The organism is Streptomyces mesophilus (genome assembly GCF_040300965.1).
GTDB classification, from domain to species: Bacteria; Actinomycetota; Actinomycetes; order Streptomycetales; family Streptomycetaceae; genus Streptomyces; species Streptomyces mesophilus_A.
In genome coordinates this window covers 1-56,441 of sequence record NZ_JBEPEW010000021.1, presented here as the reverse complement: position 1 = coordinate 56,441, position 56,441 = coordinate 1, and the positions used below count along the sequence as shown (strand labels likewise).

The 56,441-nt window shown below is 71.4% G+C and carries 50 protein-coding genes and 2 pseudogenes (1 of these 52 running past the window's edge); 31 read left to right on the top strand and 21 right to left on the bottom strand.

Annotation, left to right across the window (positions count from 1 at the left end; all coding sequences use genetic code 11):
- The 6 genes from ABT367_RS10965 to ABT367_RS10940 form a co-directional block, all read left to right on the top strand.
- A protein-coding gene (locus tag ABT367_RS10965; protein WP_352251791.1) for an ABC transporter permease crosses the window boundary here: on the top strand, positions 1-683 show its 3' end. 1,882 nt of this gene lie to the left of the window's left edge; the window shows 683 of its 2,565 coding nt (coding positions 1,883-2,565); its start codon lies off the left edge, out of view; it ends in the stop codon at positions 681-683.
- Between the two features lie 53 nt (positions 684-736).
- On the top strand, positions 737-1,627 hold the full coding sequence (locus tag ABT367_RS10960) for a TIGR03621 family F420-dependent LLM class oxidoreductase (protein ID WP_352251789.1): 891 nt from the start codon (positions 737-739) through the stop codon (positions 1,625-1,627).
- 150 nt (positions 1,628-1,777) lie between these two features.
- Positions 1,778-2,212, top strand: coding sequence for a GNAT family N-acetyltransferase (locus ABT367_RS10955; RefSeq protein ID WP_352251787.1), 435 nt, complete (start codon positions 1,778-1,780; stop codon positions 2,210-2,212).
- Between the two features lie 237 nt (positions 2,213-2,449).
- The gene (locus ABT367_RS10950; protein WP_352251785.1) at positions 2,450-3,781 is read left to right on the top strand and encodes a hemolysin family protein; all 1,332 of its coding nucleotides are present in this window, start codon (positions 2,450-2,452) and stop codon (positions 3,779-3,781) included.
- Positions 3,778-4,791, top strand: coding sequence for a hemolysin family protein (locus ABT367_RS10945; RefSeq protein WP_352251783.1), 1,014 nt, complete (start codon positions 3,778-3,780; stop codon positions 4,789-4,791). The genes ABT367_RS10950 and ABT367_RS10945 overlap by 4 nt, the downstream gene beginning before the upstream one ends.
- A gap of 55 nt (positions 4,792-4,846) precedes the next feature.
- On the top strand, positions 4,847-5,311 hold the full coding sequence (locus ABT367_RS10940) for a GNAT family N-acetyltransferase (RefSeq protein WP_352251781.1): 465 nt from the start codon (positions 4,847-4,849) through the stop codon (positions 5,309-5,311).
- 21 nt (positions 5,312-5,332) lie between these two features.
- On the opposite strand, the gene ABT367_RS10935 is transcribed toward ABT367_RS10940, so the two are convergent.
- A complete protein-coding gene (locus ABT367_RS10935) occupies positions 5,333-5,803 on the bottom strand; it encodes a carboxymuconolactone decarboxylase family protein (RefSeq protein ID WP_352251779.1) in 471 nt (156 codons plus the stop codon).
- 146 nt (positions 5,804-5,949) lie between these two features.
- Here ABT367_RS10935 and ABT367_RS10930 point away from each other — a divergent pair, with 146 nt between their 5' ends.
- From ABT367_RS10930 to ABT367_RS10915, 4 genes are all read left to right on the top strand, one after another.
- Positions 5,950-6,777: an SGNH/GDSL hydrolase family protein gene (locus ABT367_RS10930; RefSeq protein WP_352251777.1), complete on the top strand. Its 828-nt coding sequence runs from the start codon at positions 5,950-5,952 to the stop codon at positions 6,775-6,777.
- 59 nt (positions 6,778-6,836) lie between these two features.
- Positions 6,837-8,270: an adenylosuccinate lyase gene (gene purB, locus ABT367_RS10925; RefSeq protein WP_352251775.1), complete on the top strand. Its 1,434-nt coding sequence runs from the start codon at positions 6,837-6,839 to the stop codon at positions 8,268-8,270.
- Positions 8,271-8,323: 53 nt separating this feature from the next.
- The gene (mug, locus tag ABT367_RS10920; RefSeq protein WP_434975442.1) at positions 8,324-8,809 is read left to right on the top strand and encodes a G/U mismatch-specific DNA glycosylase; all 486 of its coding nucleotides are present in this window, start codon (positions 8,324-8,326) and stop codon (positions 8,807-8,809) included.
- A 120-nt stretch (positions 8,810-8,929) separates the two neighbouring features.
- Positions 8,930-9,457 (top strand): DUF6584 family protein, encoded by a 528-nt coding sequence (locus ABT367_RS10915; protein WP_352251773.1) that lies wholly within the window; start codon positions 8,930-8,932, stop codon positions 9,455-9,457.
- Positions 9,458-9,499: 42 nt separating this feature from the next.
- Here the strand turns inward: ABT367_RS10915 and ABT367_RS10910 are convergent, their stop codons facing one another.
- Genes ABT367_RS10910 through ABT367_RS10900 form a run of 3 tightly spaced genes read right to left on the bottom strand, consistent with a single transcriptional unit; the run spans position 9,500 to position 11,647 of the window.
- Entirely contained in the window at positions 9,500-9,913 is a 414-nt protein-coding gene (locus ABT367_RS10910) for a hypothetical protein (RefSeq protein WP_352251771.1), read from the bottom strand.
- Positions 9,914-9,952: 39 nt separating this feature from the next.
- Entirely contained in the window at positions 9,953-10,690 is a 738-nt protein-coding gene (locus tag ABT367_RS10905; protein ID WP_352251769.1) for an ABC transporter permease, read from the bottom strand.
- A gap of 36 nt (positions 10,691-10,726) precedes the next feature.
- The gene (locus ABT367_RS10900) at positions 10,727-11,647 is read right to left on the bottom strand and encodes an ABC transporter ATP-binding protein (protein ID WP_352251767.1); all 921 of its coding nucleotides are present in this window, start codon (positions 11,645-11,647) and stop codon (positions 10,727-10,729) included.
- A gap of 106 nt (positions 11,648-11,753) precedes the next feature.
- Between ABT367_RS10900 and ABT367_RS10895 the strand changes: the two genes are divergently transcribed.
- From ABT367_RS10895 to ABT367_RS10880, 4 genes are all read left to right on the top strand, one after another.
- On the top strand, positions 11,754-12,965 hold the full coding sequence (locus ABT367_RS10895; protein ID WP_352251765.1) for a sensor histidine kinase: 1,212 nt from the start codon (positions 11,754-11,756) through the stop codon (positions 12,963-12,965).
- A gap of 98 nt (positions 12,966-13,063) precedes the next feature.
- The gene (locus tag ABT367_RS10890; protein WP_352251763.1) at positions 13,064-13,714 is read left to right on the top strand and encodes a response regulator transcription factor; all 651 of its coding nucleotides are present in this window, start codon (positions 13,064-13,066) and stop codon (positions 13,712-13,714) included.
- Between the two features lie 112 nt (positions 13,715-13,826).
- Positions 13,827-14,981: an ROK family transcriptional regulator gene (locus ABT367_RS10885; RefSeq protein ID WP_352251761.1), complete on the top strand. Its 1,155-nt coding sequence runs from the start codon at positions 13,827-13,829 to the stop codon at positions 14,979-14,981.
- An 84-nt stretch (positions 14,982-15,065) separates the two neighbouring features.
- On the top strand, positions 15,066-15,428 hold the full coding sequence (locus ABT367_RS10880) for a DUF1304 domain-containing protein (protein WP_352251759.1): 363 nt from the start codon (positions 15,066-15,068) through the stop codon (positions 15,426-15,428).
- 12 nt (positions 15,429-15,440) lie between these two features.
- Here ABT367_RS10880 and ABT367_RS10875 read toward each other — a convergent pair whose 3' ends face one another.
- The gene (locus ABT367_RS10875; RefSeq protein ID WP_352251757.1) at positions 15,441-16,580 is read right to left on the bottom strand and encodes a PucR family transcriptional regulator; all 1,140 of its coding nucleotides are present in this window, start codon (positions 16,578-16,580) and stop codon (positions 15,441-15,443) included.
- A gap of 87 nt (positions 16,581-16,667) precedes the next feature.
- Between ABT367_RS10875 and ABT367_RS10870 the strand changes: the two genes are divergently transcribed.
- Together ABT367_RS10870 and ABT367_RS10865 are read left to right on the top strand one after the other, a co-directional pair.
- Positions 16,668-17,723, top strand: a complete 1,056-nt coding sequence (locus ABT367_RS10870) for a ferredoxin reductase (RefSeq protein ID WP_352251755.1) — start codon at positions 16,668-16,670, stop codon at positions 17,721-17,723.
- 7 nt (positions 17,724-17,730) lie between these two features.
- A complete protein-coding gene (locus ABT367_RS10865) occupies positions 17,731-18,855 on the top strand; it encodes a fatty acid desaturase family protein (RefSeq protein WP_352251753.1) in 1,125 nt (374 codons plus the stop codon).
- Positions 18,856-19,036: 181 nt separating this feature from the next.
- On the opposite strand, the gene ABT367_RS10860 is transcribed toward ABT367_RS10865, so the two are convergent.
- Together ABT367_RS10860 and sigJ are read right to left on the bottom strand one after the other, a co-directional pair.
- Positions 19,037-19,795 carry a GntR family transcriptional regulator gene (locus tag ABT367_RS10860; RefSeq protein WP_352251751.1) on the bottom strand — a complete coding sequence of 253 codons (759 nt, stop codon included), beginning with the start codon at positions 19,793-19,795 and terminating at the stop codon, positions 19,037-19,039.
- Between the two features lie 266 nt (positions 19,796-20,061).
- Positions 20,062-20,958 carry an RNA polymerase sigma factor SigJ gene (sigJ, locus tag ABT367_RS10855; RefSeq protein ID WP_352251749.1) on the bottom strand — a complete coding sequence of 299 codons (897 nt, stop codon included), beginning with the start codon at positions 20,956-20,958 and terminating at the stop codon, positions 20,062-20,064.
- 154 nt (positions 20,959-21,112) lie between these two features.
- On the opposite strand from sigJ, the gene ABT367_RS10850 reads away from it, so the two are divergent.
- The gene (locus tag ABT367_RS10850) at positions 21,113-21,943 is read left to right on the top strand and encodes an alpha/beta fold hydrolase (protein ID WP_352251747.1); all 831 of its coding nucleotides are present in this window, start codon (positions 21,113-21,115) and stop codon (positions 21,941-21,943) included.
- A gap of 93 nt (positions 21,944-22,036) precedes the next feature.
- On the opposite strand, the pseudogene ABT367_RS10845 reads toward ABT367_RS10850, so the two are convergent.
- Positions 22,037-22,834: pseudogene (locus tag ABT367_RS10845) on the bottom strand (DMT family transporter); the annotation flags it as partial.
- Positions 22,835-22,881: 47 nt separating this feature from the next.
- On the opposite strand from ABT367_RS10845, the gene ABT367_RS10840 reads away from it, so the two are divergent.
- Positions 22,882-24,348: a PLP-dependent aminotransferase family protein gene (locus tag ABT367_RS10840; RefSeq protein WP_352251745.1), complete on the top strand. Its 1,467-nt coding sequence runs from the start codon at positions 22,882-22,884 to the stop codon at positions 24,346-24,348.
- On the opposite strand, the gene ABT367_RS10835 is transcribed toward ABT367_RS10840, so the two are convergent.
- From ABT367_RS10835 to ABT367_RS10825, 3 genes and pseudogenes are all read right to left on the bottom strand, one after another.
- A complete protein-coding gene (locus tag ABT367_RS10835; RefSeq protein WP_352251743.1) occupies positions 24,349-24,945 on the bottom strand; it encodes a hypothetical protein in 597 nt (198 codons plus the stop codon).
- Positions 24,946-25,169: 224 nt separating this feature from the next.
- Positions 25,170-25,580 (bottom strand): VOC family protein, encoded by a 411-nt coding sequence (locus ABT367_RS10830; protein ID WP_352251741.1) that lies wholly within the window; start codon positions 25,578-25,580, stop codon positions 25,170-25,172.
- Between the two features lie 110 nt (positions 25,581-25,690).
- Positions 25,691-26,571: pseudogene (locus ABT367_RS10825) on the bottom strand (IS5 family transposase).
- A 36-nt stretch (positions 26,572-26,607) separates the two neighbouring features.
- Between ABT367_RS10825 and ABT367_RS10820 the strand changes: the two are divergent.
- The gene (locus tag ABT367_RS10820) at positions 26,608-27,237 is read left to right on the top strand and encodes a class I SAM-dependent methyltransferase (RefSeq protein WP_352251739.1); all 630 of its coding nucleotides are present in this window, start codon (positions 26,608-26,610) and stop codon (positions 27,235-27,237) included.
- 152 nt (positions 27,238-27,389) lie between these two features.
- Here the strand turns inward: ABT367_RS10820 and ABT367_RS10815 are convergent, their stop codons facing one another.
- Positions 27,390-28,307, bottom strand: coding sequence for an NADP-dependent oxidoreductase (locus ABT367_RS10815; RefSeq protein ID WP_352251737.1), 918 nt, complete (start codon positions 28,305-28,307; stop codon positions 27,390-27,392).
- A gap of 123 nt (positions 28,308-28,430) precedes the next feature.
- On the opposite strand from ABT367_RS10815, the gene ABT367_RS10810 reads away from it, so the two are divergent.
- From ABT367_RS10810 to ABT367_RS10790, 5 genes are all read left to right on the top strand, one after another.
- Positions 28,431-28,865: a winged helix-turn-helix transcriptional regulator gene (locus ABT367_RS10810; protein WP_352251735.1), complete on the top strand. Its 435-nt coding sequence runs from the start codon at positions 28,431-28,433 to the stop codon at positions 28,863-28,865.
- A 164-nt stretch (positions 28,866-29,029) separates the two neighbouring features.
- Positions 29,030-30,607 (top strand): alkaline phosphatase D family protein, encoded by a 1,578-nt coding sequence (locus ABT367_RS10805; RefSeq protein WP_352251733.1) that lies wholly within the window; start codon positions 29,030-29,032, stop codon positions 30,605-30,607.
- A 76-nt stretch (positions 30,608-30,683) separates the two neighbouring features.
- On the top strand, positions 30,684-32,117 hold the full coding sequence (locus tag ABT367_RS10800; protein ID WP_352251731.1) for an SWIM zinc finger family protein: 1,434 nt from the start codon (positions 30,684-30,686) through the stop codon (positions 32,115-32,117).
- On the top strand, positions 32,114-34,855 hold the full coding sequence (locus tag ABT367_RS10795) for a DUF6493 family protein (protein ID WP_352251729.1): 2,742 nt from the start codon (positions 32,114-32,116) through the stop codon (positions 34,853-34,855). Before ABT367_RS10800 ends, ABT367_RS10795 begins: the two co-directional genes overlap by 4 nt.
- Before the next feature lie 243 nt (positions 34,856-35,098).
- On the top strand, positions 35,099-36,586 hold the full coding sequence (locus ABT367_RS10790) for a GNAT family N-acetyltransferase (RefSeq protein WP_352251727.1): 1,488 nt from the start codon (positions 35,099-35,101) through the stop codon (positions 36,584-36,586).
- Here the strand turns inward: ABT367_RS10790 and ABT367_RS10785 are convergent.
- On the bottom strand, positions 36,528-37,751 hold the full coding sequence (locus tag ABT367_RS10785; protein WP_352251725.1) for a trans-sulfuration enzyme family protein: 1,224 nt from the start codon (positions 37,749-37,751) through the stop codon (positions 36,528-36,530). The two genes, ABT367_RS10790 and ABT367_RS10785, sit on opposite strands and share 59 nt — an antisense overlap.
- A 59-nt stretch (positions 37,752-37,810) precedes the next feature.
- Here ABT367_RS10785 and ABT367_RS10780 point away from each other — a divergent pair, with 59 nt between their 5' ends.
- Complete coding sequence (locus ABT367_RS10780; protein ID WP_352251723.1) at positions 37,811-38,290, top strand: Lrp/AsnC family transcriptional regulator; 480 nt, start codon at positions 37,811-37,813, stop codon at positions 38,288-38,290.
- A gap of 101 nt (positions 38,291-38,391) precedes the next feature.
- The gene (locus tag ABT367_RS10775) at positions 38,392-40,077 is read left to right on the top strand and encodes a DUF885 domain-containing protein (RefSeq protein WP_352251721.1); all 1,686 of its coding nucleotides are present in this window, start codon (positions 38,392-38,394) and stop codon (positions 40,075-40,077) included.
- Between the two features lie 78 nt (positions 40,078-40,155).
- Here the strand turns inward: ABT367_RS10775 and ABT367_RS10770 are convergent, their stop codons facing one another.
- The 3 genes from ABT367_RS10770 to ABT367_RS10760 form a co-directional block, all read right to left on the bottom strand.
- Complete coding sequence (locus ABT367_RS10770) at positions 40,156-40,548, bottom strand: hypothetical protein (RefSeq protein ID WP_352251719.1); 393 nt, start codon at positions 40,546-40,548, stop codon at positions 40,156-40,158.
- A 172-nt stretch (positions 40,549-40,720) separates the two neighbouring features.
- On the bottom strand, positions 40,721-41,566 hold the full coding sequence (locus tag ABT367_RS10765; RefSeq protein ID WP_352251717.1) for an SDR family oxidoreductase: 846 nt from the start codon (positions 41,564-41,566) through the stop codon (positions 40,721-40,723).
- 102 nt (positions 41,567-41,668) lie between these two features.
- Positions 41,669-42,157 (bottom strand): rhodanese-like domain-containing protein, encoded by a 489-nt coding sequence (locus ABT367_RS10760; protein ID WP_352251715.1) that lies wholly within the window; start codon positions 42,155-42,157, stop codon positions 41,669-41,671.
- Positions 42,158-42,252: 95 nt separating this feature from the next.
- Here ABT367_RS10760 and ABT367_RS10755 point away from each other — a divergent pair, with 95 nt between their 5' ends.
- A complete protein-coding gene (locus ABT367_RS10755) occupies positions 42,253-42,699 on the top strand; it encodes an Lrp/AsnC family transcriptional regulator (RefSeq protein ID WP_165330152.1) in 447 nt (148 codons plus the stop codon).
- 15 nt (positions 42,700-42,714) lie between these two features.
- Here the strand turns inward: ABT367_RS10755 and ABT367_RS10750 are convergent, their stop codons facing one another.
- The 3 genes from ABT367_RS10750 to ABT367_RS10740 form a co-directional block, all read right to left on the bottom strand.
- Positions 42,715-42,948, bottom strand: a complete 234-nt coding sequence (locus ABT367_RS10750) for a hypothetical protein (protein WP_352251713.1) — start codon at positions 42,946-42,948, stop codon at positions 42,715-42,717.
- A 123-nt stretch (positions 42,949-43,071) separates the two neighbouring features.
- The gene (locus ABT367_RS10745; protein WP_352251711.1) at positions 43,072-46,074 is read right to left on the bottom strand and encodes an SMC family ATPase; all 3,003 of its coding nucleotides are present in this window, start codon (positions 46,072-46,074) and stop codon (positions 43,072-43,074) included.
- Positions 46,071-47,234: an exonuclease SbcCD subunit D gene (locus ABT367_RS10740; protein ID WP_352251709.1), complete on the bottom strand. Its 1,164-nt coding sequence runs from the start codon at positions 47,232-47,234 to the stop codon at positions 46,071-46,073. Before ABT367_RS10740 ends, ABT367_RS10745 begins: the two co-directional genes overlap by 4 nt.
- 228 nt (positions 47,235-47,462) lie before the next feature.
- Here ABT367_RS10740 and ABT367_RS10735 point away from each other — a divergent pair, with 228 nt between their 5' ends.
- Together ABT367_RS10735 and ABT367_RS10730 are read left to right on the top strand one after the other, a co-directional pair.
- Entirely contained in the window at positions 47,463-48,074 is a 612-nt protein-coding gene (locus tag ABT367_RS10735) for a dihydrofolate reductase family protein (RefSeq protein ID WP_352251707.1), read from the top strand.
- Between the two features lie 177 nt (positions 48,075-48,251).
- Entirely contained in the window at positions 48,252-49,196 is a 945-nt protein-coding gene (locus ABT367_RS10730; RefSeq protein ID WP_352251705.1) for a GNAT family N-acetyltransferase, read from the top strand.
- Here ABT367_RS10730 and ABT367_RS10725 read toward each other — a convergent pair.
- Positions 49,191-52,178 (bottom strand): AAA family ATPase, encoded by a 2,988-nt coding sequence (locus ABT367_RS10725; protein WP_352251703.1) that lies wholly within the window; start codon positions 52,176-52,178, stop codon positions 49,191-49,193. The genes ABT367_RS10730 and ABT367_RS10725 overlap by 6 nt on opposite strands.
- Before the next feature lie 871 nt (positions 52,179-53,049).
- Between ABT367_RS10725 and ABT367_RS10720 the strand changes: the two genes are divergently transcribed.
- Positions 53,050-54,666, top strand: coding sequence for a serine/threonine-protein kinase (locus ABT367_RS10720; protein WP_352251701.1), 1,617 nt, complete (start codon positions 53,050-53,052; stop codon positions 54,664-54,666).
- Between the two features lie 37 nt (positions 54,667-54,703).
- Here the strand turns inward: ABT367_RS10720 and ABT367_RS10715 are convergent, their stop codons facing one another.
- Complete coding sequence (locus ABT367_RS10715; RefSeq protein WP_352251699.1) at positions 54,704-55,330, bottom strand: YigZ family protein; 627 nt, start codon at positions 55,328-55,330, stop codon at positions 54,704-54,706.
- A gap of 152 nt (positions 55,331-55,482) precedes the next feature.
- On the opposite strand from ABT367_RS10715, the gene ABT367_RS10710 reads away from it, so the two are divergent.
- The gene (locus ABT367_RS10710; protein ID WP_352251697.1) at positions 55,483-56,367 is read left to right on the top strand and encodes an ABC transporter substrate-binding protein; all 885 of its coding nucleotides are present in this window, start codon (positions 55,483-55,485) and stop codon (positions 56,365-56,367) included.
- Positions 56,368-56,441: the final 74 nt, after the last annotated feature.

Below are 56,441 nucleotides of genomic sequence, written 5' to 3'. Positions count from 1 at the left end.
CCGTGGAGTTCCCCGGCCAGAAGAAGGCGACCCTGACCGTGGGGGCCCTGACCGATCTGCCGGGCAGTGGCACCTTCGGCCCGCAGGGCGGGGTCTTCCTCGGGTTCGGGACCGCCGACAAGTACGTGCCGGACGGCCAGGACTCCGCGGTGTACATCAACGCGGGCTCCGGTGTCGACGCCGATGAGCTCCGCAAGGGCCTGGAGACGGCGCTCGACCCGTATCCGCAGGTGCAGGTCCGTGACCAGGCCGACTACAAGGAGCTGATCCGGGGCCAGATCGCGGTCATGCTCTATCTCGTCTACGCCCTGCTCGGCCTCGCGATCATCATCGCGGTGCTCGGCGTCGTCAACACCCTCGCCCTGTCGGTCGTCGAGCGGACCCGTGAGATCGGTCTGCTACGGGCGATCGGCCTGGCACGGCGCCAGTTGAGCTGGATGATCCGCCTCGAATCGGTGGTGATCTCGGTGTTCGGGGCGCTGCTCGGGATCGCGCTCGGCCTGGTGTGGGGTGTGGCGGTGCAGCAGGTTCTCGCCCTGGAGGGCATGACGGCCTTCGCGATCCCCTGGGGAACCATGATCGCGGTGGTGCTCGGCTCGATCGTGGTGGGCCTGGCGGCGGCGCTGCTGCCCGCTCTGCGCGCGGCCCGGATGAATGTGCTGGCGGCGATCGCGCACGAATAGGGCGCGTGACGGGGTAGGACCGGCTCGATATCGCACAGCGAGGGAGAGAGACGATGAGCCGCCCGTTCCGCTTCGGCGTGAACTTCCTGACGCCCGCGCCCGCCGACGAGTGGCGTGCGAAGTGCCGCCGTGCCGAGGAGCTCGGTTACGACGTCCTTCTCGTCGCCGACCACCTCGGGATGCCGGCGCCGTTCCCGGCCCTCGTGGCCGCGGCGGAGGCGACCGAACGGCCGCGCCTTGGCACCTTCGTGCTCAACGCCGGCTTCTGGAACCCCGCTCTGCTGGCCCGCGAGATCGCCACCACGGACGGTCTCACCGGCGGCCGCCTGGAGGTGGGGCTCGGCGCGGGGTACGTCCAGGCCGAGCACGAGGCGGCGGGGCTGCCCTGGGGGTCACCCGGCGAGCGGGTGGATCATCTCGCCCATACGGTACGGGAGTTGAGACGCCTGTACGGCGAGGAGGCGCTGCAAGGGCAGCTGACGCAGAAGGACGGGCCGCCGCTGCTGATCGGTGGCAACGGTGAACGGGTTCTGAGGCTCGCCGCCGAGGAAGCCGCGACCGTGGCCTTCACCGGGGCGCGCTCCGCACCCGGGGCACCGGGCACCCTGCTCGCCCTGAGCGCAGAGGAGTTCGGAGCCCGTATCGCTCGCTACGAGGAGTTCGAGCGGGCCGCGGGCGGGCCGCCCGCCGAGCGCAATCTGCTGCTGCAACTGGTCGAGCTCACCGAGGACCGCGGCCGAGCGGTAGCAGCGCTGACGGAGCGCAGCAGCCATCTGACGCCGGCGCAGGTGCTCGCGCTGCCGATCCTGGCCGTGGGAACCCTGGACGAGGTGACCCGTCAACTCCTGGAGCAGCGGGAGCAGTTCGGCTGCTCCTATCTGACCGTGCTCGAACCGTACATGGAAGCCTTCGCTCCGGTGATCCGGTCGCTGCGCGGGCGGTGACCGTACGGCGCCCGCGTGGTCTGTGCGTACGGCGCCCGCGTGGTCTGTGCATACGGCGCCCGCGCGGTCTGTCCGCACGGCGCCCGCACGGCCTGTCCGTATCGCGGAATTGCCTGGCTCCGGCCCGCGGGCCGGTGATGGGATATCCGCATGACCGATCTGCGCATCCGGGCCGCCGGGCCCGAGGACCTCGACGCCGTACTCGCCTTCTGGAAGACCGCCGCCGAGGGCACGAGCATCAGCGACGACCGGGCGGGGGTCGAGCGGCTCGTCGAGCGGGACCCGCGGGCGCTGATCCTCGCGGAGCTGGACGGAGAGCTCGTCGGCACGGTGATCGCCGGGTTCGACGGCTGGCGGTGCCATCTGTACCGGCTCGCCGTGCATCCGGACCGCCGGCGGCGCGGTATCGGTTCGGCGCTGCTCACCGCCGCCGAGGAGCGGTTCGCGGCGCTCGGCGGACGGCGGGCCGACGCGATGGTCCTGGTACGGAACGAGACCGGACAGCGGGCCTGGGAGGCCGGTGGCTACCACCCGGAGGAGCACTGGCGGCGGTGGGTGAAGCCGCTCGCCGAGCCGGCTTCGTAGCGCGCCCTGCGGCGGAGGGCCAGGCGGGGTTCACCTGTCGAGGTCGGGGTACCACGGGTTTTCCGGGCTTCTGTTCGTTGCCCCCAGCACCTACCTTTGCGATCCCTTTAATATGGAGCGTCACCGCTGTACCCCTCCACACGAAAGGTGTGAGCGTCCGCCCATGGGCGAGCCTCCCAGTACCCGACATCGCGCACTCTCCGTATCCCTGGCCGATCATGGGACGGAGGTGACCCGATGACCGAAGTGCTCCTGCTCCTCGTGGCACTGCTGCTCACGCTGGCCTGTGGTGTCTTCGTCGCCGCCGAGTTCTCGCTGACCACGGTCGAGCGTTCCTCCCTGGAGCGTGCCGCCGCCGAGGGCGAGCGCGGCGCGGACAGCGCTCTCAAGGCCGTGCGCACCCTCACCTTCCAGCTCTCCGGCGCCCAGCTCGGCATCACCGTCACGGGCCTGGTCATCGGCATGCTCTCCAAGCCGTCGCTCGGCAAGCTGCTCGCCGGCCCCCTCGACGATCTGGGGCTCTCGCACTCGGCCGCCGACAGCGTGGCTCTGGTGCTCGCCACCGCGTTCTCCACCGTGGTCCTGATGGTGATCGGCGAGCTGGTGCCCAAGAACTGGGCGATCTCCTCCCCGCTCGCGGTGGCCAAGCGGGTGGCGACGGCGCAGCGCTGGTTCAGCCTGGCCTTCAAGCCGCTGATCAACCACCTCAACAACACGGCGAACCGTTCCGTACGGCGCCTCGGCATGGAGCCCGCCGAGGAGCTGGCCTCCGCGCGCGGCCCGCAGGAGCTGGCCGCGCTGGCCCGGCACTCCGCGAAGGAAGGCGCCCTCGAGGCCGACACCGCGGAGCTGTTCGTCCGCACCCTGAACCTCGCCGATCTGACGGCCGAGAACGTGATGACCCCGCGCGTGCAGGTCATGGCCCTGGACATGAAGGCCACGGCGGAGGACGTCGCCTCGGCGACCAGGGCGACGGGCCTGTCCCGCTTCCCGGTCTACCGCGAGTCCCTCGACCAGGTGGTCGGCGTCGTCCACATCAAGGACGTCCTGGCCGTGCCCGCCGACCGCAGGCCCCGCCAGTCGGTCGCGCATCTGATGCGCGAGCCGCTGCTCGTCCCGGAGTCGCTGACCGTGGACCGGCTGCTCGACCGGCTCTCCGGCAAGCGCACGATGGCCGTCGTCATCGACGAGTACGGGGGCACGGCCGGAGTGGCCACCCTCGAGGACATCGTCGAGGAGGTCGTGGGCGAGGTCCGCGACGAGCACGATCCGCACGAGACCACCGATCTGGCCCCGGCCGGCGAGGACGAGGAGGGGCGCCCGCTGTACTCGGCGGACGGCGCCGCCCGCATGGACCAGCTGGAGAGGATCGGTCTGCATGCGCCGGACGGCCCGTACGAGACGCTCGCCGGCCTGATGGCCACCGAGCTCGGCCACATCCCCGTCATCGGCGACAGCATCGAGGTGGCCGGCTGGCGCCTCGACGTGGTCGACGCCACCGGCCGCCGCGCCGCCCGCGTCCTGATGCACACACCCCTGCACCGGACCCCCGAGGAGGATCAGCGATGATCGCACTACAGCTCCTCATCGGTCTGGCGACCCTGGTCGTCAACGCCTTCTTCGTGGGTGCCGAGTTCGCCCTGATCTCGGTGCGCCGCAGCCAGGTCGAACCGCACGCGGAGGAGGGCGACCGGCGTGCGCGCAGCGTCATGTGGGGCCTGGAGCACGTGTCGCATCTGATGGCGGCGGCCCAGCTCGGCATCACCCTGTGCACCCTGGTGCTCGGTATCGTCGCCGAGCCCGCGATCGCCCATCTCCTGGAGCCGGGCATGGACGCCATCGGGGTACCGCACGGTCTGGTGCATCCGATCTCGTTCGTGATCGCCCTCTCGGTGGCCACGTATCTGCACATGCTGCTCGGCGAGATGATCCCGAAGAACATCGCGCTCGCCGAGCCCGTGAAGTCGGCGCTGCTGCTCGGCCCGCCGCTGGTGGCGATCACCCGGGCGCTGCGTCCGGTGATCTTCGCGATCAACGCCTTCGCCAACGCGCTGCTCAAGCTGCTGCGGGTGGAACCGAAGGACGAGGTCGAGGCGAGCTTCTCCGACGATCAACTGGCCCGTATGGTCAAGGACTCCAAGGACGCGGGCCTGATCGACGACCGCGCGACGGAGCGCCTGCACGACGCCCTGGAGCTGGGCAACCGTCCGGTGCGGGATGTCGTACTGCCGGTCGAGCAGGTCACTTACGCACGGCTCGGAGTGACGCCGGAGCAGTTGGAGCGGCTTTCGGCCGAGTCCGGGTTCTCCCGCTTCCCCGTGGTGGACCAGGCGCGCCGGATCGTCGGGTATCTGCACGTCAAGGACGCGCTCGACGTCCAGCCGCGTGATCTGCCCTTCCAGGTGCAGGACATGCGCCCGATCGCCCGGGTACGCGAGTCGACCCCGCTGGACGACGTGCTGACCGCGATGCGCCGCAGCCGTACGCATGTGGCGGCGGTGCTCGGCGAGGACGGACGGCTCGCGGGTCTGGTGACCATGGAGGACGTGCTGCGGGAGCTGTTCGGGCAGCCGGTCTGAGGCCCGCCCGCGGCCGCCCCGTAAATCGGTTGACCGCGTCCATAGGGTTTCGGGCATGACGCTTCGCCTGGAAACGATCACGCCGGCCACCCTCGACACCGCGCTCGCGATCCGCGTACGGAGCGACCAGGAGCACCTGGTCGCTCCCGTGGTGAAGTCGCTGGCCGAGGCCTACGTCCATCAGGAGACGGCCTGGCCCCGGCTGATCATGGACGGGGACAAGGCCGTCGGTTTCCTGATGGCCTTCCTCGACATCCACTGGGACGAGGACCCGAACGGCACGGACATACGCTCCGGGTTGTGGCGCCTGAACATCGCGGAAGGTGAACAGGGCCGTGGGTACGGCAGGTTCGCGGTCGAGGCGGTGGCCGACGAGATCCGCCGGCGCGGCGGCAAGAGCCTGTACGTGACCTGGCACCCGGGCCCGGACGGGCCCGAGGGCTTCTACCGCGGTCTCGGCTTCGAGCTCACCGGAGAGACGAGCGGCGACCAGACTGTGGGAGTGCTCGCCCTGGGCTGAGCACTCCCCCGTCCGGCCCGTTCAGTACTGGCCGACCTCGTAGTTCCCGGCGGGCTGCTGGGTGATGACGTTGAGGCGGTTGAAGGTGTTGATGATCGCGATGCCGATCACCAGCGCCGACAGCTGCTCCTCGTCGTAGTACTTGGCCGCATTGGCCCACGCCTCGTCGCTCACACCGCCGGCCGCGTCCGCGATCCGGGTGCCCTGCTCGGCCAGTTCCAGGGCCGCGCGCTCGGCGTCGGTGTAGACGGTGGCCTCGCGCCAGGCGGCGACGAGGTTCAGCCGGATCAGCGTCTCGCCCGCGGCGGCCGCCTCCTTGAGGTGCATGTCGAGGCAGCCCGAGCAGCCGTTGATCTGGCTGGCGCGGATCTTCACCAGCTCCTGCACGGCCCGGGGCAGCGTCGACTCCTCCAGGACCTTGCCCGCCGCGATGATGTGCTTCAGGGCCTTCATCGGGACCTGGTGGCCCATGGGGTTCAGACGAGCTTCCATCGTGTGCTCCTGGGTTCGTTGTGATGCCTACATCCACGTGACGAGACAGCCCGGCTGCACGTAACACGGACACGTGTGACCTGCGTCTCAGGGCCCGCAGGCGGGCGCGGCAGGTTCCGCAGCGAGGCGATAACATCACTCGCGCCATGCAGATGAATGCCACGTACACCAGTCTTGTCGCGGTCGGCGACTCCTTCACCGAGGGCATGTCGGACCGCCTGCCCGACGGCAGCTACCGCGGCTGGGCCGACCTGCTCGCCACCCGGATGGCGCGCGTCGAACCGGGCTTCCGGTACGCCAATCTCGCCGTACGCGGCAAGCTCATCGGCCAGATCGTCGACGAGCAGGTCGAAGTCGCGGCTGCGATGCGCGCCGACGTGGTGACCCTGGTCGGCGGCCTCAACGACACGCTGCGGCCCAAGTGCGACATGGTCATGGTGCGCGACCGCCTCACCGAAGCCGTCGAGAAGCTCGCGCCCTCCTGCAAGCAGCTCGTCCTGATGCGCAGCCCCGGCCGCCAGGGCCCCGTTCAGGCGCGCTTCCGGCCGCGCATGGAGGAGCTCTTCTCGTACGTGGACGAGCTGGCGGCGCAGCACGGCGCCGTCGTCGTGGACCTGTACGGCGCCCCGGTCCTGGGGGACCAGCGCATGTGGGACGTGGACCGGCTGCATCTCACCGGCGAGGGGCACCGACGGGTGGCCGAAGCCGTCTGGCAGGCGCTCGGTTATGAGCCGGAGGACGACTGGCGCGCGCCGCTGCCGCCGGCTGTCCCGCTGAAGTGGGTGGCCCGGCGTACGGCGGACGTCAGGTTCGCCCGCCAGCATCTGCTGCCGTGGATCGGCCGCCGGCTGACCGGCCGCAGCTCCGGCGACGGGCGGCCGGCCAAGCGTGCCGAACTGCTGCCGTACGAGCTGGACGGCTCCGGGGTGATGGACGGCACGGGGGCGATGGACGGCTCCGGGGCGCCTTCGTAGCTTCCGCCGAATCGGGCGGGCGGATTGAGCTGCAGGTTCGCCCAGTAGAATGACCGACTGTGACTGTGAAGCCCCGCATCCCGAACGTCCTGGCCGGCCGCTACGCCTCCGTGGAGCTGGCCGCCCTGTGGTCCCCCGAGCAGAAGGTCAGGCTCGAGCGTCAGCTGTGGCTGGCCGTCCTTCGTGCGCAGAAGGATCTCGGGATCGAGGTGCCCGAGCAGGCGCTCGCCGACTACGAGCGCGTACTCGACCAGGTCGACCTCGCCTCCATCGCCGAGCGCGAGAAGGTCACCCGGCACGATGTGAAGGCGCGGATCGAGGAGTTCAACGCCCTCGCCGGCCATGAGCACGTCCACAAGGGCATGACCTCCCGTGACCTCACGGAGAACGTCGAGCAGCTGCAGATCCGGCTCTCCCTGGAGCTGATGCGGGACCGTACGGTCGCCGTCCTGGCCCGGCTCGGCAAGCTGTCCGCCGAGTACGGTGAGCTGGTGATGGCGGGCCGTTCGCACAACGTCGCCGCCCAGGCCACCACGCTCGGCAAGCGTTTCGCGACCGGTGCCGACGAACTCCTGGTCGCGTACGGCCGTCTCGAGGAGCTGCTCGGCCGCTACCCGCTGCGCGGCATCAAGGGCCCGGTCGGCACCGCCCAGGACATGCTCGACCTGCTCGGCGGCGACGCCGGCAAGCTCGCCGATCTGGAGCAGCGCATCGCGGGGCACCTCGGCTTCGGCCAGGCCTTCACCTCCGTCGGGCAGGTCTACCCGCGCTCGCTCGACTACGAGGTCGTCACCTCGCTCGTGCAGCTCGCCGCCGCCCCGTCCTCGCTCGCCAAGACCATCCGTCTGATGGCCGGGCACGAGCTGGTCACCGAGGGCTTCAAGCCGGGCCAGGTCGGCTCGTCGGCGATGCCGCACAAGATGAACACCCGCTCCTGCGAGCGCGTCAACGGCCTCATGGTCATCCTGCGCGGCTACGCCTCGATGACCGGCGAGCTGGCCGGCGACCAGTGGAACGAGGGCGACGTCTCCTGCTCGGTGGTCCGCCGGGTCGCGCTGCCGGACGCGTTCTTCGCGCTCGACGGTCTTCTGGAGACCTTCCTGACCGTGCTCGACGAGTTCGGCGCGTTCCCCGCGGTCGTCGCCCGTGAGCTCGACCGCTACCTGCCCTTCCTCGCCACCACCAAGGTCCTGATGGGCGCGGTGCGCGGCGGCGTGGGCCGTGAGGTCGCCCACGAGGCCATCAAGGAGCACGCGGTCGCCTCCGCGCTGGCGATGCGCGAGCAGGGCGCGGAGCGCAACGAGCTGCTCGACAAGCTGGCCGCCGACGAGCGGATCCCGCTGGACCGCGCGCAGCTCGATGAACTGATGGCGGACAAGCTGTCGTTCACCGGTGCGGCCGCCGACCAGGTCGGTGTCGTGGTCGGCCGGATCGACGAGCTCGTCAAGCAGCACCCGGAGGCCGCCGCGTACACGCCCGGGGCGATCCTCTGACCTCGTACAGCCGCGAAGAGCTCGAGGCCGCCCGCGACCGCATCGTCGACGATGTGGTGGCGGGCGGTCTTCGTGTGCTGTTCTGCGGCATCAACCCCGGTCTCCTGACGGCGGCTTCGGGCTTCCACTTCGCCCGCCCGGGCAACCGGTTCTGGCCGGTGCTCCATCTGTCGGGCTTCACGCCACGGCTGCTCAAGCCGTCCGAGCAGCGGGAGTTGCTCTCGTACGGACTCGGCATCACCAATGTCGTCGCGCGGGCGACGGCGCGGGCCGATGAACTGACGCCCGAGGAGTACGTGGAGGGCGGCCGCATCCTCGAAGTGAAGGTCGAGCGCCTCGCGCCCCGGTGGCTCGCGGTGGTGGGCGTGACCGCGTACCGGGCGGCGTTCGGCGAGCGCGCGGCGAAGATCGGGCCGCAGGAGCGGACGATCGGCGGGAGCCGGGTGTGGGTGCTGCCCAACCCCAGTGGCCTGAACGCGCATTGGACGGCGCAGACGATGGCCGAGGAGTTCGCACGGCTGCGGGAGGCGGCCGGCTGAAGGCTGCGTCGGCAGTCCGGGTACGCGCCGGTGGGGGCCCGGTCGATGCGGCAGAAGCGTGCGGGTGCTCTGCGACAAACCGGGTCGACATGGGTCGGCGCGGTACCCGATCATGCGTGCATGCCCCTCACAGAGACGCTCGCGAGAGTCGATGTGGACCTGGCCGCCGGCCGGGTCCCCGTCGCACGCCAGCGCTTGCGCGGACTCGTCTCCTCCTTCCCGTACGACCTGATGCTGCGTCGGCGCCTGGCCGAGGTGTACCGGCTCTACGGCGATGCCGCCCAGGCCGGACGGTGGATGTACCTCGAAGAGGACCGCGACGCCGCCGAGACCGCCGCCTTCGAGACGCGATACGGGTCCGGCGCCTGGCGGATGAGGGCTCTCGCCTGGCGCGGACCGGAGACGACGGCTGCCACCTCCTTCGCCGAGGAGCAGCTGGTCGCTGTGCGCACCGCCTGCGCCGAGGAGCTGGGGCATCCCGTCGGCTGGGACGACCCCGCCTCGTACGCGGACGGCCCAGGTGAGGAGTCCGAAGCGCCTTCCGGGCCGTGGACGGCCGGCGGTGCACTGGCGGGCCTCGGATGCCTGCTGGCGGTCCTCGCGTTCCTCGCGATCTGGGTGAACGGAGTCGTCGCCCTCTTCGACTGACCTGGGCCACCAGGCGAGGAGCTCCGCTCAAAGGGAGGCTGCTCAGGGCGGGTTGGCGGTGGTGACCAGAGCCAGGAGGCGTGAAGGGTGGTCGTGGGTGACGCCGAGGGCCAGCCAGCGGTCGCGGGCGCGCCAGATGTCGACCTCGGCCACCAGGGTGGCGAGGAAGGCCCAGGATTCGGGTATCTCCCCCGCCAGGTCCCGCAGTTCGAGGCGCACCGGCTCGCCCCACTGCTTCGTGAGCGGGACTGCGAGTGAGTCGTGGGCGGCCGGCGCCGCGTCGCGGGCCAGCTCGGCTATGCGGTAACCCGGTCCGCACGCGCCGGGGCCAAAACCGCCGTGCTCGGTGTCGAGGGAGTGGGAGCACAGCAGATCCAGCGCTGCCAACCGGTCGTGCAGCAGACGCACTTCGGAGCTCGTCGGCGGGTGCGGCTCGGGCCGCGGTGCGGCGGTCATGCGTCCAGTAGAGCAACCGCCACTGACAACGGGCGCCGCTCAGGCGTCCCTGCGCCGTACCGCCCACCACCCGGCGCCCACCGCGGCCGCCGCCCACAGCGCGGTGACGCCCAGTCCCAGCCAGGGGCCGAGGCTGCCGTCGTAGTCGGAGTGGAGCACCACCTGGCCGGCGCGGTCCGGCAGGAACTCGGCGACGCCCGCGTTCATGTCGCCGATGACGAAGCCCACGATGAGCACGAGCGGGATCAGCAGGCTCAGGACGGCGACGCCGCTGCGCAGGAGCGCCGTGAGACCGCTCGCGAAAAGCGCCATCAGCGCCAGGTACACACCGGCGCCCACGCAGGCGCTCAGCGCCCCCTCTTCGCCGAGGCCGATCGCGTACTCCCCCATGAAGAGCTGGCCGACGAGGAAGGTGGCGAAGGACGTGATCAGGCCGAGGACCAACGCCGCTGTGCCGATCACCGCGGTCTTGGCCGCGTAGAAGAGGCCTCTGCGCGGCACGGCGGCGAGCGAGACCCGCAGCGCACCGTGGGCGAACTCGGAGGAGAACGCGGTGGCGCCGAAGCTGATGGCCGCGATCTGGGCGAAGTTGATCGCGTAGAAGGCGCTGAACAGCGCGTCGTAGTCCGGGTTGTCGGCCTCGGCCTGGCCGATCAGCGGGAAGGCGAGCAGCGTGATGGCGAGGGTCGCGACCAGTACGGAGAGCAGGGAGCCCCAACTGGCGCGTACGGAACGGATCTTGATCCACTCGGAGTGGACGACTGCGGTGGTGGTCATGGGGCGGTCTCCTCGACTGGCTGGGGTCGGTCGGCGTCAGGGGCGGGCGGGGGCCGCGGCGAACTCGGCGTCCTGAGCGGTGAGGGCCAGATAGGCCTGCTCCAAGGAGGCCTGCTCGTCGGCGAGTTCGAGGATCGGAACGCCTTCACGGGCCGCGAGCGCGCCGATGTCCTCGGCCTTGGCGTCCTCGACGGTGAGCTTCCCGTCCCCGGCGAATTCGGCGACGTATCCCTGCTCGACCAGAACCTGCCGCAGCCGCGTCTGATCGGCGCTGCGCACCCGTACGCGGGCGTGGCTGTGCTCGTCGAGGAACTCGCGCATCGGGGTGTCCGCGAGAAGCCGGCCGCGGCCGAGGACGACAAGGTGGTCGGCGAAGGCGGCGGTCTCGTTCATGAGATGGCTGGAGACCAGGACGGTGCGGCCTTCGCGGGCGAGGCGGCGCAGGAGTTCGCGGATCCAGATGATGCCTTCGGGGTCGAGCCCGTTGGACGGCTCGTCCAGCATGATCACGGGAGGGTCGCCGAGCAGGGCAGCGGCGATGCCGAGGCGCTGGCGCATGCCGAGCGAGTACGTCTTGATGCGGCGGCCGGCCGCGGAGGCGAGGCCGGTCTCCTCCAGGACCTCCTCGACGCGCCGCACCCGAATTCCGTTGCTGACCGCGAGGGCGCGCAGATGGTTGCGGCCGGTGCGGGAGGCGTGCGCGTTCTGGGCGTCGAGCAGGGCGCCGACCTCGCGGAGCGGATCGGTGAGCGAGGCGTACGTACGGCCGCCGACCGTGGCCGTACCGGAGGTCGGACGGTCCAGGCCCAGGACGAGCCGCATGGTGGTGGACTTTCCGGCGCCGTTGGGCCCGAGGAACCCGGTGACCTTGCCCGGTGCGACGGTGAACGTGAGGTGGTCGACGGCGCGGGTGCTGCCGTACTCCTTGGTGAGTGCTGCGACCTCGATGCTTGTCATGGCTCCAGCCTCGGGAAACGGCAGCTCCGTGACCTCCCCCGGCGGTGGGGATCGTCTCCCCCACGTGGGGGAACCACCTGTCACAGGCGACTGGCACGATGGCGGCATGCCTCGATTCCTGCGACCGCTGACCCGTGCGGTGACGTATACGCGCTGGGTGCATCTGGTCGTGGGGGCGGTGCCCACGGTGATCGGTTCGTTCATCGTCGGGGTGCACACCGACTCCGTCGCACACTGGGTGTTTCTCGCGTTGCTGCCGATCCCGCTGGTGGCGGCGGCCGGCCTGGTGCCCGCGATGCGTCTGGCCGAGGGGCTCCAGGCCAGGCTGATGCTGTTCCCGGGGCGGCACGCGCGCCAGGGGGACGAGGACGCCCCGGAACCGGTCATCGTGGCGCGTCCGGCACAGACATGGCGCGACCGCGGGGTCACCGCGCTGTGGATGGTGCTCCGCCTCGAGGCGGGAAGTGCGATGGCCTGGCTGTCCGTTCAGGCAGGTGCGACCACGCTGTCGTTCGCCGGGTCCGTGGTCGGCGACGACCCCGGTGCCGACTCCGTGATCACCTTGCACGGCGCACACTGGGCGTACATCTTTCTCGTGCCGCTGCCGCTGACCGTCCTCGGCTACGTGGCGGCCGGCGCGGGCGCCCTCATGGCCAGGACAGCCCTGCGCATGCTCGGCCCCTCCCCCGCCGAACGCCTCGCCGCCCTGGAAGAGCGCACCGAGCAGCTGCTCGAGCACAACCGCATCGCCCGCGAGCTCCACGACTCGATCGGCCACGCCCTGACCGTGGCCGTGGTCCAGGCCGGTGCGGCACGCGCCGCGAACAGCCCCGCGTTCACCGATCAGGCGCTGGCCGCGATCGAGGACACCGGCCGCGCGGCACTGGAGGACCTCGAGCGGGTCCTGAAAGTGCTGCGCGAACCGAGCGAGCCCGCGCACCGCCGGCCCACGCTCGCCGAGGCCGACCGGCTCCTGGACTCGGCGCGGGCCTCCGGTGCGAAAGTGGACGCGGAGATCACCGGGCCGCTCGACCGGCTGCCGGGGCCGGTCACGCGCGAGGCGTACCGCATCCTGCAGGAGGCACTCACCAATGTGCTGCGGCATGCGGGCGCCGTACCGGTCACGGTGCGGATCACGGCCGACGACCGCCGGCTGCTCCTGACCGTGACCAATCCACTGGATGGCACCTCGCTCGGCGCCGGCAGCGGTTCGGGACTGCGCGGCGTCCGCGAACGCGCCACCTTGCTCGGCGGCCGTGCGAAGGCCGGCCCCGAGGACGGCGAGTGGCAGCTCACGGTCGATCTCCCGGTGTCCTGAGGAGGATTCACGGAGGATCCATGGGTGATCCATGGGTGATCCATGGGTGATCGAAGGGTGATCCATTGGGGATGCGCACCACCGCCTAAGCTGGCCGGATGCCGATCACCGTCCTGCTCGTCGACGACGAACCCCTGGTACGCGCCGGTCTGCGCGCCGTGCTCGAGGCGCAGCCGGACATCGAGGTGGTCGGCGAGGCCGCGGACGGCGCCGCCGTGGTGCCGCTGGTCCGCTCGCTGCGGCCGGATGTCGTGGCGATGGACGTACGGATGCCGCTGCTCGACGGCATCGAGGCCACCCGGGCAGTCCTTCGCTCCGTGGACGCACCGCCCAAGATCCTTGTGGTCACGACCTTCGAGAACGACGAGTACGTGTACGACGCCCTGCGCGCCGGCGCCGACGGCTTCCTGCTCAAGCGCGCCCGGCCCGCGGAGATCGTGCACGCCGTGCGGCTGGTCGCGGAGGGCGAGTCGCTCCTCTTCCCTGCGGCGGTGCGCTCCCTTGCGGCGGAGTACGGCAGCGCGCCGGCGCGTGCGGCCATGGAACGGGCGGCGCTCACCGAACGCGAGGCGGCCGTGCTGCGCCTCATGGCCCGCGGGATGTCCAACGCCGAGATCGCGGCCGATCTCGTGGTGGGTGCGGAGACGGTGAAGTCCCATGTCAGCGCCGTACTGGCGAAGTTGGGGGCGCGCGATCGCACCCAGGCCGTGATCGCCGCGTACGAGTCGGGGTTCGTGTCGCCCGGTTGATCACCTCTCCAGGCCTTCGGGCCACCGAATGTGGGCCTCCGGACACTCGCCGTGGCCAGGCCGCGGCGAGTACGATCCGGCCAGGCAGGTCGCAGAGCAGGAAGGACGTACGTTGAGCCGGTTGACCGGCGGGGATCCCTCGCTGCTACGACGGATCAACTCGGCCGTGGTGCTGCATGCCCTGCGCAACGCCGACTCCGCGACGCTCACCGAGATCACCCGGATCACGGGGCTTTCCCGCCCCACCGTCGAGGGTGTGGTCGAGGGCCTCATCGAGGCGGGTCTCGTCGTCGAGGCCCCCGTCGAGGAGGGTGCGGCGCGGCGGCAGGGCAGGCCGGCCCGCCGCTTCCGTTTCCGCGCCGAGGCCGGGCATCTCCTCGGCCTGGAGATCGGCCCGCACCGGGTGGCCGCGGTCCTGTCGGACCTGGACGGCAAGGTGCTCGGCGCCAACCACAAGCAGGTCGACGAGGTCGCCTCGTCCGATGAACGTCTGGAGCGGCTTCGCACGTGCGTGGCCGAGCTGCTGCGCCGCGCCGGCATCGCCCGCGACGCGCTGCGCGCCGTCGGCGTGGGCAGCCCCGGCATCGTCGAGGCGGACGGCACCGTAAGGCTCGGTACGGCGCTGCCCGGCTGGACGGGACTGCCGCTCGGCGAGCGGCTGCGCCGTTCCTTCAAGTGCCCGGTCCTGGTGGAGAACGACGCCAACACGGCCGCGGTCGCCGAGCATTGGAAGGGCGCGGCCCGCGACTCCGACGACGTGGTGTTCGTGCTCGCCGGGCTCAGCCCGGGCGCGGGCTCGCTGATCGGCGGCCGGCTGCACCGCGGCTTCGGGGGTGCGGCCGGCGAGATCGGTGCGCTGCATCTGCTCGGCCGCGACGTCACGCCCGAGACCCTGCTCTCCACGACGGACGAGCCACTGCACCCGCTCGACGAGCAGGCGGTCACCGAGGTGTTCCAGCACGCCCGTGAGGGCGATGTGGGCGCGAAGGCGGCGGTGGACCGGTACATCCAGCGGCTTGTCCACGATGTGGCGGCGCTGGTCCTCGCCCTGGATCCGGAGCTGGTGGTGATCGGCGGCTGGGCCGCGGGCCTCGACGGCGTACTGGAGCCGCTGCGCCGGGAGTTGGCCCGCTACTGTCTGCGTCCGCCGCGGGTGGCGCTGTCGATGCTGGGCGAGGCGGCGGTGGCGACGGGTGCGCTGCGGCTTGCGCTCGATCACGTCGAGGAGGAGCTGTTCGCGGTGGAGGGGACAGTGACGGGCCGCTAGCCGGCCTGCTCCGAAGGGTTCGAGGCAATCCATCAGCCCGGCTGTGAACGAGGGACCCGCCTGCCGTGACATAACGTGTCCGGCATGTCCACTATTGCCACGTTCGCCGTGGTCGCGCTCGCCCTGCTGCACGTCTACATCCTGGCCCTGGAGATGTTCCTGTGGACCAGCCCCCGCGCCCGAGCCGCCTTCGGTACGACGGAGGAGTTCGCGGCCGCGACCAAGGCGATGGCCGCCAACCAGGGCCTGTACAACGGATTCCTGGCAGCCGGACTCCTGTGGGGAGCGTTCGCCTCCGATCCGGTCGGATTCCAGGTACGGATCTTCTTCCTGGCCTGCGTCGCTGTCGCCGGGCTGTACGGCGCCGCGACGGCATCCCGCAAGATCCTCTTCGTGCAGACGGTGCCCGCTCTGGCGGTACTCGTCCTGGTGCTGCTGGCCCGCTGAAGCAGCGGTCCGTCAGCTGCCCCGCAGGCCCACCGCCAATGTCAGTTCGAGCACCCGCTGTGGCGAGGCGAGATCCGGAAACAGCTCCCGCAGCTGCGACATCCGGTACCGGACCGTCTGGGGGTGGACGAACAACGCCGCCGCCACCTCCTCCCGCCTGCCCTGGTGCAGCAGCCACGCCCGCAAGGTCTCCTCCAGCTTCCGTGCGGTCGCGGCGGGCAAGGTCTGCAACGGCGCCAGGGCTCGGGTGCGCAGGTCCGCGAACGCGTCCGCGTCGGCGCTCAGCACCAGCTCGGGCAGGTGGTCCTCGGTGTCGCGGATGTCGGGGGAGAGCGAGCGCGCACGTACGGCTCGCGCATACGAGGCGCAGGCACGGGTCCACGGCCGGGCCGGGCCGACCACGGCGGAGCGGTCGGTCAGCTGCCGCAGGAGATGAGGGCGGTCGGCATCGGGGACGAGCAGCACACCGTTGCCATCCGGCAGATCGTCGAGCACGAGGGTGCTCGGGTCGAGCGCGCGGTAGGCGGGCCGGGCCTGGGCTGTGGGCAGCAGGACCGCGGTCAGGGAAACCGGCGGCTGCCACCCGGCCCGTTGAGCAGAGGCGAGGAGCACGTCCGGGCTCGCGTCGGCGAGGAGGTCGCGGGCCAGGTGTTCCAGGTGACGCTCGTGGGCCCTGCCCCGGGCAGCCAGTTCGTCGGCGTGGCCCGCGGCGCTCGCGGCGGAGAGCTCGTCGATATAGGCGAAGGTCAGCTCCGCGAACTTGGCGACCTCGGCGGCGGGCAGACCCGCGGGTACGGCACCGTCTGCCAGGCATCGCCAGGCCACGCGGGCGCCGACGCGGTAGGCGCTGAGCAGGGCGTCCATCGAACGGCCGTCGCGCACCTCGCCGCGGCCCAACTCATAGGCCGCGTCACCGCCGTCGCCGCCTGTGGCCTTCCCGCTCGCGAGGTCCAGGTAGTGCCCCAGGGCGGTGCGGACGGCTCCGCGGATGGTGCCGCCCATCCGGCCCGAAAGGGCGTTGGCGTACGAAGGGACCTCGTCGATGATCGCCTGGACGACCTCGTCGGCGGTGGTCTTCAGTGCGGCCCGCAGTGCGGTGACGGTCGTCTCATCCAGGGTCAGCTCGCTGGCCCTCCGGGCTGCATGGCTCACGATTTTGTTCCCTGCGAATAATTCGGTCGAGCAGATTCACGTCCTACGGTCAGGACTTTACGCCCTGACGCACAGCAAGCTGAAGGCATGACGAGTACTGCCCTCCGCAGCAGGGCGTGGAAACTGCTCGAGATGGTCACGACACCGCTGCTGCCGTCGGACTACCTCGACCTGGTCAGCCCGCTGCGCGCGGGCGCCGACCTACGGGGGCGCATCGAGGCCGTGCACCCCGAGACGGCTGACGCCGCAACGATCGTGATCAGGCCGGGACGAGGCTGGCGCGGCCACACAGCCGGTCAGTACGTGCGGATCGGGGTCGACGTCGACGGCGTGCGCCTGTGGCGTGCCTACTCCCTCACCTCGCCGACCGACCGCCGGGACGGCCGCGTCACGATCACTGTGAAGGCGATCCCGGACGGCAAGGTCAGCAACCACCTGGTGCGCAGGGCGAAGCCCGGCACGCTGATCCAGCTCGACCAGGCGACCGGTGACTTCGTACTGCCGCAGGCCAAGCCCGCCAAGGTGCTCTACCTGACGGCCGGCAGCGGCATCACACCCGTGATGGGCATGCTGCGCGACACCGAATTCGACGACGTCGCGATGGTCCACTGCGCGCCGCGGCCACAGGACGTGATCTTCCGCGACGAACTGCACGACCTGGTCGCGGGCAAGAAGCTGCGGCTCACCGAGGTGCACACCGACACGGACGGCATGCTCGACATCGCCCGTCTCGACGCACTCGTACCCGACTGGGCCGAGCGCGAGACCTGGGCCTGCGGGCCCGCGGGACTGCTCGACGCCGCCGAAAAGCACTGGGCCGACCACGGCGTCCCTGACCGTCTGCACACCGAACGCTTCCGCCCCGGCATCGTCGTCGCCGGCGACGGCGGCGAGGTCACGTTCAGCGTCACCGGCAAGACCGTGGACGCGGACGGTGCCATGCCGTTGCTCGACATCGGCGAGGAGGCCGGCGTGCTCATGCCCTCCGGGTGCCGTATGGGCATCTGCTTCGGCTGTGTGACGCCGCTCAAGTCGGGCGCCGTGCGCGACCTGCGCACCGGCGAGATCACCGAGGCCGAGCCGGGCGTCCTCATCCAGACCTGTGTGTCCGCCGCGGCGGGCCCCTGCGACATCGAACGGTAGGAGCACCTTGACCGCCATCGACCCCACCGCCCACCTGACCGCGGAGCAGATCGAAGAGCTGGGCCGCGAGCTGGACGCGATCCGCGACGAGGTGATCGCCGCCCGCGGCGAGAAGGACGCCGCCTACATCCGCAAGGTCATCGCGGCGCAGCGCAAGCTCGAACTGGCCAGCAGGGGCGTGCTGCTGTTCTCGATCTTCCCGCCCGCATGGGTGCTCGGCACCGCCGGTCTTTCCGTGGCGAAGATCATGGACAACATGGAGATCGGCCACAACGTCCTGCACGGCCAGTGGGACTGGATGCGGGACCCGAAGATCCACTCCACCACCTGGGACTGGGACCACGTCGCGCCGGCCGAGCAGTGGAAGCACTCGCACAACGAGCTGCACCACACCTACACCAACGTGATCGGCAAGGACAACGACCTCGGCTACGGCATCATGCGCGTCGACGAGGACCAGAAGTGGCACCCGTTCCACCTCGGTCAGCCGCTGTGGAACTTCCTCAACGCCTGCTTCTTCGAGTACGGCATCGCCGCCTACGACCTGGAGCTCGGCAAGAACCTGAGCAAGCACCGCCGCAAGAACCCGGTGTTCCGCGCGCGGGCCAAGGCTGTGGGCCGAAAGATCCGCAAGCAGGTGCTCAAGGACTACGTGATCCACCCGCTGCTTTCCGGCCCGTCGTTCCTTCCCACACTCGCCGCCACGTTCACCGCGAACCTGGTCCGCAACATCTGGACCCACTCGGTGATCATGTGCGGGCACTTCCCCGAGGGTGTTCAGGTCTTCGAGCGCCGGTCGATCAAGGGCGAGACGCGCGGCCAGTGGTACCTGCGCCAGATGATGGGTTCGGCGAACATCAGCGGCAGCAAGGCCATGCACTTCATGACCGGCAACCTGTCGCACCAGATCGAGCACCACCTGTTCCCGGACCTGCCGAGCAACCGGTACGCCGAGGTCGCGGTGAAGGTGCGCGCGCTGTTCGAGAAGTACGAGCTGGAGTACGTCACCGGGCCGCTGCCCAAGCAGGTGTTCTCCGCGTGGCACAAGGTCTTCCGGCTCTCACTGCCGAACAAGAAGACCAAGGTCACCACGCCGGACCGGGAGCAGGAGCGGGAACTCGTCGCCGTCTGATTCCCGGTGTCGGTTTCGCTGTGAGACCCCGAGGTTCGATCGGTTTCGCTGTGAGACCCCGAGGTTCGGTCGGTTTCGCTGTGACACCCCGAGGCCCGGCCTCCGTCACCCCCGAGAGCGGCCGGTCACACGACCGGGCCCGCCGCGGAGGGGGCGACGGGCCGGGTCTGCGGGGTCTCGCTCAGGAGGCCCTGCGCTCCTGTTCGGAGTGGAACTCCACATCGCCGCCGAACGTCAGGCGGCAGGTGTCGGCGCGGTACGTGGCCACCGACACGGCGGCGGTACGCCCGCCGGGGCCGAAGTAGCGTGTGGTCACCAGGAGTACGGGGGCGCCGGGCAGGCGGTCCAGCTGGCGGGCGTCGTCGGCGCGGGCGGAGCCGAGCTCGACCGCGCGGTCCTCGCCGTCGAAGCCGAGCCGCTGCAGTTCGCGCAGCACGACGCGGGCGCGGGTGACACCGTCCGGAATGTCTATGGCCGACAGGTCGGGCACCGAGGCGGCCGGCACGTAGAGCAGGTCGGCGGCGACGGGCTGCCCGCTGTACATCCGCGAGCGGCGCAGCACATGAACGGCCTCGTCGGCTCCCGTGCCGAGCAGTTCGGCGACCACGGCGGGCGGGATCTCCTGCGTGCAGTCGGCGGGCTGCCATGCGTCGCCGGAGCTGCCGGGCCAGCCGTTTCCGGCGGCTCCGACGGCCACGCCCATACGGGGCGGGGCGACCGTGGTGCCGACGCCGCGGCGCCGCTGCAGCCGGCCTTCGAGTTCGAGCTGTTCCAGAGCCTGACGCAACGTCGCGCGGGCGACGCCGAAACGGGCCGCCAGATCACGCTCGTTGGGAAGAATCTCGCCGACCGCGAACTCGGAGTCCAGCGCCTCACCGATCACGGTCTTGAGGTGCCAGTACTTCGTCTCCGGTGCCGTCTCCAGCTGCGTGGTCCCCACCCTGATCCTCCGCATTCGCCCTGGCGTAAATGCCCTGCCACTGACGGCTTTTACGTGCCCTTGTTTATTAAAGGTTCCTGCACTATCCGCGACGATAGGGCTGCGCACACCCTTGGTCAAGACCAATCCTCGCTCCGTTACAGAGCGCAGCGCTCCGCTCTCATGAGGTGTTCATGAGCTTGTCGCGCACAGGAAAGCCCCCGCCTCGGAAGGCGGGGGCTTTTCAGCAAAGGGGACTTGGTTCCCGTATCGGGAAATCCCGGCAATCAGTCCTTCTCGTTCGCCAGGAGGGACTCCAGCTTGTCGGGATTGCGCTGGATGTACACGCACCGGACGAGGCCGTCGGCGATGTCGAGCTGCATCATCACGTCGACCTTGCCGTCGATGATCCCCAACAGGGCCGGTCCGCCGTTGAGTTCGACGATCCGGTATTCGTCCAGGGCCGCGCCCGTCTGCCCGGAGACGCCGTGCAGGAAGCGGCCGACCTTGTCGGCGCTCTCCAGAACGCGCAGCGGCGCCTTGGACTTGCCTCCGCTGTCGCCCACGAGGCGTGCGTCGGGCGCGAGCATGCCGATCAGTCCGTCGAGGTCGCCCGCGCCGGCGGCGGCGAGGAACCGTTCGGTGAGCGTGCGGCGTTCGACCGGGTCGACGTCGTAGCGGGGTTTGCGTTCGTCGACGTGTTTGCGGGCGCGGCCCGCCAGCTGACGTACCGCCGCTTCGGAGCGGTCGAGGGTCTCGGCGATGTGTGCGAACGGGAAGCCGAAGGCCTCGCGCAGTACGAACACCGCCCGCTCCAGCGGCGAGAGCGACTCGAGGACGACCAGGACGGCGAGGGAGACGGAGTCGGCGAGCAGGGCTTGTTCGGCGGTGTCGGGCACCTTGTCGCCGAACTCCGTGTGGACCGGCTCCGGCAGCCAGGGTCCGACATACGCCTCACGCCGCGACTGCACCTGCCGCAGCCGGTCGATGGCGAGCCTGGTGGTGATCCGCACCAGGAAGGCGCGCGCGTCCTTGACATCCGTACGGTCCGCGGCCGACCAGCGCAGCCAGGCCTCCTGGACCACGTCCTCCGCGTCCGCCACGCGTCCGAGCATGCGGTAGGCGACGCCGGTCAGGACCGGGCGCTGGGCTTCGAATTCGTCCACAAGAGTGTCGGTCGGCACCGTTCCATCCCACCTGACGCCATGCGCCTGTGTCCAGCCGGGGCCCAACAAGGGGTTACCCAAGAGTAGTTGTTGCTGACAGACTGTCTAGGAGCCTCCGCTGGTCCTGGAGCGTCCAGCGCCACCGCCGTGTTGTCCACCGACGAGGAGCAGCATGTCCGCCACCGTCACCTTCAGCGTCGACTCCGCCCAGGGCCCGAAGGATGTGAGCGTCGTCTATCGGCGCGGGGGTTCGGGGGATCCGGTGCTTCTGTTGCACGGCATAGGGCACCACCACCAGGCCTGGGACCCGGTGTTCGGGATCCTCGCGGCCGAACGTGACGTGATCGCCGTGGATCTGCCGGGGTTCGGCGCCTCGCCCGCGCTGCCCGACGGCTTCGCGTACGACCTCGCGAACTTCGTTCCCGCGCTCAATGCCCTGTGCAAGGCCCTCGACATCGAACGCCCGCATGTGGTGGGCAATTCGCTGGGCGGTCTGCTGGCGCTCGAGATGGGTCGCGAGAAGCTCGTACGGTCGGTGACGGCGCTGTCGCCGGCCGGATTCTGGACGCAGGCCGAGCGGCGATACGCCTTCGGAACGCTGCTTGCGATGCACCGGGGCGCCAAGCTGCTCCCGCTGCCCGCGATCGAGCGGCTCTCCCGCTCCGCGGCCGGCCGCGCCGCGCTGACCAGCACCATCTATGCGCGGCCCGGGCGCCGTTCACCCGAGGCCGTGGTCGCCGAGACGCTGGCGCTGCGCGAGGCCACGGGCTTCCACGCGACCCTGTCCGCCGGGCGCGGCGTCCAGTGGAAGGACGATGTCGACTCCGTGCCGGTCACGATCGGTTGGGGCACCCGGGACCGGCTGCTGCTGCGGCGCCAGGGGGTGCGGGCCAAACGGGCGATCCCCGGCGCCCGCCTCATCGCTCTCAGGGGGTGCGGTCACGTGCCGATGAACGACGATCCGGCCCTCGTGTCCCGCGTCATCCTCGACGCCAGTTCCTGACGGGACGGCCGCCTTCGCGAACACCCCCGAACCCAGGGCGACTCCGAGCCCGACGAGCACACTGCCGACCGCCTGCGCCGCGCCGTAGTGCCCCGTGCCGACCAAGGGCGCGGTCGCGGCGGCGGCCACGGGGATGAGGCCCGAGAAGAGCGTGGCCCGCTCGGCGCCGATGCGCTGCATCCCCGCGTACCAGCAGACGAAGCCGATCACCGTGACGATCACCGCCTGCCAGAGCAGAGCGGCCCCTTCCGCCCCTGTCGGTACGCGCAGAGCGTGGGTGCCCTGGCTCAGCAGGCCGATGAGCAGGGACTCGACGGCCGCGATCCCGCACACCGTCGCCGAGAGCAGCTTGGGTCCGAGCGGCCGTACGAGCGGTACGGCGATCACCGCGAAGCCGACCTCACCGAGCAGCGCGCACACCGAGAACGCGATCCCCGCGGCGTCGGTCCTGCCCCAGCCCTGCACCGTGAACGCCCCGGCCGCGACCAGCAGCGCGCCGTACAGGACGGGCCTTGTCGGCCTGCGGGAGCCGAGCAGCGGGACGAGCACCGCCACGACCACCGGCGCACAGCCCACGAACACACCGGGGACGGCGGGTTCGGCGGTGCGCTCGGCGTAGAGCACGGCCAGGTTGAAGCCGACCATGCCGACGGCCGCGAGCAGTGCGAGGCGTCCCCATTGGCGGCGGGTCAGGCGGCGCAGCGGCGCGAGGGCGCCGCGTCCGAGGAACGGAAGCAGCAGGAGACAGGCGAGCCCGTAGCGCAGGAACTGCCCTCCGGCGTACGGGTAGTCGCCGAGCACACTGTTCGCGGTGAACGAGGCGCCGACCAGGCAGCAGGCGAAGGCGGCGAGGAGGCTGCCGCGCGCGGTGGTGAGGTGTGGTGCGGTCATGCCGTTGACGCTAGAGAGCGCGGCGGTCCGCATTAAGGTCCACTTTCATGACGTCATCGGGGACCAATTCGCCTGCCGCTCAAGACGATTCGCGGGGCTGGACCACCGCCTGGGAACTGCTGCTGCCCGCGGCGGCCGCGCCCGCGCGCTCGCGGGGGAAGGCGCTGCAGTCGGCGCTGCGTGAGGCCGTGCGTTCGGGCCGGCTGGCTCCCGGGACCAGGCTGCCGGCCAGCCGTGCGCTCGCCGGCGACCTGGGCGTCTCGCGCGGTCTGGTCACGGAGGCGTACGAGCAGCTGACGGCCGAGGGATATCTGCGGGCGGGCCGTGGGGCGGGGACCTGGGTGGGCGGCGCGGTGGCGGCCTCGGCGGCCGGCGTCCCGCCTGCTCGGCGCGGCGCCGACGCCGCTCCGCGCACCCGGCTCAGCCTCCTGCCCGGCATCCCCGACCTGTCCCTGTTCCCGCGTTCCGCCTGGTCCGCGGCCCAGCGCGCAGTGCTCGCCGAGCTGCCCCACGCCACGCTCGGCTACCCGGATCCGCGCGGTCTGCCCCGGCTGCGTACGGCGGTGGCCCAGCTGCTCGCCCGCAGAAGGGGCGTGGTCGTCGGCCCCGAACGTGTCGTGATCTGCTCCGGGGTCTCCCAGGCCATGACGCTGCTCGGTCTGGTGCTGTACGCGCGCGGGGAGCGGACGGTCGCCGCGGAGGACCCGGGCAGCCCCGAACACGCGGAGCTTTTCGCCCACTCGGGGATGCGGACCGTACGGATACCTCTGGACGCTCAGGGGCCCGACCTGGCGCTGCTGCGAGAGCACCGGGTGCGCACCCTGGTGGCCACGCCTTCGCATCAGTTCCCGTCGGGGATCGCTTACTCCGCCCGACGCCGCGCTCAACTCCTCGACTGGACAAGGTCCGTGGACGGCCTGGTCATCGAGGACGACTACGACGGGGACTTCCGCTACGACCGCGCGCCGGTGGGCGCCCTGCAGGGCCTCGACCCGGACCACGTCGCGTACACCGGCTCGGTCAGCAAGTCACTGGCTCCCGGGATGCGGCTCGGCTGGATGGTCGTGCCCGAGGAACTGACCGAGGCGATCGTGGTCCGCAAACGCCTCATGGACCTCGGGAACCCCGCACTCGACCAGGAAACGCTCGCGCGGTTCATCGAACGCGGCGACTACGACCGGCACTTGAGGCGGTGTCTGCGGACCTATCGGGAGCGGCGCAACGTCCTGGTTTCGGCGCTCGCGCAGCGGCTGCCGGGCACGGACGTGACGGGGATCGCCGCCGGTCTGCATGTGATCGCCGCCCTTCCCCGCGGCGCGGGCCCGGGCCCCGCCCTTGCGGAGCGGGCGGCGGAGCTCGGTCTTGCGATCCGTCCTCTGGAGTCGTACTCCTCCGCTCCCCCGCCCGACGGCCGGGCGCATCTGGTCATCGGGTACGCGCACTTGGCACCGGAGCGGATCGCCGAAGCCGTGGGACTGCTCGCCCAGGTGATGCGGAACGATCCGGCGGGCTGATCAGGGACTGCCCGCCGCCAGATAGCCGAGGATGAGCAGCCCGAAGCCGACCGGGAGATAGACCAGGGTGAGCAGGATCGGCATCCAGCCGACGACCCAGCCGCGCAGGGAGCGTCCGGGCACCATCTTGTCGTTGGCCCTGCGCACTTCGTCCTCGAGTCCGAGCCGTTCGGCAGCACGTGCGGACACCACGACGCCGGCGTCGATCGGCCGTTCAAGAAGCGCGCGGCGTACGAGCCGGTCGACGTCCCCGTTGCCGCCCCTCAGCTTGTTCACGATGACCCGGACACCATGGGCATCGGTCAGGATGAGCCGGTCGTCCGTCGAGCCCTGGCCCGCGACCTCGCTCCGGCCGACCTTGGTGAGCCGGGCGAGGTCGAGGGTCCGGCGGCCGGTCAGCGTGCGCGCGGACAGCAAGTCCTTCTCGTACGGGGTGACATGCCAGCCGGTCGAGGCGTAGAAGAGGACCAGGACGCTGATCAGCGGCGTGGCCATGTTGCCGAAGACCAGGGCGTCGGAGACGAGCCCGGCCTGGACGAGGAGCGCCGTGGCGACCAGGTACACCGGAGGCAGCAGCCACGCGAACCAGTCCGTCACCTGACGCGCTCTGCGGCCTCTGCCCGGGGATATCGCGGCGTGTTCGGGTGAGGCGGTGCTTGCACCGGAGTTGAGCGCCATAAACATGACGTTATCGCGGAGGGCTGCTGGGTCAGGCGTGGACTCCTGAGTCAGGAGTGGACTCGTGGTCAGGATTGGACTCCTGAGTCAGGAGTGGACTCGTGGTCAGGATTGGACTCGTGGGTCAGGATTGGACTCGTGGCTCAGGAGTTGGACCAGGCGCGGGTGCACAGGACGAGCCGGTAGCCGTCGGGGTCCTCCAGGGTGACGCCCCATTCGTTCCAGTACGGGTTCGGCGACTGGACGCGCTTGCCGCCGTGCTCCACGATCCGGGCCACCAGCTCGTCCGGCACGGGACCGTCCAGGTAGAGCACGAGGAGGTCCTCCTCGGTGGGCCGCGGGGCGACCGGGTGCTCCGCGTCGTGGACGAGCTCCAGGTGCCAGTCGGCGTCCGGCCGACCGAGCATCAGCAGGTCGTGGGGGCCGGGGCCGTGGTCGCCCCCGGTGCGCCAGACGACACTGAGCCCGAGACCGTCCACGTAGAACTTCTCCGCGGCGGCGAGGTCGAGGGACGGACGGGCGATACGGATGTGGCTGCGGCCGTCGATGGTCATACGGGGCTCCCCCAGGTCGTTCCCGATCTTGCCGGGCAGCCTATGCGGCACCGATGACCGGGGCATCGGGCTCTGGTCGTACGACCTGGGACGGCGGCCGTGCCACGGTCCTAGAGCCTGTCTGACAAATGATCACCTGGCCGCTTCACGAAGCCAGAGGATCAGGGAGGCCAGGACAACTCCCGCGCGGTAGCGGTCTGCGAGCTTGTGGAACCTGGTTCCGATCGCACGGAACTGCTTGAGGCGGGCGAAGCATCGTTCGACCACGTTGCGGTCGCGGTAGATCTCCTTGTCGAAGGCGGGTGGTCGGCCACCGAGGCGCCCCCGGCGTCGGCGGTTGGCCGCCTGGTCGCGGCGCTCGGGGATCGTGGCGGCGATGCCCCGACGCCGCAGCAGATGGCGGATGGCCCTGCTGGAGTAGGCCTTGTCACCCAGCACGCGGTCCGGTGTCGTGTGCGGGCGGCCCGTGCCGGCGCGCGGGGTGCGGATCTTGTCGAGGACCTCGGCGAGCGCAGTGGCGTCGTTGACGTTTCCGGGTGTGAGCACGATCGACAGCGGCAGACCCCGGCCGTCGACGGCGAGGCGGACCTTGGTGGTCAGCCCGCCCCGGGACCGGCCGAGGGCCTGGCGCGCCTGCGAGCGGCCCGGATCTTCCAGTTCGTCCCCGTCCGCGTCCCCCTTTTACGGGCGCCCGCGGCGTGCTGGTGGGCCCGGTTGACCGTGGAGTCGACAGCGACGGTCCACTCCACCCGGCCCACCGCGTCGTCACGGACCTGGACGTGCTCCAGCAGCTTCGCCCAGGTGCCATCAGCCTCCCAGCGGGCGAACCGCTCGGGCAGGTCGCGCCAAGGAGCCCCGGTCCGCAGCCTCCACAGCACCCCGTTGACCACCTGCCGGTGATCACGCCACGGACGGCCGCGTCGGTCCACCTGCGGCAACAGGGGCTCTATTCGCCCCATGCCGCATCCGTCAATTCACCTCGACCTGCCACGAGATCAATGATCAGACCGGCTATAGAGTCCTGCCCGTGGCGAATCATCAGGACGAGACCAGGGCGGCCTACGACGGAGTCGTCGAGCTGTACGCATCGCTGTTCGCAGACCGGCTGGAGACACAGCCGTTCACCCGGGCCATGATCGGCACCTTCGCCGAACTGGTGCGCGCGACGGGCAACCTGCGGGCAGCGGACGTCGGGTGCGGGCCCGGACATCTGACGGCCATGCTGCACGAACTGGGCCTGGACGCCTTTGGACTCGACCTCTCCCCCGGCATGATCGACCACGCCCGGCGGGCCCATCCGGCGCTGCGCTTCCAGGAGGCGCGGATGGAATCCCTGCCGATCGAGGACGGCGCGCTCGGTGGCGTACTGGCCCACTACTCGATGATCCATACCCCTCCGGGGGAACTGCCGGAGCTGCTCGCCGAGCAGGTACGCGTCCTGGCGCCGGGTGGCCTGCTCCTGGTCTCCTTCTTCGGGACCGACGGACCGGAGCCGCTCCGGTTCGACCACAAGGTGGCACCTGCCTACAGCTGGCCGACGGATCGCCTCGCCGAACTGCTGGCCGATGCCGGGCTCGTTCCCTTCGCCCGGCTGCTTCACGATCCGGCCTCCGAACGGGGCTTCCTCGACGCCCACCTGCTGGCCCGCCGTTCGTAGGTCCTGCCCGGCGCTACCCGCCAGACGGTCGGCGCACCTCCGGACTGCCAACTCGGCGGACACTCGCTGACACGACGGGAATTGTCAGACAGGCCTTAGGACCCGGTACCCATGCCCGGGCCCGCCTCGTCTCGCCTTCAGGAACGTGCCGCTCAGGGCTGAAGCACGATGCGACCGCGCACTCCGCCCTTGGCCATGGCGCGGTGGGCGCCGGCGGCCCGCTCCAGGGGCAGGACGGCGTGCACGCGGGCCGGCAGCCCGCCGGCTGCGACGCGGGCGAGCAGGGGGCTCAGCCGCGAACCGTCGGGGTGGGACACCACTACGTCCACCGTGATCCCGCGCTCGGCCGCGGGCTTGGCGCTCGGCTGGACGCCGACGAAGGCTCCGCCGTCACGTACCAGGGCAAGGGCCTGTCCCTGCAGGGCCGCACCGTCGGCGACCGCGTCGTAGCCGGGCTCGGCTCGCGAGGTGAACTCGGCGCCCAGACCGCGGACGAACTCCTCGTCCTCCTCCCTGGCCAGGCCCGTCACCTGCCACCCGCGCTCCGGCGCGAGGGCCGCGACATAGCTTCCGACCGCGCCCGCGGCGCCGGTCACCAGCAGCCTGCGGCCGGTGTCGGGGGCGTCGCCGAGCAGGTCGAGAAGCTGTGCGGCGGCGGTTGCGTTGAGCGGCACCGTGGCCGCGACGGTCAGGTCCAGTTCGTCGGGAACGACGGCGAGGTTGGCGGCTGCCACGACGAGTTGTTCGGCGTACGTCCCGAAGTCCCGGTCGAAGCCGTCGATGAAACCGGCGACGCGGGTGCCGACGGCCAGTTCGACTCCGGGGCCCACTGCGGCGACCGTGCCGGAGAAGTCCCAGCCCAGACCGGTGTGTTCGGTCTGATGGACCAGACCCAAGGCGTGGAAGACACCGCGTACGACACCCAGGTCGACCGGGTTCACCCCGGCCGCGGCGATCCGCACCCGGACCTCGCCGGGCCCGGGCTCGCTCATGGGAAGGTCCACGAGCTCGATCGAGTCTGGGCCCTCGGGGGAACGGACGACGGCGGCGCGGAAAGTGGCTGTGTTCATGGGGTGCTCCTCATGGGTTGTGCTCGGCTGCTGACCTGCATCACTCTGGAACGGCAGCTCTCCGACGGGAAGTAGGCACCTGAAAGTGCGTAACTCCCCACCCCTGGCTGGAAGGAGCGGTCGATGCCGACCAAGACGGCGGCCCAGGAACGGGCGCAGGCGAAGATGAGGTACGACGCGTTCCTGGACGGCTGCCCCAGCCGCATGCTGCTCGCCCGCATCTCGGACAAGTGGGTCGCGCTGGTCCTGGCCGCGCTCTGCAGCGAAGGCCCCGGAGGAAACGGCGCCGGGGAGCCGCGGTCGATGCGCTACTCCGAGCTGGCACGCCAACTCGCCGGAGTCAGCCAGAAGATGCTCACTCAGACGCTGCGCTCCCTCGAACGCGACGGCCTGGTCACCCGCACCGTGACACCGACCGTACCGGTCACCGTCACCTACGAGCTCACCGAGCTCGGCCTCTCCCTCCAGCATGTGATGCGCGGCCTCAAGGAGTGGGCCGAGGCCCACATGGACGAGGTGTTCGTCCACCGCCGGAGTTACGACGGCGACACCGCCTGATACGGGCCGCCGTCAGCCGCGCGGCTGCTTTGCCCGCTGTGTAGAGCGCGCCGTGTTCCCTTGCCCGGCAAGGGAGTTGTTCACTTGGGGTTCGCATACGCGCCGCCGTGCACCAGTAGGTCTGTTCCCGCGCACTTGTCGGTCCCGTCCCAGGAGGCTCACCGATGTCATCAGGTCAGCAGGGCTCCGTTCCCGGCCGCCGCTCCGTGCTGCGCGGCTCGCTGGCCGCGTCCGCCGCGCTGGCTCTGCCCGCGGCCGATGCCGCTCCGGCGCTCGCCCTGTCCGGGCGCCCGCGCGCCGAGTGGGGTGTGCAGACCGGCGACGTCGACGCGCACTCCGGACTGGTGTGGGTGCGCTCCGACCGGCCGGCCCGGATGATCGTGGAGACCTCCGCGAGCGAATCGTTCCGCCGTACGCACACCTGGCACGGCCCGCTGCTCGGTCCGGGCAGCGACTTCACGGGGACGACGCGGTTGCGGGGGCTGCCGGCGGGTGAGCAGATCCACTACCGCGTGACGCTGGCCGACCCCGAGGACCCCCGGCGCACCAGCCGCCCGGTGACCGGTACCTTCCGCACCGCGCCCGAGCGGCGGCACCAGGATGTGCGGTTCGTGTGGTCCGGCGATATCGCGGGCCAGGGCTGGGGCATCAACCCGGAGCTCGGCGGCTACCGGGTCTTCGAGGAGATGCGCCGCAGACACCCGGACTTCTTCCTGTGCAGCGGCGACACGGTGTACGCGGACGGGCCGCTGCAGCCGACGGTGACGCTGCCGGACGGGCGGGTCTGGCGGAATGTGATGACCGAGGAGAAGGCGAAGGTCGCCGAGACGCTCGCCGAGTTCCGCGGCACGTTCCGCTACAACCTGCTCGACGAGAACCTGCGGCGCTTCAACGCCGAGGTCCCCTCGATCGTGCAGTGGGACGACCACGAGGTCCGCAACAACTGGTATCCGGGCCAGATCCTGGACGACGTCCGCTATACGGAGAAGAACGTCGACGTGCTCGCAGCCCGGGCCCGGCGGGCCCTCGGCGAGTACTTCCCGATCAGCACGCTGCCCGGCGGCCGGAGCGAGGGGCGGGTCCACCGGGTGGTACGACACGGTCCGCTGCTCGATGTGTTCGTCCTGGACATGCGCACGTATCGCGACGCGAACTCCCCGAACCGGCAGACCGAGGACCCGGTGGGCATCCTCGGCGCCGAGCAGCTCGCCTGGCTGAAGCGGGAGCTGTCGCGCTCGCGCGCGGTGTGGAAGGTCATCGCCTCCGACATGCCGCTCGGCCTGGTGGTCACGGACGGCGCGGTGAACTTCGAGGCGGTCGCGCAGGGCGACCCGGGTGCGCCGCTGGGGCGCGAGCTGCAGATCGCGGAGCTGCTGCGGTACATCAAGCACCAGCGGATCACCGGCACCCTGTGGCTGACCGCCGACGTCCACTACACCTCAGCCCAGCACTACGATCCGTCGCGGGCGGCGTTCAAGGACTTCGCCCCGTTCTGGGAGTTCGTCTCCGGGCCTCTGGCGGCGGGCGGGTTCCCGGCGGTGAAGCTGGACGGCACGTTCGGGCCCGAGCAGTCCTTCGTGAAGGCCCCGACGCGCGCCAATGTCTCGCCGGCCGAGTCGCCGCAGTACTTCGGAGAGGTCGATATCGACGGCTGCAGCGGGGAGTTGACGGTGCGCCTGCGCGAGGACACCGGGGCCGTCCTTTTCACGAAGGTGCTGCAGCCGGGGCGGGTCGGGCAGTGAGCCGCTTCAACCCGCCCTGACCTGCGGATTGTTGATGCCCACGGCCGTTGTCAGTGGCGCCGTCTACGGTCTTTCCATGACGCGATCACTGCAGGCCGTGGCCTATCACCGCCCCTCCGCGCTGGAGTCCGGACCGCTGGGACAGCGGCTCGGACTCGAGACCTCGCGCGGGGCCACCCCCGCGGGGCGGGTGGATCATCCGCGGTTCTTCTCGGGGTTCGTGACCGAGCCACGGACAGCCGCCGCGGCGCTCCTTGCCGTGGCCGATGTGGCGGCCGCGCGGTATTGGCAGCCGCAGCGGCCGGCGTCCTACGACCCGGTGGTGACGGGCAGCGGGGACCGCCTGCGGTTCGAGTCCTTCTCCGGGTGCGGCGGTGTGCTGGCCCGACTCGACATCCTGAGTACGGGTCTGGACGGGGGCGAGGTCGGGCACGGTACGACCAATGTGGACGTCAACCATCCATTGCGCGAGGCTTTGTCGCGGGTCGGCTCGGACGATCCGCTCCATCTGCGGGTCGGGCCGGAGGAGTTGGCGGTCACCACGGTGGACGGTGCGGTGGTCGAGAAGAAGGTGCCGCTGCCCGACCGCTGGCTGCGCGGCTTCGCCGAGGCCCAGGTCGTCGCGTCCGGCTTCGAGTTGCGGGCCGAGCTGCCGGCCGCGGAGGCGGTGCGCTTCCTGCGCGGCCTGCCGCGCACGGGTGCGCGGGGCGCCTCCCGAGGGGCGATGTGGGTGGTTCCGGCGGGGCGGGGACTGCGGCCGACGACCCGTCCGGTGCCGGGCGCGGTGTGCCTGCCCGGGCCCGAGCGGCTCTCCGCGCTGCAGCGGGTGCTGCGCCATGCCACGGCGCTTCGGGTGTACGGGCCCGCCGCGGCCGGCTCGTCACCGCTGGCCGGGGCCTGGGAGGCCGTGCTGCCGGGGATGCGGCTCACCCTGACCCTCTCCCCCGATGCGGCCCGCGGATTCTCGGGCGAGGGCGGTGTGCTCGATGCGCTCGCGGGCGCGGAGGCGGCCGAGGACGCGGAGCTGATCTCGGTGCTGCTCGCGTGGGAACCCCGGATCGACCTCGCCGGACTGGCCGCGTCCGCCGGTCTCTCCGTGCAGCGGGTGCGGGCGGCGCTCGTGTATCTGGGCACCTCAGGACGGGTGGGTTACGACGCGGCGGAGGCGGCGTACTTCCATCGCGAACTGCCGTATGACAACGAACGGGTGGAGCGGCACAACCCGCGGCTGAAGGACGCACGTGCGCTGGTGGCCCGCCACGCGGTCACGCTGGACGGAGAGATGGCCACGGTGCGGGCCGAGGACGGGCATGCGCATCGTGTCCGCGCGGATGGTGGCGTGCTGACCTGCACATGTGTGTGGTGGGCCAAGTACAGGGGCGGGCGCGGCCCGTGCAAGCATGCGCTCGCGGTCCGCCTGGTCCGGCGCGGGGAGACCGATGCCGTTCCGCCGGCTGCCGTACGGACGCCGGTGTCCGGTGTGGAGACGACCGAGGAGAACGCGCGATGACCGTCAGACTCCTGACCGGCGCGGCCGTGGACGCCGCACGCGCCGAGGCCGGGCCCGGGGTGCTCGATGTGTACGAGGCGGTGCAGCAGGGCGATGCCGAACGTGCCGCGCAGTGCGTCGGCAAGCTCGATCTCGTTCAACGGCGGGTCTGCATCGATCTGTTGAAGAGACTGCGGTCGGCCAACCGTGGTGTGTGGACCTGGGACAACCGCGAGCGCCTGCGGGCGCTGGCCGTGGCCGGGGCGGGCTGCCAGACGGGGGCCGCCGCTGCCTCGGCCTGGATTGCGGCACGCGATTTCACCTGGGCACCGGCCCCTGACGCGCTGCTGCTCGACGTGCTCGCCGATCGTGCGCCCGAGTGGCTGGCCGATGTGGCGCACCGACTCGCCGAGCGGCCCCGGTCGGCGAGCATCTCGTACGAGCTGATGGCCGGCCTCGTACGGCTCAGCGGGTGTGCGGCACCGACGACCGAGGCGTATGTGCATGGCTGGGTGTTCTCGCACTTCCACAGTCGGCGGGTGTCGCTGATCGACCGGCTGCGCAGTGACCCTCATCTGACCGGGCTCGTGTCCGCGTTCTTCGTGACGCCGGAAGTGGGCAGCTACGCCCAGTTCACATTCCCGGGCGAGCCGGGCGCGAACACCTGGCCCGAAGCACTCGCGCTGCTGACCCGGGACGGTGTGCTCGACCGGCCCACCATGGTCGCCTCCTGTCTGGCCCGACTGCTGCGCGGCGGGCGTCAGATGGACGAGCGGATGTTCCTGCGGCTGCTCGAAGAGCTGGCGCTGACGCGTGCGGAGCAGCTGGCCCGTCTCGCGGACTGGGCAGCCCTTGCCGCCGATGCGAGTTCACCGGTCGCCGCGCATGCGCAGACCGTGCTCGGGACCCTGGCACTCGACGGCGGTCTGTCCGACGAGCGGCTCGCGGACGTGACCCGCGCGCTGCTGTTCCGTACGGAGAAGAAGCTGGTGCGGGCGCAGTTGGTGCTGCTGGGCAAGGTACTCAAAGCCCGGCCCGCGGCGGCCGGGGTGCTGCTGCCCGCGGTGGCGGAGGCGTTCGGGCACGCGGACACCGACGTCCAGGAGCGGGCGCTGAAGTTGGTGGGCCGGTACACGGTCGCGCTCGACCGGATGCAGCTCGCCGAGCTCGCGACGGCGGCGGAGTTGCTCACGCCGGGACTGCGGGGCGAAGCCGCGGAGATCTTGGGACAGCCGATCGGCGAAGGGGACGAAATCCCTTACTCGTACGAGGAGTTCCTGCCGCCTGCGCCCGAGTGGACGCCGGTGAGCCCGGCCGGGGCGACACCCGCCGAGGTGGCGGAGGACGTCAGCGTGCTGCTGGCAGGGGCGCCCAATGATCTCGTCACGTTCGAACGGGCCTTGGACGGGCTGATGCGGCAGGCCGCACGCGACCGCAAGGCGCTGACGGACGCACTGCGTCCGGTGGTCGAGGCCCAGCGCTGGTGGGAGCACATGGGCTCATGGATCGAGCGCCAGGACTCCTTTCACTTCCTCTCGAGCGGTATCGAGATCGTCGTCGCGGCGGCGCTCGGCCAGCTGCGCATGGAGCTGCTGCACCAAAGGGTTCAGCACACTTCGTCCGGAGCCTCGGCTGCGCGGGGAGGGCCGGCCGCTGTCCGTGATGCGCGCTGCTGGGAGGCGGCCCACCGGATCCACTCGGATCCCGGCCCGTTCCTTCTCGCCACCCCGACGGACAGCTCCGGCGCCATCGAGGCGGCGGTCCTCGTCGAGCGCCTGGAGGAGTACACGCGGCGAGGGGCCCGTGTCGGCGAGATGGACTTCGGTCAGGCGCTGCTGCGCGTCCGGTTCGAGGGCCCTCCGGGAATCGACGGCGCTGCGGGTGCCGGAGCCCCCTCGGGTCCCGGCAGCCCTGCGGGAGATGCCCAGTTGAGCTTCCTGGCCGCCCGGGCCGATGCCCTCGGGACCTCCCACGGAACGCGTCTGGCCGAGCATCTGCGCGAAGGATCGCTGCCGGCGCCTTCGTCGCACCGTGAGCACCGGGAGGTCTACCGCGCCCGTACGGTGCTGGTCGACCTCGGGGAGCTGCCCGGGCTGCGGGAGCGTTTCGACGGGCCGCTTGCCCGCCTGGGTCGCCCGGTGACTCCGACAGAACCCGATCACTCGCCGGTCACGCACTACCGGCACCTGCTCGGGGTGCTGCCCGCGCAGCCCGAGCTGGTCGCCGCGCGGCTGCTTCACTTCATGTCGGGTGTGGCCTGCCACAACTTCGCGCCGCAGCAGGGCTATCTGCCCGCCCTCGCCGAAGCACCCGGCCCGGCGGGTCAGGCCGTGCACCTCTCGGTGGCGTACGGGCTCGCCGCCCGTCGGCCGCAGGACCGTCTGGAAGCAGTCGACGCCCTGCTGGTCCTGGCCGCCCGCGGCGTGCTGGACGCCGAGCGTCTGGGAGCCGATATCGCCGAGTTGTCGGAGCTCACGCTCATCAAGCCGGGCCGGTTCGCGGACGGGGTGCGCGCGGCCGCCGGCACGGGTGCGTACGCCACTGTCTGGGCGATACTCCGCACCGCCCTGCCCGGACTCCTCGCGCAGGAGAGTCTTCCGGCCAAGGCACTCGGTGACTTCCTCGAAGTCGGAGCCGACTGCGCGGAACGCTGCGGTGCCCGTGCCGAGATACCGGAGCTGACCGAGCGGGCGGGCCGGCCCGGCACGTCACGGGTACAGAACCAGGCTAGGCGCCTGCACCGGGCGTTGAGCGGATAGCGAGGGGCTCGGGGCGGGTGGCGAGGGGCTCGGCGCGGGCGGCGAGTGGCCCGACGGGCCACCCGGCCGTGCGCCGGCCGACGGACGGCTGCCCGCCCCGCCGTCGTTCACAGCCGCTCCGACCTGGGGCGATTCCCGGTGCAACCCGTAAGCAATCTGACCGCAAAAAGGGCAGAAGGGAACTTAACCGCTGAGTCACAAAGCGTTCGTGATCACGCAACACCGATCGTTCAGAGTGCTGGCATGACGGAAGTGACTTCTGAGACCACAAGCCGGTCCGCACCCGGGACCCGGAGCAGGCCCACGACCCGCCGGTGGGGCAAACTCCGCGCCGACCGCTCCCCGCGCACCGCACGCCATCACTGGCGTCGTGATGCCGTCGAGCTCGCCGCGCTGTTCACCGCCGTGGCGGTCGCGGACACCATCGCGAAGACCGTGGTCAAGGGGCCGCGCGGCCCGTTCATGCTGATCGCCTCGGCCGTGGCGCTGGTGGCCACAGCCCTGTTCCACACCTGGTGGGCGCGACGACATAGCCACGCACCGCCGGCCCCGCCACCGCCCACGGTCCCGTCGGCGTCGCCCGCCTCGGCAGAGGAGAACGCCCACAGCGCACCACAGGAGAAGCCGACCACCCTGTGGCGGATGCGGACCACCGTGCGCGACGAACCGGGTTCACTGGCCGCGCTGTGCGCCGCGCTCGCGGGGCTGCGCGTGGACATCCTCAGCCTGCAGACGCATCCGCTCGCGCAAGGCACGGTGGACGAGTTCCTGCTGCGTGCCCCGCAGGACCTTCCCACCGCCGAACTGACGCGGGCGGTCGCGGCGGCCGGGGGCTCCGGCACCTGGATCGAGCGGGCCGATGCCCACGACCTGGTGGACGCACCCACCCGCATCCTGGGCCTGGCCACGCGTACGGCCCTGGACGCCGCCGAACTCCCGCTCGCTCTGCGACAGTTGCTCGGCCGGTGCACCATCCGCTCCGTGCCCGCCAAGTCCCGGGCCCGCACCGCGCAGAACTCGCCCGTCGAGGGCCGCCTCGAGGACTGCGTGCTGCGACTGCAGGACGGGGAGGGCGGCGAGATCGTGGTGGAGCGGCCGTATCTGCCGTTCACGCCCACCGAGTTCGCCCGCGCCCGGGCCCTCGTGGAGCTGGACGCCCGGCTCGGACCGCGGATTCCGCGCGCCCAGGACGTGCTGACGCTGCCCGAGGGCAACGCGATCACGGTGCGCCGCGCGGACCTCTCCGACGTCGAAGCCGCCAAGGCGATGCACGAGCGCTGCTCCCCCGACACCCTGCGGCTGCGCTACCACGGACCGGTCGGCGACGCCGACAAGTACCTCAACCACCTGCTCAGCCCCCGGTACGGCCGCACCCTCGCCGTGCAGACCGCATCGGGCCGCCTGGTCGCGCTCGGGCATCTGCTGTGGGACGGCGACGAGACCGAGGTGGCGCTGGTCGTCGAGGACGACTGGCAGCGCCGCGGCATCGGCGCCGAACTCCTCGACCGTCTGGTCGCGATGGCGGTCGAGGCCGGCTGCGCGAGCGTGTACGCGGTGACCCGGGCCGCCAACACCGGCATGGTCGCGGCGATGCGCGGCCTGGGTCTGCCGCTCGACTACCAGATCGAGGAGGGCACCCTGGTGATCACGGCACGGCTCGACGCCATGCCCGTCAACTCACCGCTCCCGTCCGCCGTCCAGCCCGCTCCTGTCGACCCTGACGGCCACTGAGCGCCTGGTCCTGTCGACCCTGACGGCCGCTGAGCGCCTGGTCCAGATCGGTCCACAGGTCCTCGACGTCCTCCAGGCCGACCGACATCCGAAGCAGCCGGTCGCTCACACCCGAGGACCGGCGGTCCCCGGCGTCCACGATCCGATGGCTGATGGACGCCGGGTGCTGGATGAGGGTGTCGACACTGCCGAGGCTGACCGCCGGGGTGATCAGACGTACCGAGCCGATCACCTCGTGCGGATCGCCCGCGGTCTCGAAGGCCACCATCGCCCCGCCGATCCGCGGATAGTGCACGGCACTGATCCGTGGATCGGCGGAGAGCCGCGCCGCCAGCTCCGCGGCCGTGGCGGACGCCGCCCGCACCCGTACGGGAAGGGTCGCAAGACCCCGGAGCAGCAGATATCCGGCGAAGGGGTGCAGCACCCCGCCGGTCGTGAACCGCACCTGCCGCAGCTTGCGCGCGAACTCCTCGTCGCAGGCCACGATGCCGCCCATCACATCGCCGTGCCCGCCGAGGTACTTGGTCGCACTGTGCAGCACGAGGCGCGCCCCGCTCTCGACCGGCCGCTGCAGCACGGGCGTGGCGAAGGTGTTGTCGGCGAGCAGCGGCACCGAGCCGCAGGAGTGGGCGATGGCCCGCAGATCGAGCTCGCGCAGGGTGGGGTTGGCCGGGGACTCCACGAGCACAAGACCGGTGTCGGGGCGGATGGCGTCCGCGATGCCCGCCGGATCGACCCAGGTGACCTCCGTACCGAGAAGTCCGGCGTTCAGGAGGTGGTCGCTGCAGCCGTACAGCGGCCGGACGGCCACGACGTGGCGCAGCCCGAGGCTGGCGCGCACCAGGAGCACGGCGGTCAGCGCGGCCATTCCGCTGGCGAAGGAGACGGCGCTCTCGGTGCCTTCGAGCTTGGCGAGGGCGGTCTCGAAGCGGGCAACGGTCGGATTGCTCAGGCGCGCGTACACGGGCGGCCCGTCGTCGAGCGCGCCGGTCGTCGCGAAGGCGTCGATCCGGGCGGCTTCGTCGCGGCTGTCGTACGAGGGGTAGGTGGTCGACAGATCGAGCGGCGGGGCGTGCAGTCCGAGCCCGGCGAGGTCCTCGCGGCCGGCGTGCACGGCTTCGGTGGCGAGCGCCCGGGATACGGCGCTGAAGTCGTCGGTTGCCATACGCGGATTCTGAACAGGACACCGGAATCAGCCGCGGAATCCCGTGCTACGTTCGGCCGATGAACGACTCCGTCGCACTTGATCCGGTCGATCTGGACATATTGCGTCTGCTGCAGAACGACGCCCGGACCACCTACCGCGATCTCGCCGCCGAGGTGGGCGTCGCCGCCTCCACCTGCCTCGACCGGGTGGCGCGCCTGCGCCGGGCCGGCGTGATCCTCGGGCATCAGCTGCGCCTGGATCCGGCGAAGCTGGGGCGGGGACTGCAGGCGCTGTTGATGGTGCAGGTGCGGCCGCACCGGCGGGAACTGGTCGGGCCGTTCGTGGAACGGATCCGGGCTCTTTCGGAGTCACGGGCGGTCTTCCATCTGACCGGCCCCGACGACTATCTGGTGCATGTGGCCGTGAGCGACACCGCGGATCTGCAGCGGCTCGTGCTCGACGAGTTCACCTCGCGTCGTGAAGTGGCGCGGGTCGAGACCCGGTTGATCTTCCAGCAGTGGGACTGCGGCCCGCTGCTTCCGCCGCCCGCCGGTTGACCGTTTATCGGGCACTAGGCGCCGGATTCCGCCGCGTCAGGCGGAAAGCCGAGAGCGGAATCCGGTGACGCGAGGCACGTCGCCGTATGAAGATTGCCCGCATGTCAGACACCACTCGCAGCCTTCTCCCCCGTCAGGTCGCCGATGCCTACGTGGACGACCTGATCGCCCTCGACCCGGTCACCGGCACCTATCTCGGCGATCCCGAAAGCGCCACCCGGCTCCCGGACTTGTCGCCCGAGGGCACCCGCCGGCTCGCCGAGCTCGCCCGCACCACGCTGAGCCGCCTTGACGCCGCCGAGCAGGTGCCCGGCGCGGACAGCGAGCACGAGCGGCGCTGCGCGCGCCTGCTCCGCGAGCGGCTGACGGCGCAGCTCCAGGTGCTCGACGCGGATGAGGCGCTGTGCGCGATCAGCAACATCATGTCGCCCGCGCATGAGGTGCACGATGTGTTCGCGCTGATGCCGGTGGACACCGAGGACGACTGGCGCGCGGTCGCCGCGAGGCTGCGGGCCGTGCCCGCCGCGTTCGCGGGATACCGGGAGTCGCTCGCGCTCGGCCTGGAGAAGAAGATCTACGGAGGGCCGCGCGCGACGGCGACGTTCATCGAGCAGCTCACCGAGTGGGCGGGCACGGGGCGTGGCTGGTTCGAGGAGTTCACCGACCCGGCGCCCGCCGCGCTGCGCGCCGAGCTCGACGAAGCCGGACGGCTCGCGACGGCGGCCGTGGTGGAGCTGCGCGACTGGCTGCGCGAGGTGTACGCCCCCTCGGTCGCGGACGCCTCCGACACGGTCGGGCGGGAGCGGTACGCGCGCTGGTCGCGCTACTACAACGGGACGGATCTGGATCTCGACGAGGCCTATGCGTACGGCTGGGCGGAGTTCCACCGGCTGCTCGGCGAGATGCGCAGCGAGGCCGAGAAGATCCTGCCCGGCGCGGAGACCCCCTGGGTGGCGCTTGCGCATCTCGATGAGCACGGCCGCCATATCGAGGGTGTGGAGGAGGTGCGCGCCTGGCTGCAGAAGGTGATGGACGAGGCCATCGAGGCGCTCGACGGCACCCACTTCGAACTCGCCGAGCGGGTACGGAAGGTGGAGTCCCGGATCGCCCCGCCCGGGGGCGCCGCGGCTCCGTACTACACCTCGCCGTCCGAGGACTTCTCGCGTCCGGGACGCACCTGGCTGCCGACGATGGGCCTGACCCGCTTCCCCGTCTACGACCTGGTGTCGACCTGGTACCACGAGGGTGTGCCCGGCCACCATCTGCAGCTCGCGCAGTGGGTGCACGTCGCGGACAACCTCTCGCGCTACCAGGCCTCCGTGGGCATGGTCAGCGCCAACGCCGAGGGCTGGGCGCTGTATGCCGAGCGGCTGATGGACGAGCTCGGCTTCCTGCGCGACGCCGAGGAGCGGCTCGGCTATCTGGACGCGCAGATGATGCGCGCGGTCCGCGTGATCATCGACATCGGGATGCACCTGGAGCTGGAGATCCCGGCGGACTCGCCCTTCCACCCCGGTGAGCGCTGGACGCCGGAGCTGGCGCATGAGTTCTTCGCGGGGCACTCCAGCCGGCCCGCGGACTTCGTGCGGAGCGAGCTGATCCGCTATCTGTCCACGCCGGGGCAGGCGATCGGCTACAAGCTGGGCGAGCGGGCCTGGCTGCTCGGCCGGGAGAACGCCCGTCGTGCGCATGGCGCTTCCTTCGACGCGAAGGCCTGGCACATGGCGGCCCTGTCGCAGGGTTCGCTGGGTCTCGACGATCTGGTCGAGGAGCTTTCGCGGCTCTGAGCGCTACGGGAAGGGGCGCCGTCTTGGTGACGGCGCCTCTTCACCGGCCTCGAGTACGCCCTGCACCTGCCTCGTGGATCAGGTGTACGCCGGGTTGTAGTCCCACGAGGACTCGTCGCAGCCCAGCCGCCTGTCCTTCTCGTAGATGCAGGCTTGGATGCGCAGCGCCAGGATGCCGCGGTCGTCGCTGAGCGACGTCGTCCATGTCTGCGAGGTGCCCGCGCCCGAGGTGAGCTTGCGGAAGGGGTGGCTGGTGAGCGTCCCGCCCGGCGTACGTGACTGCACACGGACGCGGACATGATGGCCGTCCGCCGCACTGTCGTGCGCCGTGATGTAGAGCGGGTGGGCGGTGGTCGCGCTGCGGAACCTGGTGTCCAGGGTGCCGGACCCGCCGGCAGGATCCGCGACGACCGTGCCGGCCGCGGCCGGACTCGCCGTGAACGCGATGGCGCCGAGGGCGACAGCGCCCACGGCGAATATGCGGCATACCTTCTTCGTCTTCAACGGATACCCCCGCCAATTGGAGATCGGTCGGATTGCCGCGGACGAGTATAGGTGTGGCATGTCCATGTCGCTCGGCTTCGCGCACGCACGGGGCGCCGCCAACGCCACGCACGGGGGGCCGCCAATGTCACCGACGGGCTCAGCGCCGGAATCCGCCCTCCGAGTCGATCACGTTGCCGGTGATCCACTCGGCCTCGTCCGTGGCCAGCCAGGCGATCAGACGGGCCGGGTCGTCGGGCATGCCCCACCGGCCGGCGGGGAAGCGTTCCGCGATCGCGTCGTAGATCTCTCCGGTGAGGTAATCGGTGTCCACCGGGCCGGGGTTGACGGTGTTCACCGTGATGAGGTGCTCGCCGAGCGCCGTGGCGAGGGTGCGGGTGGCCGAGGCGAGCGCGCCCTTCTGCAGGGAGTACGCGATCTCGTGCGGCATACCGGCGGCGATGTCCTGTCCGGAGGTCATCATCACCACCCGCCCGCCGGGAGCGGGCTCGGGCAGTGCGGCCCGCAGTCCGGCGTAGGCCTGCACGAGCAGCAGCACGGAGCGGGTGTCGACGGCCCAGTGCCGGTCGAGCATCGCGGCGTCGATCTCGTGGAGTTGGCCGTCGCTGCCGCTGAGCGCGTGGTTGGCGACGAGGATGTCGAGCCGTCCGCCGAGCGCGGCCGCGGCCTCCCCGATCAGCCGGTCGGGGACGGCAGGGTCGGAGAGGTCGCCCGGCCCGTCGACGACCACCGCCTCGGGGTCGCCGAGCACTTCACGTACTCCTGCGACGACCTCCTCGGGACGGTCGCCGCCCCAGGGCATCTCGTCATCGTGCGGCACATGGTGGTGCAGATAGACGCTCGCGCCGTACGCGGCGAGCCTGCGGGCGACCGCGTAGCCGATGCCGCCGCGCCGGCTCGCACCGGTCACCAGGGCGGTGCGGCCGCGCAGGGGCAGGGGGTCGCGGCGGAGCTGTTCGGGCGTGGGGTGCGGGAGTCGAGGCATGACGGATCATGATGCCCGCCATGGGCGGCACGCTCAAACGGATTGTCCGCCGGCACCGCACCGCCCGCCCGCGACCACCCCCGGCACCCGCACCCCTGCCCGTCAGCAGCCGCAGTCGCCCTCGATCGGCGCGGTCAGCGGATCGGCGTCACGCTGGGCGGAACCTTCCCAGGTCTCGTACGCGAAGCCCTCGCGCGCCCAGTACTCGAAGCCGCCGAGCATCTCCTTGACCTGGAAGCCGAGTTGGGCGAGGGCGAGCGCCGCGCGGGTCGCTCCGTTGCAGCCTGGGCCCCAGCAGTACGTGATCACGGGAACGGACTTGTCCAGGAGCTGCTCGGCCTGCTCGGGTATCTGCGCGGTCGGCAGATGGATCGCGCCGGGCACATGGCCCTGGTCCCAGGAGGCGGTGGAGCGTGTGTCGATGACCACGAAACCGGGGTCGCCGCCGGCGGCCAGGGCGGCCGCGACATCGGAGACATCGGCGTGGAAAGCAAGTGAGGCGGCGAAGTAGGCGGCGGCCGCGGCAGGGGCGGCCGGGGGCACCCGCAGAACGGGGTTGTCGCTGGTCAGGGCGGTCTGTGTCGTCGTCATGCCCAGTAATCTATGGCCGGTGATCATGTGTCGACCAGGGAATTTCCCCGGCGTACACCTTGATCGGCCGGTGATTCCCCTGCTATCTCTCGGACATGACCGGCTATTCCCCAGACGCCACCGACTGGCTGATCCTCGACGCCCTGCAGCGTGACGGAAGGGCCAGTTTCGCGGAGCTCGCCCGCACCGTCTCCATGTCCTCGAGCGCCGTCACCGAGCGGGTGCGCCGCCTGGAGGAGGCGGGCGTGATCCAGGGCTATTCGGCCGTCGTCGTCCCCGAGGAACTGGGTCTGCCGATCCTGGCGTTCGTCCGGCTCAGGTATCCGAACGGCAACTACAAGCCGTTCCACGATCTGGTGGAGGTGACCCCGGAGATCCTCGAGGCGCACCATGTCACAGGTGACGACTGCTTCGTCCTCAAGGTCGCGGCCCGCTCCATGAGCCACCTCGAGGAGATCTCCGGGAAGATCGGCACGCTGGGCTCGGTGACGACGAGCGTGGTGTACTCCTCGCCCCTGCCCCGGCGCGCGATCAGCCGCTGAGGAGCGGGCCCGGCGTCAGCCGGCCAGGCGCTCGCGCAGCAGCTTCTTGCCGATCTCGGCACCCTTGCGGCTGTCGGCCTGCGCCTTGCGGAACAGTTCGACGACCGGTTCGTCCTTCTCACGCTCCGCGTCCTGGATGTACGTCTCCAGGCGCAGCGCATTGTTCAGGCAGGACTCCACGTACCAGACGAGGTTGTAGTCCTTGTCCTTGGTGCCGGTGACGGATCCGGTTTCCTTGCCGGTGGGCATGGTGGCAATTCCTCCCTCGGATGGGTGCGCCGCCGCTTACGTTGCTGAGGGCGACGTGGCCGCCGAGTACCCGAGGTCAGCTGCCGTACGCACAGGCAGGCCATAAAGCGGGCCGCGGAACGGTCAGGCCGAGAGCCCTCGCTGCCGCACCACCGAGCCCGCGCGCCCCTTCACCACTTCCAGCTGGGCGTGGATGCGCCGCCGCAGGTCCGCGACGTGGCTGACGATGCCGACGCTGCGGTCGCGTTCGCGCAGGGAGTCGAGGACGTCGAGGACCTCGTCGAGGGTCTGGTCGTCGAGGCTGCCGAAGCCCTCGTCGATGAAGAGGGTGTCGAGCCGCACGCCGCCGGCCTCGTCGGTGACCACGTCGGCGAGCCCGAGGGCCAGGGCGAGCGAGGCGAAGAAGGTCTCGCCGCCGGAGAGGGTCGCGGTGTCTCGCTCGCGTCCGGTCCAGGCGTCGATGACGTGGAGCCCGAGTCCGCTGCGGGCGCCCCGGCCGGCGCGGTCGTCGGAGTGGACCAGGGTGTAGCGGCCGGCGGACATCCGCTGCAGCCGCATGGTCGCGGCGGCGGCGACCTGTTCGAGGCGGGCCGCGAGCACATAGGACTCGAGGCGCATTTTGCGTTCGTTGTCCGCCGAGGTGCCGGCGGCGAGCGTCGCCAGGCGCGCGACCCGGTCGTACTCCTCGCGCAGCGGCGCCAGTTGGCGTGCTTCGGCGGCGGCCTGGCGCGAGAGCCGGTCGAGCTCGCGGCAGCGTTCCTCGGCGGCCGTCTGGGCGCTGACCGCGCGCCGCAACATCTGTTCCGCGCTCTGTGCGGCCTGTTCGGCCGCGGCCGGATCGGCGGCCGGGCGGTGGGCGGCGGCTTGTGTGTCGGGTTCGGCGAGGACCGCGCGTACGGCGAGGTCTTCCTGCTGCCAGGCGTCGAGCCGGCGCTGCAGTTCCCGGTGGGACGCGGCGTCGAGTGCCGCCGCGGCCGCGGACTGCGGGGTGTCGAAACCGGCCCGGTAGGCGGCTTCGGCGAGCCGGCCGTCGGCCTCCTTGAGCCGCTCGGCCGCCTCCTGGGCGGCCCGTGACGCCTCGGCCGCTTCGGTGAGCAGCTGGGCCTGCCGCTCCAGCTGCCGTGTCCGGTCGGCGACGCTCGCCGCGCTGCCCCGGGCCTGGGTCAACTCCTCCTGGAGTACCGCCTGTTCACGGGCGAGGTTCTCGCGACGCGAGGTGCGGGAGGCGGCGCGCCGCTCGGCGTCCTGCCGGGCGGCGACCCGGCGGTCGTGCTCGTGTTCGTCGCTCGCGTAGGCCTCGCGTGCGGCGTGCAGGGTGGAGGCGAGGGCGCGGACCTGCGCGTACTCCTGCTCCAACTCGCCGAGTGCGGTGGTGAGTTCCTCGGTGGGAGCGCCGCCCGCGGAGGCGGTGGCGGCGGCGAGGGCCTCGCGTACGGAGGCGAGTGCGCTCTCGGCCTCGGCTCGCTCCTGGTCGGCTCGCTGGTACGCGGCGAGGGCCGTTTCCTCGGCCTGGCGGTCGATGTGCCCTTCGCCTCTGCGCGCCGGGGCGGGGTGCTCGACGGAGCCGCAGACCGCGCAGGGGTCGCCGTCGGCCAGCTGGGCGGCGAGTTCGGCGGCGATGCCGCGCAGCCGCTGTTCCTTGAGGGTGAGCCAGTGCTCGCGCGCGTCCCCCGCGCGCCGGCCGGCCGCGAGTGCCTGTTCCTGGGCTTCGGTGACGGACGAGCCGAGTGCGTCACGGCGCCGGGCCGCCTCCACCTGTTCGCGGGCCGGGCCGACCCGGCCCTCGAGCTGTCCCGCGCGGGTGGCCGCTTCCTGCGCCTCGTCGATCCGGCTCTGGTGGCCGTGGCGTACGGCGTCCCAGTCCGCGAGCCACGCCGAAGCCTCCTCCAGGGCCGCCGCGTCGGTGTACTCCTCCTGCTCCAACTCGGCGAGCTCGTGGCCCAGTTCCCGCAGGCGCTGCTCGGCGCGCCGGGCGGAGGCGAGCGAGCCCAGATCCTCGTGGGCCTTGCGTGCGGCGGCCGCGAGCGCGGCGGCCTCGGCGCCGTCGAACGACTCGGGCAGCGCACGCCTGGCCCGGCTCTCCTCGTCGGCGGCGCGCCGCTGCGCGGTATCGGCCGAGGAGCGCAGCGCAAGGGCGGGCGCCACGGCCTCAGCCTTGCGCGCCCGCTCCATCCGCTCCTGGTCGGCGCGGTGCTCCTCGACACGTCCGGCGAGCCGCTCGGCACGCTCCCGCGCCTCGGCGTGCCGGCGCTGTAGCCGATGCGTCTCCCGTACGCCGTCGAGGTTCTGCTGGGCAGCATCCCGGGCCTGCTGTGCGGCATCCTGGGACACCCGCGCAACCGTGAGGGCCTCGCGCGCGGCGGACCGGGCACACGCCGCCCAGGTCAACACGCCTTCTGCCAGGCCCGGTTCGCCCGCGGCGACCTCCGGAAGCGGCAGCTGAGCCACGCGCCCGGCGGCCTGTTCCATCCGCTGTGCGGCGGCGAGCAGCCGCTCGTCGGCGGAGCGGACCTGCGCCTCGGTGCCCCGGCGCAGCTCGGCGAGATGCTGCTCGACGGCGGCGAAGCGGCGGGTGTCGAAGAGCCGGCCGAGGAGCTTGCCGCGCGCTTCGGCGTCCGCCCGCAGGAAGCGCGCGAAGTCACCCTGCGGCAACAGGACCACCTGGCAGAACTGCTCCTTGCTCATGCCGAGCAGCTGCCCGATCTCCTCACCGATCTCCTGGTGCGAGCGGCTGAGGTCCTTCCAGGCGCCCTTCGAGGCGTCGTACTCGCGCAGCCAGGACTGGGCCTTCTCCATGGTGGTGCCAGTGCCGCGCTTCTTGGGCCGCATCCACTGCGGCTGCCGCCCGACCTCCAAGTGCCGTCCGGCCACGGTCAGTTCGAGCACCACTTCGGTACGGGCCGCGGGCGCCGCATGATCGCTGCGCAGGGTCGCGCCGGCGCCCTGCCTTGCGCCCGGCACGGAACCGTACAGGGCGTAGCAGACCGCGTCGAGGACCGAGGTCTTGCCCGCGCCCGTCGGTCCGTGCAGCAGGAAGAGTCCGGCCTCGGACAGTGCGCCGAAGTCGACCTCCTGTACGCCGCCGAACGGTCCGAAGGCCGTGAGGGTCATCCGGTGCAGCCTCATCGGGCCACCTCGCGCAGGGTCTCGTCGACGCGTACGGCGTCGAACGCCCCGCGCAGCACGGCCTGTTCGGCGTCGTCGGGGCCCGCGCCGCGCACATGCGCCACGAAGTCCTCGGCGATCTGCTCGTCGGTGCGGTCCTTGAGCCGCTGCGCGTACGACACCTGCGGTTCGCCCGGCTGCCGTTCGGGAGCGAAGACCAGGCTGAGGACGTACGGGAAGCGCTCGGCGAGCTGCGCCATCGGCTCGTCCGGCCGTACGGGGTCGGTGAGTGTGGCCTCCACCCAGTGCTCGGTGACGCGCGCGAGGTCCGGATCCGCGAGCAGCTCGTCGAGCCGGCCCTCGATCCTGGCCAGGGGGCGGGGCACCGGGCAGTCGATCCGCTCGGCGCCCAGTTCGCCGCCGGGGCCGAGGTCGATCAGCCACATCGACTTGCGGTGGTGCTGTTCCGAGAAGGAGTACGCGAGCGGGGAGCCGGAGTAGCGGACGCGTTCGGTGAGGGTCTGGCAGCCGTGCAGATGGCCGAGCGCCACATAGTCGACGCCGTCGAAGACCCCGGCCGGCACGGACTGGACGCCTCCGACGGTGATGTCCCGCTCGCTGTCGCTGGGTTCACCGCCGGTCACGAAGGCGTGCGCGAGCACGACGGAGCGGGTGCCTGCCGCCCGTACGGAAAGATCGGCGCGCACGCGGTCCATGGCCGCGGCGAGCACCGTCTCGTGGGCGGGCTTTTCGACCTTGAACTCGTCCTTGACCAGGGCGGGTTCGAGATACGGCAGCCCGTAGAACGCGACGTCGCCGTGCTCGTCGGCGAGCACCACGGGGGTGGCGCACGCGGCAGGTGAGGTGCGCAGATGGATGCCCGCCTTGCCGATGAGGCCGGCGCCCACGCCGAGGCGGCGGGCCGAGTCATGGTTCCCGGAGATCATCACGACCGGCACGCCGAGGTCGGCGAGCCGGTGCAGGGCGTCGTCGTAGAGCTCCACGGCGGACAGCGGCGGCACGGCCCTGTCGTACACATCCCCGGCGACGACGACCGCGTCGACCCGCTCCTCGCGTACGACGGACACGAGGTGATCGATGAACGCGGCCTGGGCGTCGAGCAGGCTGACGCGGTGAAATGCCCGCCCCAAGTGCCAGTCCGATGTGTGCAGCACTCTCATAGAACCGCTCTGACCTGCATTTTCTCTCAGTGACCCCAGAAAACAGCACCCGTCGGCCCAGCAAGCCGGATCGACAGCCACCACGCTAACGCCTGACGGCACCTGACTTACCACCGACCTCGGAACGCATTACGTCATGGCGACCGATAGCGGGTCCTCCCGGGGCCCTTGTACGTTCACACCACTTCCGTCACCCATCGCACCCGAACGTATCCGGAGACAAAGCTGATGTCCGACACCACCTGCCACATGTCCATCTCGCTCGACGGCTTCGTCGCCGGACCCGAGCAGAGCCGCGACGATCCGCTGGGCAAGCGCGGTAAAGAGCTGCACCGCTGGCATATCGGCGACCCAGCGGCGACCGAAGCCAACAAGACGGCCAACAGCTGGCTGATGCGCCCGCGTGGCGCCTACGTCATGGGCCGGAACATGTTCGGGCCGATCCGAGGCGAGTGGGACGAGGCGTGGGACGGGTGGTGGGGCTCCGAACCCCCGTACCACGCCCCGGTCTTCGTGCTCACCCGCTACGCCCACGAGCCGATCAAGATGGAGGGAGGGACCACCTTCCACTTCGTCACCGAAGGCTTCGACGCCGCTTACGCGCAGGCGCTCGAAGCCGCCGACGGCAAGGGCGTGGACATCGCCGGCGGCGCCTCGACGGTCCGACAGGCACTCGCCGCCGGCGTGATCGATGAGCTCACCCTCGACATCGCGCCCGTCCTGCTCGGCAGCGGCGAACGCATCTTCGACGGCATCGAGACCTTCGACTTCGAGCCCATCGAGGTGCTCCACTCACCGCTGACCACCCACATCCGGTACCGCAAACGCGACGCCGGCTGAGCAACAGCCGATCTGCTTCTTGAACGACCGGGGACGGCGACCTGCACGGTCGCCGTCCCTTTGCCATGCACCGAGCACCGTGGTCACGCCACGACGGCATTAAGTCATGGCGACCGATACCGGCCCGCCCGGCCGGCTTCGTACGTTGACGGCACACACCAAAACTTTGGAGAACGCATGCTGTTCCGATCTGCGACCGACAGTGACACCGACCGCGTGGCGGCAGTCGTGGTCGACGAGCCCGTTGGCTGGATTCCCGCCGACCGTTACCTGGACGAGTTGCGCCAGCGGATGTACCGGCCCGAGTGGACCTGGCTGGCCGAGGACGAGGGAAAGGTGGTGGGCAGGGCGCTCTGGTGGGGACAGTCGACCGCCGATCATCCTGTGGACCTCGACTGCCTGTGGGTGGACGCCTCGGTCCCTGACCGCGCCAAGGTCGCGGCGGGCCTGCTGGCCGCCGGCCTCGAGAGCTTCACCGCGCGGGGCGCGGCCGATCTGCCGATCCTCACCGTGAAGCTCACCGAGGGCTGGCGTGACAATCCGGCCATGTCCGCCGCCGCCGAGTGGCGCCACGACGCCGCGCTGGCCGCCGGACTCAGCCACGTGGTGGAGCGGCTGCAGCTGGAGTGGACACCCGACGCCGCACTGCCGGCCGCCGGGACCCGGCTGACCTTCGCCGCCGCCACGGACGAGGAGTTCTTCCCGGTCTTCCGCGGGATCGCGGAGGGCAGCCTGGACGCCGGTACCCGTAAGGACATCGCCGAAATCGGCGTCGATGCAGCGGCCCGCAAGGCCATGGACTTCTATCTGAACTGCCTCGGGGAACGCGACTGGTGGCGTCTCGCGTACGACGCCGACGGCGAGGTCGTGGGCCTGGCGATCCCCTCGGCGACGCCATATGCCCGCAATGTCGGCTACATAGGTGTACTCCCGGAGTACCGCGGTCGCGGCTACGCGGACGAGGTGCTCGCCGAGATCACCCGCTTCCAGGCCGCGGCAGGCGCCGAGCGGATCACCGCCACCACGGACCAGGGGAACGTGCCGATGGCCGCCGCCTTCGCGCGCGCCGGCTTCCGGGTCACGGAGATCCGGATGGTCTTCTCGGTGCCTTCCGCCTCATGACTCCAGAAGGTCGGACAGTTGCGTACGGGAGCTGATACCGAGCTTGGGGAAAGCCCGGTAGAGGTGGTGGCCGACCGTGCGCGGGCTGAGGAACAGCTGCGTGGCGATCTCGCGGTTGGTCGCGCCGGTGGCGGCGAGCCGTACGACCTCGCGTTCCTGCGGACTGAGCCGGCCGATCAGGGTGTCCGTGCCCGGGTCGTGCGCTTCCCCGGCGGCTTCGAGCTCGGTGCGTGCCCGGTCCGCCCACGGCGCGGCGCCCGCGTTCGTGAAGATCCCCATGGCGGTACGCAGGTGCTCGCGGGCCTCGACGTTGCGGCGTCGTCGCCGTAGCCACTCCCCGTAGAGGAGTGCGGTGCGGGCGCGGTCGTGAGCGCTGCCGTGCTCGTGCAGGGCCAGGGCCCGCGTGTAGTGCTCCGCCGCCTGCTCGTCCGGGCCGATCAGTGCCGCACAGCGGCGGGACAGCGCCGTGAGCGAGGGCTGCCCTACGGTGCCGGCCCAGGCCGCGAGGCGGTCCGCCGGTTCCCTCGCCTCGTCCGGCCGGCCGGCACGGACGGCGGCCTCGACGAGGTCGGGGAGCAGGTGCTGCGCGAGCGCGGGGTGGGCCCTTTCGCCGGCCGCGGCCTGCAACTGCGCGAGCGCCGACTCGGCGCGGCCCAGACCGAGTTCGAGCAGCCCGAGCGCGTGCAGGGCGTCCGCGGTGGCCCGGCCGACCCCTCGCGGGCGTGCATAGCCGAGCGCTTCCTCGGCGGGCTCGCGCACGTCCGCCTCGTGGCCCTGGACGGCGGCGAGCAGCGCCAGGCGGGAGCGCAGATGGGCGGCGCGGTGGTCCAGGTCGTAGGAGTCGGCGAGTTGGAGCCCCTCGGTGGCGTGCTCCTGCGCGTCGCCGGTCCTGCCGAGCGCCGTCTCGACGCGCGCGAGCAGATCGAGCGCCGTGGGCAGCCAGCCGCCGATCCCGCTGGCGCGGCACTGGGCGACGGCCGCGGTGGCGTGGTCGTACGCGCGAGGGTGATCGGCGAGCAGATGCGCGTAGTGGGCGGCCATCAGGAGCGCCATGTGGTCGTCTCCGGTGGGCGGCGGGGAGCCGTGACCGGCGGGCGGTGGGAAACCCTGTGCGGCGGGCGCGTCGGGGGCCTCGATCGGGAACAGCCAGGCCGCAACGGCCAGTTCGGGCAGATGCGGAGCGCGGGCGGCGATCTCCGCCAGGAGCGCGGTGTCCTCCGCGGACAGCGCCGCGTGCAGCGCCTCGGTCAGCAGAGGTGCCATCTTGTCGGCGCCGGCGAGCCCCGACGTATCGCCGCCGACAGGCCCCGGCGTGGAGCCGTCGACCAGCCCCGACGTATCGCCGTCGACGGGCCCCGACGTGTCGCTATCGACGGGCCCCAGCGTGTCGCCGCCGCCAAGCCCCAGCTCGTCCACGCACGCGAGCAGCGTACGAGCCGCTCGCGCCGGGCTGCCGTATCCCAGCTCGACGACCGCACGGGCCCGGGCGAGGTCCGCGGCCGAGGCCGGGTCCGACAGCGGGAGCGGGACCTGGTCGGCGAGGCGGCGGCAGCGTTCGTCCTGGCCGGACTCGCTCGCCTTCTGCGCCGCGTCGATCAGACGCCGTGCGCGCAGGTCCGGGTCGGCGGTGAGCTGGGCTGCCCGTTCGTACGCCGCGGACGCGGAGGCCGCTCCTTGCCGGCTGCCCGCCCAGGCGGCGACCCGTTCCAGCTCCGCCGCGACCCGCTCGTCGGGACCGGTCGCCGCGGCGGCCAGGTGCCACGCGCGCCGGTGCGCATGCCGTTCGGAGTCCAGCGCGGCCGCGAGTGCCTGATGGGCGGCGATACGTCGGGAGAGCGGCGCGGACTGGTAGGCCGCGTACCGGCTCAGCGGGTGTCCGAAACGCACGGCCGAGGCTGAGAGCCGTACGATTCCGGCCTGTTCGGCGGGTTCGAGGTCCGCCACCGTGCCACCGAACCGGCCGATCGCCCCCACTACCACGGCGAGCTCCCCCGTGTCGTCGGCGGCGGCGACCGTGAGCACCGCCCGGGTGGCCGCGGGCAGCCGTCCGATCCGCTGCGCGATGAGATCCTGCAGGCGGCCGGGCAGCGGTGCCACGTCGTCCGGCAGCGCCAACGGGCCCAGCTGTCCCTCCCGTTGGGCCAGCGTGAGGGCGTCGGCGAGGACGCGCAGGGCGAGCGGATTGCCCTGTGCCTGCTCGGCGATCCGGTCCGCGACCGGCGGCAGCAGCCCGGTCAGCAGGGCCGTGGCCGACTGACGGTCGAGGCCCCCGAGAGGGAGACGGGGTATGCCCTTGAACCGAGGCGCGTCGTCCGTGAGAGAGGCATCACCCGTGGGCCCCGCCCCGGCTCCACGTCCTGCGGGCCCCGCTCCGGACCCACCCCCGTCCCGCAGCCCGAACAGCATCACGACGCGCTCGGCGCACAGCCGTCGGGCAGCGAACGCCAGCACGTCCACGGACGGCTGGTCGAGCCACTGCACGTCGTCGATCACGCACAGCACCGGCTGCTCGCCGGCGGCCTCCGCGAGCGTCGACAGCGCGGCGAGGCCCAGGACGAAGCGGTCGTGCACCGCTCCGCCGGCAAGCCCGAAGATCGCCCGCAGCGCGGTGGCCTGCGCGTCCGGCAGCCTGTCGAGGAGGTCGAGCACGGGCAGGAACAGCTGGTGCAGCCCCCCGAACGGCAGGTCCGTCTCCGACTCGACGCCCTCGACGCGCAACACGCGCATTCCGTCGGCCGCCCGGGCAGCGGCGTAATCGAGCAGTGTGGTCTTGCCGATCCCGGCTTCCCCATGGACGAGCAGCGCCCCGCTCACCCCGTCGCGGGCGCCCGCGAGCAGATCATCGATGCGCCGTACCTCGTTGTCACGCCCACGGAACGCCAAGGCGCCCTCGCGCCGCTCACTGGGCGCCCGCGCCTCTTCGCGCCGCCCGCCGGGCGCCCGCAGCTCCTCGTCGCGCCCCTGCGGCTCGTCGTCCCCCACTGCCGATGAATCCTTCCCACGTACCGCGCCGACCTTGCACGATACGCCCTGTCCCAGCCGCAGCTCGGCCCGGACAGCCGACGGGCGGCCGTCGTCAGGACCGGCCGCCCGCCTCCTGTCCGTTCACCGCGTCCCGCTCAGGTCACCGGCCGGTAGCCGAGCACGAACGTGGCCGGCGCGCTTGGGCCGGCCGGATCCGGGGTCGGGTCCGGCGAGTCCCGTAATCGCTGGCGAACTCGACCTTCGGGTGGTCCGCCTCGAGGGTCACGTACCCCTTGAGCGGTGTCGGGTCCACGTCCCAGTCCACGACCATGCGGTAGTTGATGTGCGGCTGATCGCCGGGCGGCGCGAGGGAGGTGATCGTGACGGTGCCGTCGTACAACTCGGGCCGCGCGGACGGCCGGTACTTGTACGTGACGTGGCCTGCCCACCCGGCGGGTTGACCTGGATGCCCCAGCCCTCACAGTGGCAGGCCACGGCCGAGACGGCCTCGTAGATCGTGGGCCGGTGTCGCAGGCCCACCGCGGTGGTCTTCGTGCCCGCGCTGGGTGTACCGCCCGCAGTGATCAGGTTGCCGCCGGGCTGGACCCCGATCTGTACGCCCTCGCGTCACGGCGAGCGATGCGGCGGCCGGCGTCGTGATCACTGTCCGCCGCACTCTTCTGCGGGCACGGGGTCCGCTTTCGGGCCCGGTCAGCACACCGCCTGAACATGCCCTGACAATCGCGACGACTCTGCCACAACTGTGCGCCGGCTGTGCGGCAGACCCGGCCAAGAGGCCTTTCGCGTCCAGGAGAGCCGATACGCTGCGAAACAGCCGTGAACCGGACGGAATTGGGGATCGTGGCGGTCCGGCGGCGAGGGGGCGGGCATGGATCCACGGATGCACGGGGCGGTGGCCGGATACATCTGCGAGCGCGAACTCGGCCGCGGCGGGCAGGGAGTCGTATGGCTCGCCCGCGACCCGGAGGGTCGGCAGGTCGTCGTGAAGTTCCTGCTCCCGGGCAAGGAGTACGACGAGATCGCGCTCGCCCGCGTCCGCCGGGAGTTCGGCGCGGCCAGCCGGGTCGGCGAACTGGCCACGGCACGGGTCCTGGACGCCGACCTGACCGCGCGTACCCCGTACATCGTCAGCGAGTTCGTGCCCGGGCCGACGATCGCCGAGTACGTGGGCAGCAGCGGGCCGCTGGCCTCCGGCCGGCTCCAGTCGCTCGCCTTGGCCGTCGCGCACGCGCTGGCACAGGTGCACCGGGTGGGGATCGTCCACCGGGACATCAAGCCGTCCAATGTGCTGCTCTCACCGGACGGGCCGCGCATCATCGACTTCGGCATCGCCCGCGACGACCGTCTGCTCGAATCGGCGCTCACCACGCCGGGCAGTCTGGTCGGCTCCCCCTCCTACATGTCGCCCGAGCAGGTCAGGGCGCAGCGCGTCACCAGTGCCTCGGACGTGTTCTCGCTCGGCAGCACGCTGTACTTCGCCGCCACCGGCCGGCATCCGTTCGACGGCTCCGGGTCCTACGAAGTCCTGGTCGCCGTGTGCGAGGACGAGGCCGACCTGACGGCGGTGCCGGAACCGGTGCGATCGGTGATCGCGGACTGTCTGCGCAAGGATCCGGCGCAGCGTCCCACCGCGGCCCAGCTCGTCACCCGGCTCGCGGGGGCGGCTGAGGCGGTGGACGGCACGCCGACCGTGTCGCTTGCGCCCCGCCCGTCACCCGGAACCGTCGACGGCGACCGCGACGGCGACCGGGGCAAGCAGCTGCGGCTGTGGGGATTCGCGGCCGGCAGCGCGGTCGCGGCCGTGCTCCTGGCCGTCGTGCTCAGCACGAGGGGGGATCAATCGGGCGGCGCGGCAGGCCCGGGGAAGTCAACGGACTCGCCTCCGCTGTCGTACGCCGACGATCTGACCGACTCGGGCGACTGGACGCACAAGGACCCTGACCTGGGGAAGGTCACGCACAAGGGCGGCACCATGCTGGTGAGCCCCAGGCTCCAGCTGGAGGTGTGGCCGCAGGCGCCCTTCGAGCCGTCCACGTCCGCGGTGCGGATCAGCACGCAGGCGTCCTGGTACGGGGGCGACGGCGGGATCGGCCTGTGGTGCAACGGCTCCGGCGACTACGGGAAGGGCTCTCGCTGGTCGGGCTATGTGACCACGGGCCAGGAAGCCTTGATCGTGCGGGAGTTCCGGCACAAGGGAGAGTTCCAGCACGACCGGGTCGTCGAGAAGAACCTCGCGGATCTCGGCCTGGAGGTGAAGAACCGGCAGGAGATCGACATGGCGCTGACCTGTACGCCCGTCGGAAAGGGCCGGATCAAGGTGGAACTCGCCCTCGACGGCAAGCCCGTCGCCGCCTACACCGGCGACGCCTTCGCCGCCCGCGGCTGCGGTGTCTCGGCCTTCCACTACAACGAGACCGACCCTCAGGGCACGGCCTTCCACGCGGGGTTCGAGCGTTTCACCGCCGCGGAGCCGGGGGCGGACTGACGCATGCGTACGTGCGGGTCGGCGCGTGCCGTCACGGTCACGCGTCCCCGTACGCCTCCGCACCGATCTCGAGCGTCGCCGTGCCCGCCGTCGCGTCCGCGAGCCAGCCGCGGAAGGCCTCGACATCGGTATCCGGAAGCCCGATCTCCAGCGTCACCGCCTCCCCGTACCGCATGTCCCGCACCTGGCGTCCGGCCGTGCGCAGATCGTTCTGCAGCTTGCCCGCGCGCTGATGGTCGACCGTCACGGTGACCAGCCGGAACCGGCGCTTGGTGAGCGTGCCGAGTGCGTCGAGCGCCTCACCGACCGCTCCCCCGTACGCCCTGATCAGACCGCCGGCGCCGAGCTTCACGCCGCCGTAGTAGCGGGTGACGACGGCGACGACGTACCGCATCTCGCGACGCGTGAGCATCTGCAGCATCGGCAGTCCGGCCGTGCCGCCGGGCTCCCCGTCGTCGCTTGCCTTCTGCACACCGCCGTCCGCGCCGATCACATACGCCCAGCAGTTGTGCGTCGCCGTCGGGTGCTCCTTGCGGATCCGGGCGACGAAGGCCTGGGCCTCCTGCTCGGTGGCCGCCGGGGCGAGCGCGCACAGAAAACGTGAGCGGTTGACCTCGGTCTCGTGCACGCCCTCATGGGCCACGGTGCGGTACTCGTCCTGCATCCGCCCAGCGTATGCGCACGTGGCGGATGGCAGGCGCCACGCACTCGGGCCGCCCGGGCCGCCCGGGAACGGCAACGCTGTGTGACGTTCTCCCCGGGGGCTTGTGGGCGGGCGAACAGGGGCAGGTACCCGGCGGAATGGATGGAGGCTCCATGGAATCTGAATCCGCACCCGGTTCGCCGACTCGGCCGGCAACAGCCTGGGAGTTCACGGACGACCGCGGTCATCTGGTGGTCTCGGCCCGCAGGCCGACGCGATTAGCCGCGTACATACAGGTCGGCGCCGCCCTGTGGGACCACGGTCTGCGCCCGGCCGGCATCTTCGGGTCGAGCCATGACGACCCGGCCGCACCGGACCCGGCGAAGGCGGGCGAGCTGCCCCTGGCCGGGCTCCCGTACTACGGAGCGGGCGCCGCCCTCGACCTGGACGCGCTGCTCGCCGCGGACCCCGACCTGATCGTGGCCGTGACCTACGGCGGCGGGCAGACGTACGGCATCACGCCCGAGGCGGCCAAGCACCTGGAGGAGCACATCCCGGTGGTCGCCGTCGATGTGAGCCTTGGCCGTACGCTCACCCAGGTCCGCGAGAGTTTTGCGCAGCTGGCCCGTTCCCTGGGCGCGGCACCCGACGATGCGGCCGAGGCCGAACTGACCGCCGCGGAGCAGCGGTTGACGCTGCGCGCGGCCGCCGACCCGCGGCTGCGCGTCCTCGCCCTCTCCTCCGCCGACGCGGACTCGGTACATCTCGCCCGCCCCCACGCCTGGCCCGATCTGAGCGAGCTGACCGGCCTCGGCGTCCCGCTGCTCGAGCCCGCCGAGAGTCCGGGCGCCAATTGGTCGACGGTCGCCTGGTCCGAGGCCGCCGCGCTCGCACCGGATCTCGTCCTCGTCGACGTCCGCGCCCACGCGGGGGCCCTGCCGGCGGACTTCACCTCGACCGTGCGTACCGCACCCTGGAACCCGGAACTCCCGCCGAGCCCGCAGGCGCACACCCGCTTCCTGGACACGGTCACGGCGGCGCTCCAGGCCGTCGCTTAGGCGGGACCCGGCCGCGGGGGGGCGGGGGGGGGGCGGGCGCGGGGGGGGGGGCGGGGGCGGCCCCGGGACGGGCG

Bases quoted from the DNA above. Each gene is read 5' to 3' on its own strand.
- ABT367_RS10960 (WP_352251789.1), top strand. From the start codon at position 737: ATGAGCCGCCCGTTCCGCTTCGGCGTGAACTTCCTGACGCCCGCGCCC.
- ABT367_RS10735 (WP_352251707.1), top strand. From the start codon at position 47,463: ATGTCCGACACCACCTGCCACATGTCCATCTCGCTCGACGGCTTCGTC.
- ABT367_RS10935 (WP_352251779.1), bottom strand. From the start codon at position 5,803: ATGGAAGCTCGTCTGAACCCCATGGGCCACCAGGTCCCGATGAAGGCC.
- ABT367_RS10765 (WP_352251717.1), bottom strand. From the start codon at position 41,566: ATGCCTCGACTCCCGCACCCCACGCCCGAACAGCTCCGCCGCGACCCC.
- ABT367_RS10840 (WP_352251745.1), top strand. From the start codon at position 22,882: ATGACGTCATCGGGGACCAATTCGCCTGCCGCTCAAGACGATTCGCGG.
- ABT367_RS10945 (WP_352251783.1), top strand. From the start codon at position 3,778: ATGATCGCACTACAGCTCCTCATCGGTCTGGCGACCCTGGTCGTCAAC.
- ABT367_RS10810 (WP_352251735.1), top strand. From the start codon at position 28,431: ATGCCGACCAAGACGGCGGCCCAGGAACGGGCGCAGGCGAAGATGAGG.
- ABT367_RS10710 (WP_352251697.1), top strand. From the start codon at position 55,483: ATGGAATCTGAATCCGCACCCGGTTCGCCGACTCGGCCGGCAACAGCC.
- ABT367_RS10815 (WP_352251737.1), bottom strand. From the start codon at position 28,307: ATGAACACAGCCACTTTCCGCGCCGCCGTCGTCCGTTCCCCCGAGGGC.
- ABT367_RS10795 (WP_352251729.1), top strand. From the start codon at position 32,114: ATGACCGTCAGACTCCTGACCGGCGCGGCCGTGGACGCCGCACGCGCC.
- ABT367_RS10830 (WP_352251741.1), bottom strand. From the start codon at position 25,580: ATGACCATCGACGGCCGCAGCCACATCCGTATCGCCCGTCCGTCCCTC.
- ABT367_RS10955 (WP_352251787.1), top strand. From the start codon at position 1,778: ATGACCGATCTGCGCATCCGGGCCGCCGGGCCCGAGGACCTCGACGCC.
- ABT367_RS10930 (WP_352251777.1), top strand. From the start codon at position 5,950: ATGCAGATGAATGCCACGTACACCAGTCTTGTCGCGGTCGGCGACTCC.
- ABT367_RS10900 (WP_352251767.1), bottom strand. From the start codon at position 11,647: ATGACAAGCATCGAGGTCGCAGCACTCACCAAGGAGTACGGCAGCACC.
- ABT367_RS10910 (WP_352251771.1), bottom strand. From the start codon at position 9,913: ATGACCGCCGCACCGCGGCCCGAGCCGCACCCGCCGACGAGCTCCGAA.
- ABT367_RS10880 (WP_352251759.1), top strand. From the start codon at position 15,066: ATGTCCACTATTGCCACGTTCGCCGTGGTCGCGCTCGCCCTGCTGCAC.
- ABT367_RS10750 (WP_352251713.1), bottom strand. From the start codon at position 42,948: ATGCCCACCGGCAAGGAAACCGGATCCGTCACCGGCACCAAGGACAAG.
- ABT367_RS10890 (WP_352251763.1), top strand. From the start codon at position 13,064: ATGCCGATCACCGTCCTGCTCGTCGACGACGAACCCCTGGTACGCGCC.
- ABT367_RS10760 (WP_352251715.1), bottom strand. From the start codon at position 42,157: ATGACGACGACACAGACCGCCCTGACCAGCGACAACCCCGTTCTGCGG.
- ABT367_RS10720 (WP_352251701.1), top strand. From the start codon at position 53,050: ATGGATCCACGGATGCACGGGGCGGTGGCCGGATACATCTGCGAGCGC.
- ABT367_RS10895 (WP_352251765.1), top strand. From the start codon at position 11,754: ATGCCTCGATTCCTGCGACCGCTGACCCGTGCGGTGACGTATACGCGC.
- ABT367_RS10800 (WP_352251731.1), top strand. From the start codon at position 30,684: ATGACGCGATCACTGCAGGCCGTGGCCTATCACCGCCCCTCCGCGCTG.
- ABT367_RS10775 (WP_352251721.1), top strand. From the start codon at position 38,392: ATGTCAGACACCACTCGCAGCCTTCTCCCCCGTCAGGTCGCCGATGCC.
- ABT367_RS10740 (WP_352251709.1), bottom strand. From the start codon at position 47,234: ATGAGAGTGCTGCACACATCGGACTGGCACTTGGGGCGGGCATTTCAC.
- ABT367_RS10715 (WP_352251699.1), bottom strand. From the start codon at position 55,330: ATGCAGGACGAGTACCGCACCGTGGCCCATGAGGGCGTGCACGAGACC.
- ABT367_RS10940 (WP_352251781.1), top strand. From the start codon at position 4,847: ATGACGCTTCGCCTGGAAACGATCACGCCGGCCACCCTCGACACCGCG.
- ABT367_RS10745 (WP_352251711.1), bottom strand. From the start codon at position 46,074: ATGAGGCTGCACCGGATGACCCTCACGGCCTTCGGACCGTTCGGCGGC.
- ABT367_RS10805 (WP_352251733.1), top strand. From the start codon at position 29,030: ATGTCATCAGGTCAGCAGGGCTCCGTTCCCGGCCGCCGCTCCGTGCTG.
- ABT367_RS10915 (WP_352251773.1), top strand. From the start codon at position 8,930: ATGCCCCTCACAGAGACGCTCGCGAGAGTCGATGTGGACCTGGCCGCC.
- ABT367_RS10850 (WP_352251747.1), top strand. From the start codon at position 21,113: ATGTCCGCCACCGTCACCTTCAGCGTCGACTCCGCCCAGGGCCCGAAG.
- ABT367_RS10785 (WP_352251725.1), bottom strand. From the start codon at position 37,751: ATGGCAACCGACGACTTCAGCGCCGTATCCCGGGCGCTCGCCACCGAA.
- ABT367_RS10730 (WP_352251705.1), top strand. From the start codon at position 48,252: ATGCTGTTCCGATCTGCGACCGACAGTGACACCGACCGCGTGGCGGCA.
- ABT367_RS10950 (WP_352251785.1), top strand. From the start codon at position 2,450: ATGACCGAAGTGCTCCTGCTCCTCGTGGCACTGCTGCTCACGCTGGCC.
- ABT367_RS10870 (WP_352251755.1), top strand. From the start codon at position 16,668: ATGACGAGTACTGCCCTCCGCAGCAGGGCGTGGAAACTGCTCGAGATG.
- ABT367_RS10780 (WP_352251723.1), top strand. From the start codon at position 37,811: ATGAACGACTCCGTCGCACTTGATCCGGTCGATCTGGACATATTGCGT.
- ABT367_RS10905 (WP_352251769.1), bottom strand. From the start codon at position 10,690: ATGACCACCACCGCAGTCGTCCACTCCGAGTGGATCAAGATCCGTTCC.
- ABT367_RS10755 (WP_165330152.1), top strand. From the start codon at position 42,253: ATGACCGGCTATTCCCCAGACGCCACCGACTGGCTGATCCTCGACGCC.
- ABT367_RS10790 (WP_352251727.1), top strand. From the start codon at position 35,099: ATGACGGAAGTGACTTCTGAGACCACAAGCCGGTCCGCACCCGGGACC.